This window comes from Roseburia sp. 1XD42-69, from assembly GCF_003612565.1.
Classification (GTDB): Bacteria; Bacillota; Clostridia; order Lachnospirales; family Lachnospiraceae; genus Roseburia_B.
Genome location: NZ_RAZG01000032.1, coordinates 1 through 41,390, shown reverse-complemented (window position 1 = coordinate 41,390; position 41,390 = coordinate 1). Strand labels below are relative to the sequence as shown.

35 protein-coding genes are annotated in these 41,390 nt (G+C 44.9%); 32 read left to right on the top strand and 3 right to left on the bottom strand.

Features of this window, described 5'->3' with window-relative positions; genetic code table 11:
• From D7Y06_RS14805 to D7Y06_RS14715, 19 genes are all read left to right on the top strand, one after another.
• Positions 1–254, top strand: a 254-nt coding sequence (locus D7Y06_RS14805) for a hypothetical protein (RefSeq protein WP_207667352.1), incomplete at its 5' end; no start/stop codon positions are given.
• Positions 255–307: 53 nt separating this feature from the next.
• On the top strand, positions 308–547 hold the full coding sequence (locus D7Y06_RS14800) for a hypothetical protein (protein ID WP_147415675.1): 240 nt from the start codon (positions 308–310) through the stop codon (positions 545–547).
• Between the two features lie 210 nt (positions 548–757).
• Positions 758–949: a helix-turn-helix domain-containing protein gene (locus tag D7Y06_RS14795; RefSeq protein ID WP_243119337.1), complete on the top strand. Its 192-nt coding sequence runs from the start codon at positions 758–760 to the stop codon at positions 947–949.
• Positions 950–1,110: 161 nt separating this feature from the next.
• Positions 1,111–2,268 (top strand): tyrosine-type recombinase/integrase, encoded by a 1,158-nt coding sequence (locus D7Y06_RS14790; protein ID WP_120408546.1) that lies wholly within the window; start codon positions 1,111–1,113, stop codon positions 2,266–2,268.
• 89 nt (positions 2,269–2,357) lie between these two features.
• Positions 2,358–3,035, top strand: a complete 678-nt coding sequence (pyrE, locus tag D7Y06_RS14785; RefSeq protein WP_120408545.1) for an orotate phosphoribosyltransferase — start codon at positions 2,358–2,360, stop codon at positions 3,033–3,035.
• A gap of 20 nt (positions 3,036–3,055) precedes the next feature.
• Positions 3,056–3,532: a VanZ family protein gene (locus tag D7Y06_RS14780; protein WP_243119336.1), complete on the top strand. Its 477-nt coding sequence runs from the start codon at positions 3,056–3,058 to the stop codon at positions 3,530–3,532.
• Positions 3,513–3,836: a DUF6142 family protein gene (locus tag D7Y06_RS14775; protein WP_120408544.1), complete on the top strand. Its 324-nt coding sequence runs from the start codon at positions 3,513–3,515 to the stop codon at positions 3,834–3,836. The genes D7Y06_RS14780 and D7Y06_RS14775 overlap by 20 nt, the downstream gene beginning before the upstream one ends.
• A 71-nt stretch (positions 3,837–3,907) precedes the next feature.
• Entirely contained in the window at positions 3,908–5,980 is a 2,073-nt protein-coding gene (locus tag D7Y06_RS14770; RefSeq protein ID WP_120408543.1) for an aminopeptidase, read from the top strand.
• A gap of 33 nt (positions 5,981–6,013) precedes the next feature.
• A complete protein-coding gene (purE, locus tag D7Y06_RS14765) occupies positions 6,014–6,517 on the top strand; it encodes a 5-(carboxyamino)imidazole ribonucleotide mutase (RefSeq protein WP_120408542.1) in 504 nt (167 codons plus the stop codon).
• Between the two features lie 12 nt (positions 6,518–6,529).
• A complete protein-coding gene (gene purM / locus D7Y06_RS14760) occupies positions 6,530–7,555 on the top strand; it encodes a phosphoribosylformylglycinamidine cyclo-ligase (protein ID WP_120408541.1) in 1,026 nt (341 codons plus the stop codon).
• A complete protein-coding gene (purN, locus tag D7Y06_RS14755; RefSeq protein WP_120408540.1) occupies positions 7,549–8,175 on the top strand; it encodes a phosphoribosylglycinamide formyltransferase in 627 nt (208 codons plus the stop codon). The genes purM and purN overlap by 7 nt, the downstream gene beginning before the upstream one ends.
• A gap of 18 nt (positions 8,176–8,193) precedes the next feature.
• On the top strand, positions 8,194–9,468 hold the full coding sequence (gene purD, locus D7Y06_RS14750) for a phosphoribosylamine--glycine ligase (protein WP_120408539.1): 1,275 nt from the start codon (positions 8,194–8,196) through the stop codon (positions 9,466–9,468).
• Positions 9,469–9,479: 11 nt separating this feature from the next.
• Positions 9,480–10,118, top strand: a complete 639-nt coding sequence (locus tag D7Y06_RS14745) for an HAD family hydrolase (protein WP_120408538.1) — start codon at positions 9,480–9,482, stop codon at positions 10,116–10,118.
• 66 nt (positions 10,119–10,184) lie between these two features.
• Entirely contained in the window at positions 10,185–11,180 is a 996-nt protein-coding gene (locus D7Y06_RS14740) for an aldose epimerase family protein (protein ID WP_120408537.1), read from the top strand.
• A gap of 55 nt (positions 11,181–11,235) precedes the next feature.
• Positions 11,236–12,348: a CapA family protein gene (locus D7Y06_RS14735; protein ID WP_158591381.1), complete on the top strand. Its 1,113-nt coding sequence runs from the start codon at positions 11,236–11,238 to the stop codon at positions 12,346–12,348.
• A 24-nt stretch (positions 12,349–12,372) separates the two neighbouring features.
• Positions 12,373–13,620: an excisionase gene (locus tag D7Y06_RS14730; RefSeq protein ID WP_120408535.1), complete on the top strand. Its 1,248-nt coding sequence runs from the start codon at positions 12,373–12,375 to the stop codon at positions 13,618–13,620.
• Positions 13,621–13,690: 70 nt separating this feature from the next.
• Positions 13,691–15,535, top strand: a complete 1,845-nt coding sequence (locus D7Y06_RS14725; protein ID WP_120408534.1) for a S8 family peptidase — start codon at positions 13,691–13,693, stop codon at positions 15,533–15,535.
• Positions 15,536–15,678: 143 nt separating this feature from the next.
• Positions 15,679–15,990 carry a hypothetical protein gene (locus D7Y06_RS14720; RefSeq protein WP_199714723.1) on the top strand — a complete coding sequence of 104 codons (312 nt, stop codon included), beginning with the start codon at positions 15,679–15,681 and terminating at the stop codon, positions 15,988–15,990.
• A 109-nt stretch (positions 15,991–16,099) separates the two neighbouring features.
• Positions 16,100–17,506 carry an amidophosphoribosyltransferase gene (locus D7Y06_RS14715; RefSeq protein WP_120408533.1) on the top strand — a complete coding sequence of 469 codons (1,407 nt, stop codon included), beginning with the start codon at positions 16,100–16,102 and terminating at the stop codon, positions 17,504–17,506.
• A gap of 218 nt (positions 17,507–17,724) precedes the next feature.
• Here D7Y06_RS14715 and D7Y06_RS14710 read toward each other — a convergent pair whose 3' ends face one another.
• Complete coding sequence (locus D7Y06_RS14710) at positions 17,725–19,308, bottom strand: methyl-accepting chemotaxis protein (protein WP_120408532.1); 1,584 nt, start codon at positions 19,306–19,308, stop codon at positions 17,725–17,727.
• Positions 19,309–19,348: 40 nt separating this feature from the next.
• Positions 19,349–20,590: an extracellular solute-binding protein gene (locus D7Y06_RS14705; protein WP_120408531.1), complete on the bottom strand. Its 1,242-nt coding sequence runs from the start codon at positions 20,588–20,590 to the stop codon at positions 19,349–19,351.
• 206 nt (positions 20,591–20,796) lie between these two features.
• Here D7Y06_RS14705 and D7Y06_RS14700 point away from each other — a divergent pair, with 206 nt between their 5' ends.
• From D7Y06_RS14700 to D7Y06_RS14640, 13 genes are all read left to right on the top strand, one after another.
• Entirely contained in the window at positions 20,797–22,512 is a 1,716-nt protein-coding gene (locus tag D7Y06_RS14700) for a GGDEF domain-containing protein (protein WP_120408530.1), read from the top strand.
• Between the two features lie 77 nt (positions 22,513–22,589).
• Positions 22,590–25,367, top strand: a complete 2,778-nt coding sequence (locus D7Y06_RS14695; protein ID WP_158591380.1) for an ATP-binding protein — start codon at positions 22,590–22,592, stop codon at positions 25,365–25,367.
• 117 nt (positions 25,368–25,484) lie between these two features.
• Positions 25,485–28,628 carry a response regulator gene (locus D7Y06_RS14690; protein ID WP_120408528.1) on the top strand — a complete coding sequence of 1,048 codons (3,144 nt, stop codon included), beginning with the start codon at positions 25,485–25,487 and terminating at the stop codon, positions 28,626–28,628.
• Between the two features lie 18 nt (positions 28,629–28,646).
• Positions 28,647–29,708, top strand: coding sequence for a response regulator (locus D7Y06_RS14685; RefSeq protein ID WP_120408527.1), 1,062 nt, complete (start codon positions 28,647–28,649; stop codon positions 29,706–29,708).
• 2 nt (positions 29,709–29,710) lie between these two features.
• Positions 29,711–30,088, top strand: coding sequence for a response regulator (locus D7Y06_RS14680; RefSeq protein ID WP_120408526.1), 378 nt, complete (start codon positions 29,711–29,713; stop codon positions 30,086–30,088).
• 145 nt (positions 30,089–30,233) lie between these two features.
• Positions 30,234–31,040: a CheR family methyltransferase gene (locus D7Y06_RS14675; RefSeq protein WP_120408525.1), complete on the top strand. Its 807-nt coding sequence runs from the start codon at positions 30,234–30,236 to the stop codon at positions 31,038–31,040.
• A gap of 26 nt (positions 31,041–31,066) precedes the next feature.
• Complete coding sequence (locus tag D7Y06_RS14670) at positions 31,067–32,092, top strand: protein-glutamate methylesterase/protein-glutamine glutaminase (RefSeq protein WP_120408524.1); 1,026 nt, start codon at positions 31,067–31,069, stop codon at positions 32,090–32,092.
• A gap of 21 nt (positions 32,093–32,113) precedes the next feature.
• Positions 32,114–32,506: a response regulator gene (locus D7Y06_RS14665; RefSeq protein WP_120408523.1), complete on the top strand. Its 393-nt coding sequence runs from the start codon at positions 32,114–32,116 to the stop codon at positions 32,504–32,506.
• A gap of 39 nt (positions 32,507–32,545) precedes the next feature.
• A complete protein-coding gene (locus D7Y06_RS14660) occupies positions 32,546–34,681 on the top strand; it encodes a chemotaxis protein CheA (protein ID WP_120408522.1) in 2,136 nt (711 codons plus the stop codon).
• A 3-nt stretch (positions 34,682–34,684) separates the two neighbouring features.
• The gene (locus tag D7Y06_RS14655) at positions 34,685–35,215 is read left to right on the top strand and encodes a chemotaxis protein CheW (RefSeq protein WP_120408521.1); all 531 of its coding nucleotides are present in this window, start codon (positions 34,685–34,687) and stop codon (positions 35,213–35,215) included.
• 16 nt (positions 35,216–35,231) lie between these two features.
• Complete coding sequence (locus D7Y06_RS14650) at positions 35,232–37,016, top strand: methyl-accepting chemotaxis protein (protein ID WP_120408520.1); 1,785 nt, start codon at positions 35,232–35,234, stop codon at positions 37,014–37,016.
• Between the two features lie 121 nt (positions 37,017–37,137).
• Positions 37,138–38,226, top strand: coding sequence for a response regulator (locus D7Y06_RS14645; RefSeq protein ID WP_120408519.1), 1,089 nt, complete (start codon positions 37,138–37,140; stop codon positions 38,224–38,226).
• Between the two features lie 15 nt (positions 38,227–38,241).
• Complete coding sequence (locus D7Y06_RS14640; protein ID WP_120408518.1) at positions 38,242–39,330, top strand: HD domain-containing phosphohydrolase; 1,089 nt, start codon at positions 38,242–38,244, stop codon at positions 39,328–39,330.
• Between the two features lie 64 nt (positions 39,331–39,394).
• On the opposite strand, the gene D7Y06_RS14635 is transcribed toward D7Y06_RS14640, so the two are convergent.
• Complete coding sequence (locus D7Y06_RS14635) at positions 39,395–41,101, bottom strand: bifunctional diguanylate cyclase/phosphodiesterase (protein WP_120408517.1); 1,707 nt, start codon at positions 41,099–41,101, stop codon at positions 39,395–39,397.
• Positions 41,102–41,390 lie beyond the last annotated feature (289 nt).

Below are 41,390 nucleotides of genomic sequence, written 5' to 3'. Positions count from 1 at the left end.
CAGCTTTGTGGAATATCCAGTCTCCGACTGTCAATATGCCGGAGGTTACGAGGAATATGGAGAATAATATTGACATTAAGTTTGGAGATATTTCATTGCCAAATGTAATAGATGCCAAAGATTTTGCAGATAACGTAGAGCAGACAATAAGAAATGCAATGTGTAAAGATGGTAAGACTACAAGATGTGTTACAGAAGTTGTTTCATCTAAGTTATTAGGTAAAGGCATTGGTAGTGGAAGGTTATACAGGTAAAATCTACTACAGGAGAGTGTGTAATGCACTCTCCTAATTTTAATGGAGGAAATATGTTCAATTTATTAGAGAGAAGGAATAAGAGCTTAAAAAGAATCAATGAATCTCTGAGAAAAGAAAATGAAGCGTTAAAACAGGAATTGTCTTTGTATGATTTGGATAAATTGAATGAGCAGTTAGAGTTATCAAATAATATGTATGAAGAATATAAGAAACTGATTGATGAATTACGTGATATGAAGATGAAATATAAAAAGATGATCTATGAAGTAAAATGCATGAAGATGTTTTGAAAGAAAGGACAAGGGTATTGCTTTAGCTTGGCGGGAAAATAAAGCCTGCTGCAAAAGGATATGATTATTATTAAGTAGGATGCGGTAAAAATACCGTGTCCTACTCTTGCTATAATGAAAAATCAGCATTGACCATAGACAGTAATTTGCATCATGCTACTGGATATACTGATCATATAAAAATAATTTGGAGTGTGAAGATATATAGTGATGACAAAAACATCAATGACAGAAAGAAAAGCATTATTAAGTATTAAAGAATTGTGTGATTATTTAGGAATTGGGCAGACAAAAGCAAGAGAACTTTTAAGAGGACATAATGGTTTTGGTGTGCAGATTGGGAACCGTTGGTATGCCAATAAGAAAAAATTGGATGCATGGATTGACAAAGAAACTGTGTGAATTTATAGATAAATGTTATGTTAGTGTGATGTTTAGATTAATGTATAGAAACATATTTTTCGGTTTGTAAGTTGAAAGTGGGAAGATTTGGTGATATACTTAAATAGTATATCTATGCTTATCTTTTGGTTTGCTGTACAAATCAGAAAGGATTGGTGGATATGGGTAAATCGTTAAAAGGTAAAGAACTGGGAAAAGGGATTCGCCAGAGGGAGGATGGAATATACCAGGCACGTTTTACAAACAGATTTGGCAAAAGACAAGTCATATACGATAAGTCTTATAATGGGATTCAGAAGAAGATGAGGGAAGCCCAGTATGCCGATGAAAGAGAAACCAATGTGGTTGATACAAACATGACATTGGATGAATGGTATGAGAAATGGCTGGATACTTGTAAGAAAAATTGCAGGAATAATACAAAAGAGACTTATGCCAGACATTATAAACGTGTAAAAGAAGCGTTGGGATGGAGAAAGCTGAATAAATTAAATCTGGTTGTGATGCAGGATGCCATCAATAATCTGCGGACGGATAATGAACGAAAGAACAGCAAAAAGATATTGGTGGATATGCTGGAAAAGGCGGTGGCATCAGACTTAGTAGTCAAAAACGTTGCAAAGCAAATAGTTACTGATATCACGAAGGAAGAAAAAAAGGAAAGAAGGGTTTTGTCCAAAGAGGAGACAGAAATATTCCTTGCTGAAGCGAAAAATACATTTTATTACAACTTATTTGTTGTGGCCTTGGAAACCGGAATGCGGGTAGGCGAACTCGCAGGACTTCAATGGGAGGATATTGATTTCCACAACAAAATAGTGCATGTCAGGCACTCTATGACATATTTCTCAAATTTAGAAAATAAATACGTTTTTGAACTACACCCAACAAAAACGAACAAAGGGTTACGTGACATTCCTTTGACAATAAAAGCGGCAGAAGCGTTAAGGCAGCAATATTTTATAAAGCAGAATCTTTTTAATAGCGGGAAAGAACCATTGGAAGGGTATGAGAATCTAGTGTTTGTAACTAAGAATAATAGGCCTACAACACAATTTCTTATTGCTGAATGTATAAATGGTACTTTAAAAAGGATACATAAGAGCAATCCAGACCTAGCATTTGAAAAATTCACCCCCCATTCCCTGAGACATACTTTTGCTACAAGATGTTTAGAAGCGGAAGTGCCATTAAAAACAGTATCGGCTCTGTTAGGCCATACACAGTTACAGCTTACGACAGACTTATATATGCATGTCACAAAAGATTCCCTGTTCAAAGGTATGGAACAGTATGAGAAAGCGTTAAGGACAGGGTAAAATAGAATTGGCACAAAAGTGGCACAGTAACAGAAAAATTTGAAATACAGATATCCGAAAACGGCTTAAAATAAGGAGGATTTAGCAGAATGGAGCAGTATAAACAGGAATTTATTGAATTTATGGTGGAAAGCAATGTGCTGAAATTTGGGGAGTTTACATTAAAAAGCGGCAGGAAATCCCCCTTTTTTATGAATGCGGGGGCATATGTGACGGGCTCACAGTTAATGAGATTAGGGGAGTATTACGCAAAAGCCATCCATGATAATTTTGGGGATGATTTTGATGTGCTCTTCGGGCCTGCATACAAGGGGATTCCCCTTTCCGTGGCCACGGTGATTGCCTTTTCCAAGCTTTACGGGAAAGAAATACGCTACTGTTCCAACCGGAAAGAGGAAAAAGACCACGGGGATGCAGGAATTTTATTGGGGAGTAAGATAAAAGACGGGGATAAGGTAGTTATCATTGAGGATGTGACCACCTCCGGAAAATCCATTGAGGAGACATTTCCCATTATTACAGCCCAGGGAAAGGTGGAGATCAAAGGGCTTATGGTTTCCTTAAACCGCATGGAAGTGGGGCTTTCCGGGAAAATGGGTGCTTTGGATGAAATCAAAGAGAAATATGGATTTAACGCCAGGGCTATCGTGACCATGGAGGAGGTTGTAGAGCATCTCTACAATAAGCCCTGCCAGGGAAAAATTCTCATTGATGACGAATTAAAAAAAGCTATCGATGAATACTATAAAGAGTATGGAGTGAAGTAGAATGGTATAAGGAGAGTATCTTGGAGGAAAAGAAAAAAAAGAAATTACTTCACAAGATAGAAATTCTCTTATTTGCAGCTTATGTGGCAATGTTGTGCTATTTTCTCTTTTTTGCAGAGAATTTAGACAGGAATTTTGCAGACCGGACGTATCATTATAATCTCATCCCCTTTCAGGAAATTAAGCGGTTTTGGACTTACAGGAACACCTTAAATTTCTGGTCGGTGCTGCTGAATTTGGTGGGGAATGTGGTGGCGTTTATCCCCTTCGGCGTTTTCCTCCCGGTGCTGTTTCAAAAGTGCAGGAATTTTTTCCTCACGGTGCTCTTTAGCATGGAGTTTAGTTTGTGTGTGGAAGTGATACAACTGGTGGGAAAAGTGGGCATTTTGGATGTGGATGATGTGATTTTAAACACCCTGGGGGGATTGTTTGGATATGTCCTGTACTGGCTTTTTTGTATAATCTGGAGAAAGAAAAATGAGGCGGAAAAAAAATAATTTTAAATTTACAAAGAAGACGCATTCCAGGCGGGGAATCCGTTCCTGTTTTCTGTCAGTAGTTTCTATGGCGGTAATGGGTTATGTGGTGTTTGATTCTTTTTGTCATGAAGGAAATGGAAATGTTTATCTGGGAAGTGCAGGTTTTCTTATGATGGTGCTCTCAGCGGTGGCATTTGCCTGGGGGATAAAAAGCCTTGGGGAGGAAGATTCTTTTAAGGGAATCCCGGTGGCTGCGGTAATCCTCTCTTTTGTTGCAACATTTGCCTGGGGAACGATTTATGCGGCAGGTTTTTTTGTATAGGATTAAGATGAAAATAAGAGAAAAATCAGAAGTGATGGATAAATATAAAACAGGAGGATGAAAACAAATCTATGGCTTATCAGGAATTGTTTTTAGAGTCAAATAAAGAAGCGTCCCTGCGCTATGAACTTATGATAGAGCGGATTAAAAAAATACCCGCTGAGCAAAGCGCAATGGAAAAATATCAAGACTATTTTACAAAGACGGCGGAGTTTATCGCACTGACGGATAAAGTCTTAGGCCAGTGGGAGGGGGGGACGTTAAAAAGCCGCAGTGACAAAGAATGTGAGGAGACAAACCGCAGGCTTTTTTTAGACCTTTTTCCCGAAAATTATGAGAAGAGTTACGGCAACCCCAAAACGGCGGTAAAGATTCTAGGAGAAAAATTCGGCCCAACCCTTTGTTTTTTATATGCAGAGCTTAGGGCTATGATTGGATATGCCTTTGAGGGCAGAAAAATGAATATGGCAATTCTCTGTGAGCTTTTTGTGGAAATTTACAACTGTTTTGAGTCGGAGGAAGAGCCGGAGGAAAAAGAAATTTTAAATATTATCTACTGGTTTTTCCACGATTACAGTGAGATTTTCGCAGAGGATAAAGTGCGGGATATGGTGGAGCCGGAATATGATTTTTTTACCCGGATTATTTTGGACTCAGATTTGAGGGATAAAAGATATCTGTACCTGTACGGGGAATATATCGGAGAAAATGAACTGGGGCTTTTTCAGTATTTAAATACCCTTACGGAAGAGGAAGTCCAGTCCATGGCGGATACTATGACGGAGGGATTTCGTATCGGCTATGCGCATATCGGAAAGGATTTAAATGCAAAAGATACGGTGTGCTTAGAATTTCCCATAGGCTTTGAGCGGGTGATAAGAAAAGCCATTGCCAATTTTGAAAAACTGGGGTTAAAATCCACGGTTTACAGAAATCCGGTGTCCTCTTTTGCCAGGGGGCTTCGGGGACAGCGGGGCTGCTATGGAGTTTCCGTAAACAGGCAGTATGATTTTGACCACAAGGGGGATAAACGGTTTTATTTGGACAAGGCATATGTGGAACGCCACCTTGAGTCTATGAAGGCCGCCTATGAAAAATATAAGAACCAGGCAAAGGTACATGCGGGGCCTGCAGTAACTGAAATTTTCGGGGAAGTGCCATTTGAACCGGAGATAAAGCCGGAGGCAGGGAAGTATACCCCGGAACAAAATGAACTGAATGTGTACCAGATGAGCCGCATGGGCCAGATGGCAAATCTGTATATCCCCGGGGATGAGAGGAGTTTTACAATTATCGCCTACCCCATTCCTGCCATTGGGGAAAAGTTTCAGGAGATTTTTAAGGAAACGGTAAAAATCAATACTTTAGACTATATGAGTTACCAGGATATGCAGCAAAAAATCATTGATATTTTGGACAAGGCAGAGAGAGTCCATATCACAGGTGCCGGAGACAACAGGACAGATTTGTGGGTAAAGATTCATCCCATAGAAAATCCGGAAAAAGAAACAGCTTTTGAAAACTGCGTGGCAGATGTAAATATTCCTGTGGGAGAAGTGTTTACCTCCCCGGTTTTAGAGGGGACAAAGGGAAAGCTCCATGTGACAAAAGTGTATCTGGCAGGGCTTTTGTATCAGAACCTGGAAGTGGATTTTGAGGAGGGAAAAATCACCTCCTACACCTGCACCAATTTTGACACAGAGGAAGAAAACCACAGGTTTTTATATGAAAATCTCTTGCAGCAGCATGACACCTTGCCATTAGGGGAGTTTGCCATTGGGACGAATACCACGGCGTACCGCATGGCCAGGGATTATGGGATAGAGGATAAACTGCCTATCCTGATTGCGGAGAAAACCGGGCCCCATTTTGCAGTGGGGGACACCTGTTATTCCCACGCTGAAGACGTGCCGGTGTTTAACCCGGACGGAAAAGAGATTATCGCAAGGGACAATTCTGTCTCTGTTTTAAGAAAAGAGGATATGTCCAAGGCATATTTTAACTGCCATACGGATATTACCATACCCTATGACGAACTGGGGAGTATTACGGCAGTGCGGGCAGACGGAACGTCTGTGGACATTATCCGGGAGGGAAAATTTGTAATTCCCGGAACAGAGGAATTAAACAAACCTTTTTTATAAGATACAGAGGGCTTTGCCCGGAATGGAGGAAATATGGCAAAAGTAGGAATTGTAATGGGAAGCGACTCAGATATGCCGGTAATGGCAAAAGCGGCGGATATTTTAGAACAGTTGGGCATTGATTATGAGATGACCATTATCTCCGCCCACAGGGAGCCGGATGTGTTTTTTGAATATGCAAAAACTGCAGAGGAGAAGGGATTTAAAGTAATTATTGCAGGGGCGGGGATGGCAGCCCATCTTCCTGGGATGTGCGCGGCAATTTTCCCTATGCCGGTGATTGGAATCCCCATGCACACAACATCTTTAGGGGGCAGGGATTCCCTGTACTCCATTGTACAGATGCCCACAGGGATTCCCGTGGCAACCGTTGCCATTAACGGCGGGGCAAACGCAGGGCTTTTAGCTGCAAAAATCCTTGCCACAAGCGACGGGGAGCTTTTGGAGAAATTAAAAACTTACTCAAAAGAATTAAAAGAGCAGGTACAGGCGAAAGACAAAAAGTTACAGGAGCAGGGATATAAAAATTACAAATAAAAGGAGAAAGCAATGGATTACAAAAAAGCAGGTGTGGATATTGAAGCCGGATACAAATCCGTGGAGTTAATGAAAAAATATGTAAAAGAAACCATGCGCCCGGAGGTATTAGGGGGCCTTGGAGGTTTTTCCGGGGCATTTTCCTTAGAGAAAGTGAAAGCCATGGAAAAACCTATACTCCTGTCCGGTACAGACGGCGTGGGGACGAAGATTAAATTGGCGTTTCTTTTGGACAAGCATGACACCATCGGCATTGACTGCGTAGCGATGTGCGTCAATGATGTGGCCTGTGCAGGGGGAGAGCCTTTGTTTTTCCTGGACTATATTGCATGCGGAAAAAATTTCCCGGAAAAAATCGCATCCATTGTAAAAGGAGTGGCGGAGGGCTGTAAGCAGTCCGGCGCAGCCCTTATCGGCGGTGAGACGGCGGAGCACCCCGGGCTTATGCCGGAGGATGAGTATGATCTGGCAGGATTTGCCGTGGGCCTTTGTGACGAAAAGGAGCTGATTACCGGGGAGAACATCAAAGAGGGTGATGTGCTAATCGGGCTTGCAAGCACCGGCGTCCACTCCAACGGTTTTTCCCTGGTCCGGAACGTGTTTGCCATGGAAAAAGAGGTGTTAAATACCTACCATGAAGAACTGGGGGCAACCCTTGGGGAGACCCTTTTAACCCCTACCAGAATTTATGTGAAGGCATTAAAGGAAATCAAAGACGCAGGGGTAAAAGTGCGGGGTTGCAGCCATATCACCGGAGGGGGATTTTATGAGAATATTCCCAGGATGCTGCCGGAAAATAAACGTGCAGTGATCGAGAAAAACAGTTACCCCATCCCGCCTATTTTTTCCATGTTGGCAAGGGAAGGGAATATTGATGAAAAAATGATGTACAATACATATAACATGGGGCTTGGCATGGTGCTTGCGGTATCCACCGAAGATGTGGATACCACCATGGAAGCTGCAAAACGTGCCGGGGATACCCCTTATATCGTGGGAAAAATTGAGAACGGAGAGAAAGGGGTTACGTTATGCTGAAAATCGGAGTTTTAGTCTCCGGGGGCGGGACGAACCTTCAGGCTATTATAGATTCCGTGGAAAACGGCAGTATAAAGAACACGGAAATTTCCGTGGTTATCAGCAATAATAAAAATGCCTATGCCTTAGAGCGGGCAGAAAAAAAGGGAATAAAAAACATTTGTATTTCCCCGAAGGATTTTTCAGACAGGGCGGAATTTAACAGGGTTTTCCTGGAAAAATTAGATTCCTGCCAGGTGGATTTGGTGGTGCTGGCAGGATTTTTAGTGGTTTTGCCGGAGGAAATGACAAAAAAATACGAAAACCGGATCATCAATATCCATCCTTCCCTGATTCCGTCTTTCTGCGGAAAGGGATATTACGGCTTAAAAGTCCATGAGGCGGCTCTTAGCCGGGGGGTAAAGGTTACAGGGGCCACTGTGCATTTTGTGGATGCTGGGACAGATACCGGGCCCATTCTCCTGCAGAAGGCAGTGGAGGTAAAAGATGGAGATACGCCGGAGATTTTGCAGCGCAGGGTGATGGAGGAGGCGGAGTGGAAGATTCTCCCCCAAGCCATTGACCTGATTGCCCAGGAAAAAGTTTCAGTGGAAAACGGCAGGGTAAGGATTGCCCAGTAGAGGATACAGGAGGAATATATGAAGGTATTGATCGTAGGAAGCGGCGGCAGGGAACACGCTATTGCCATGAGCGTGGCAAAGAGCAGCCGGGTGGAAAAAATTTACTGCGCCCCGGGAAACGGGGGAATCGGACAGGTGGCAGAGTGCGTACCTATCGGTGCTATGGAATTTGAAAAACTGGCGGATTTTGCAGAGGAACATAACATTGACTTTACCATCATCGGCATGGACGATCCCCTGGTGGGGGGCGTTGTGGACGTGTTTGAGGCAAGGGGTCTTAAAGTGTTCGGTCCCAGGAAAAATGCAGCAATCCTGGAAGGCTCCAAGGCATTTTCCAAGGATTTGATGAAAAAGTATCATATTCCCACAGCCGCCTATGAAGTATTTGACGATGCAAAAAAGGCTTTAGAATATCTGGAAAGTGCCAAGATGCCCATTGTATTAAAAGCCGATGGCCTTGCCCTTGGAAAAGGGGTGCTTATCTGCAATACTTTAGAGGAGGCCAAAGCCGGGGTGAAAGAGATCATGGAGGACAAAAAATTTGGCGACGCCGGAAAACATATGGTAGTGGAGGAGTTTATGACAGGGCGGGAAGTTTCTGTTCTCTCCTTTGTGGACGGAAAAACCATAAAGATTATGTCCTCCGCCCAGGACCACAAGCGGGCCGGGGACGGGGATACGGGCCTAAACACCGGTGGGATGGGAACCTTTTCCCCCAGTCCTTTCTACACAAAAGAGGTGGATGCCTTTTGTAAAGAGCATATTTACCAGAAAACCGTGGACGCTATGGCGGCGGAGGGCAGGCCTTTTTGCGGCGTGATTTTCTTCGGCCTGATGCTGACAGAAGAGGGGCCAAAAGTCTTAGAGTACAATGCCAGGTTTGGAGACCCGGAGGCCCAGGTGGTGCTCCCCAGGATGAAAAACGACATGATAGATGTGATGGAGGCCTGTGTGGAGGGTACCTTGGATACGGTAGATTTACAGTTTGAGGACAATGCGGCTGTGTGCGTGGTTCTGGCTTCCCAGGGGTATCCTGTCTCTTATGAGAAGGGGAAAAAGATTACCGGGGAAGAAAATTTTAAGGGAAAAGAGGGCTATTACTGTTTCCATGCCGGGACAAAGCAAAACGAGGCAGGGGAGATTGTCACAAACGGTGGACGGGTCCTTGGTATTACCGCAAAGGGTGCGGATTTAAAAGAGGCCAGGAAAAATGCCTACAATGCCACAGAATGGATTTCTTTTGAAAATAAGTATATGCGCCATGATATTGGCAAAGCCATTGACGAGGCATAGAGAGCAGAGGAATCATGAAAAAAGGAATTATATTTGATATGGACGGAACCCTGTGGGATTCCTCAGAAAATGTGGCTAGGTCCTGGGATGAGGTGATTTCCTATGAGACGGATAATGCCTTAAGCGTTACCGTGGAGGATATCCAGAATGTAATGGGACATACCATGGCGGAGATTGCAAAAATGCTCTTTTTCGATTTGGGAGAAGAGGGGGCAAATCTTTTAATGGATAAGTGCTGTGATTATGAAAATGAATATCTGGGCAGGCACGGCGGGGTTTTGTACCCCAAAGTGGAAGAAACCTTACAAGAGTTATCCCGGAAATATCCCCTATACATCGTCAGCAACTGCCAGGACGGTTATATAGAAGCATTTTTAAAGTATTATGATTTTTTCAAATATTTTTTGGACACGGAATGTTTTGGCAGGACGAAAAAGGATAAGGGGAGCAATATTGCTCTTTTGGCCCTTAGAAACCAGCTGGATGACGCCGTCTACGTGGGGGATATCCAGGGGGATTATGATTCCAGCAAAAAGGCCGGGGTGAAATTTATCCATGCGTCTTACGGATTTGGGACGATAGAGGAAAGCGTTCCTTCTATCCGGGAATTCGGGGAACTTCCCCAGGCGGTTTACCGGGTGTTTGAATGAATCGAGTAAAATAATAATTTTGATGCAGGGATAAACGGAATTTAAAAGGAAAAGGAGATTGGTAAAATGGAAAGAAAAGTTATGATTGCAAACAGCAAGGGGATGCGGGCAGAAGTCTGCACTTTGGGGGCAACTTTGGTTTCCCTGTTTTTTAAGGACAAAAACGGTGTGGAAAAGGATCTTGTGCTGGGATATGACAATCCGGCGGATTATTTAAACCACACCACCTATTTTGGGGCTACCGTGGGAAGAAACGGGAACCGTATTAAGAATGGGAAATTCACGTTAAACGGGACAGAGTATCTTTTAGAAAAAAATGACGGGGAAAACAATCTGCACAGCGGGTCAAAGGGACTGTGTTATAAGGAATGGGAAGTGGAAAAAGAGACAGAAAACAGTGTGACCCTTTCTAGTGTCAGCAAGGATTTGGAGCAGGGATTTCCCGGGACCATGACAGCTAAAGTGACTTATGCCATAGGGGAGGACAATGCTCTTAGCATTGACTATGAGGCGGTTTCAGACAAGGATACCGTGGCAAATTTCACCAACCACAGTTACTTTAACCTGGGGGGGCACGACAGCGGAACTATGGTAAACCAGAAGCTGAAGCTTTACAGCAGCAAGTTTACCCCTGTGGACGGGACGTTGATTCCCACGGGAGAACTCCGGGATGTGAAGGGTACGCCTATGGATTTTACGGAATTTAAAGCAATCGGAAAAGAGATTGACGCCGAAGATGAGCAGTTAAAATTCGGCGGCGGCTACGATCACAATTTCATTGTAGACGGAAAGGGATATAGGCTAATGGCGGAAGCCGTAAGCGAAGATACCGGCATACATATGAAGGCTTACACAGACGCCCCGGCAGTACAGTTTTATGCAGGGAACTTTATCAAGAAACAGGTAGGAAAAGGAGGGTGCGCCTATGACGACCGCCATGGTTTCTGCCTGGAATCCCAGTATTGTCCGGATGCTGTGAACAACCCGACATTTGAGTCACCGATTTTAAAAGCAGGAGAGACTTACCGTACAAGGACGGTATATCAGTTTTCTATAGATTAATATGATGAAAAAAACAGGCCCTGTCTTTTCACTTCTTCTGGTGTGTTTTGCCGGGATGCTTATTTTTACCGGAGTTTTTTATCTGGAAAAAAAGGAGAAACACCAGAAGGAGGAGGAAGCAGGGCAGGAGAAAGAAAAAGAGGAAGAGACACTCCCAAAAGAGGATATTGTGGGGGAAGTAGTGGTAGGGGATACCCAGGGAGAAAGTGTACCTTTGGAGGAAACTGTTACAGAGGAACAGGAGGATAGGGAAAGTGTTCTTGTCTTTGCCGGGGATGTGTATCTCAGCCGCCATGTGGCAGCCAATTATGACAGGGAGGGCATTGAAGGTGTGCTTTCCCCGGGGCTTCTCTTAGAAATGCAAAACGCCAATCTCTGTATGGTAAACGAAGAGTTTCCTTTTGGCACCGTGGGTACGCCTATGGAGGATAAGCAGTATACCTTCCAGGTAAATCCCTTTTATGTATCTGTCTTTGAAGATATGGGAGTGGATATTGTAAGCCTTGCCAACAACCATGTCTTAGATTACGGCACAGACTGTCTGAAAGAAACTTTTGTGACTTTAGAGCAGACGGGGATTGCCTATGTGGGGGCGGGAACCACAAAGGAGGAGGCATCCGCCTTTAAGACTTATGCGTTTAACGGGGAGACTTTTGGCATTCTCTCTGCCTCCCGGGTGATTCCCGTGCCGGAGTGGAATATTGAAAACCGCCAGCCAGGGGTGTTTACCACCTATGATGAGACAGCCCTGGTGGAGGCTATAAAAAAGGCAAAGGAGAGCTGCGATTATGTGATTGTCTATGTCCACTGGGGGATGGAACATACCACGGAGCTTACAGACCATCAGACCTATCTGGCCCACGCTTATGCGGACGCCGGGGCGGATCTTGTTCTGGGCAGCCATTCCCACTGCCTGCAGGGGATTGAGAATTACAACGGCAGCATGATTTTTTACAGCCTGGGAAATTATATTTTTAACCAGAATATTGAAAAGACCATGCTGGTAAAATTAAAAAGCACTGAGGGCAGACGTGAGATTTCACTGATTCCTGCCTGTGCTGCCAGGGCAAAAACCGCAGAATATGAAAACAGGGAGGAATTTTTTTCTTACCTGGAAGGGCTTTCTTCCGGGGTACGGATTGAAGACGGGGGGGTATTGGCCCAATAAAAACGGTTTTTGGGGGGTGGAAAAATGGCAGATTGGTTAAAAAAATATATGTTAATGCATAAAAATATTCCCGTTGCTGACATAGAGCTGGATACAGTTTCCGGTGCCGTTTTTTCTGTGGGCCCTGTCTGGGAAGCAGCACATGTTCCGGTGGGAATTCCGGTAAAAAGCGGAACAGTTGACCGCAAAGCCTTCAACGAATGGTGGAGGGGGAGGTCAATTCCCGCCAGCCGTATGGGGATTCGGGAAGCGTTGATGGAGTTAAAAATCTCCGATACATGTCTTTTATTAGAAAAGTCTCTGGGGCTTAGCCTTTCGGATCAGTATTGGATTCGGCCTGCCGGTTCCGGACTTTTATGGGAAAAGGTGAACTTTTTTCAAAATCCTTTTTCGGAGGATGTGGGTAATATTCTGTTTGGAAAAGGGGAAGTTTCGGAAGCAGTCAGCCTTATGTCTCCGGATAATACATCGGACGGCTGGCTGAAAAAGAAATGGAAAATCATAGAGGGGAAACGGTGCCTGATAAAAGGGGGGAGCGGAGCTGCCTGGCAGGAGCCCTATAACGAGGTTCTGGCCAGCCGTATTATGGACAGGCTGAGAATTTCCCATGTTTCCTATGCCCTGATTACAGAGGAAGATTATCCTTACAGCCTGTGTGAAGATTTTATTACAGAGGATACGGAGCTGATTTCTGCCTGGCATTTATTACAGACATCAAAAAAGCCAAATCATGTATCCCTGTACCGCCATTATCTGGATTGCTGTAATAAGTTTGGAATCAGGGGTGCAGAGTGTGCCGTAAACCGTATGCTGGTGTTGGATTTTATCATTGCAAATGAGGACAGGCATCTGAATAATTTTGGGGCGGTGAGAAGGGCGGATACTCTGGAATTTCTGGGGATGGCGCCAATATACGACAGCGGCACATCTCTTTGGTTTGATAAGCCCCTGCCTATGATACATGCCAAGGCAAATGTAATCTGTAAACCTTTTAAAAACAGCCATACAGAGCAAATAAAACTGGTGACGGATTTTAGCTGGCTGGATTTTTCAGCCCTGAAAGGAATCGATGAAGAATTCAGGGAGATTATCGGGGATTCACTTTTCATTGACGGGGCAAGGTGCAGCGCTTTGTGCAGAGCACTTTCGGGGAGGATAGAGATGCTGGAAGAAATTGTACGAAAAGGGAAAAGCCGGATATTTGTGGACAGCACGAAAAATGACGTGGCTGAGAACATAGCCTACAGCGGCAGTTTAAAACACCGAAAATAGGCGGCCGGGTTTGTTCTGTTTTACCCCTTGTCTGCATAGGATAAAACAAGTACTTTTTTAGGACAAAAATATGACCAACGGAAAAATGGAAAATCTTTTAGACCTGGCCCTTAGTGCAACGGAGGAGGAGAGACAGAAGTCCCTGAATTTAAACGTGGGCTATTCTTCTGTCTCAAATACTTGGGAAGTGATTGTAAAGCACACCGCAGATGGTTTGGAGCAAATCATGGTCCTTGGGGAGAGTGCAGGGGAGCCGTTTATGCAGCAGATTCGGATTGTACCTTTGAATCAGTCCTATGCCATTTTAACATTGCCACAAGCTCTGGTGGAGCCGGTGTCAAAGCTTACAAATATTATTTATATGGAAAAACCAAAGAGGCTCTTTTTTGCTGTAAATGCGGCAAAAAGGGCCTCCTGTATTACCCAGGTGCAGTCTCCCCAGACAGGAAGCGGGGATATCGGGGTGGAGGGCACTTTAAACCTTACAGGGAAAGGGGTTTTGGTGGCGGTAATCGACAGCGGCATCGACTACGCCCACCCGGATTTTACCTATCCCGACAATACCACCAGGATATTAGAACTCTGGGACCAGACTCTGGACGCCGGAAGGCTTAACGATACGAGGACGGAAGTAAATGGGAATATTACCTATGAACCTCCGGAACCCTATGGCAGAGGTGTCCTTTTTACCAAAGATATGTTAAATCAGGCCCTGTCCCAGAAAAATGAGCGGGACAGACAGAAGGTTGTGCCAAGCAGGGATATAAGCGGCCACGGTACCCATGTGGCAGGGATTGCGGCAGGCCTTGGCAGGGCTTCCATGGGGAGATACCGGGGGGTGGCCTATGAGTCGGAACTTTTAGTGGTAAAGCTTGGCAGTTCCGGGGAGGAGGGATTTCCCAAAACCACGGAACTGATGACGGCGGTGGACTTTTGTATCCGGGAGGCGGAGCGGCTAAGGAAACCTCTTGCCATCAATCTAAGTTTTGGAAATAATTACGGCTCCCACAGCGGTAGCAGTTTAATTGAAACGTTTTTAAATGATATGTCCAACCATCACCAGTGCAGTATCGTGGTGGGAACCGGAAATGAGGGGGCAGGCAACAAACATTATACGGGAAGAATGTCTTCCGGGGAAACAAAAGAGGTGGAACTTTCCGTCAGCAGCTTTGAGGCAAGGCTGAATGTCCAGATGTGGAAGCGTTATCAGGACGACATCCGCCTGGAGATTTTTCTACCTAATGGGAAAAGCACCGGGGTTCTTTTAGGCCAGGGAACCCTGCGGGCGGACTTTGACGCTTTAAGGCTTTTGGTTTACTACGGAGAGCCTTCCCCTTACAGCATCTATCAGGAAATTTATATTGATTTTATTCCCAGGGAAAATTATGTTCCCTCCGGGCTGTGGAAGTTTAAGCTTACTGCGGGGAGGATTTTAGAAGGTACCTATGATTTCTGGCTGCCTTCCGGGGGAACCTTAAACGATAGCACAGGCTTTCCCTACCCTTCGGAAACTCGTACTTTAACTATTCCCTCCACAGCTGACAGAGTGATCAGCGTGGGGGCCTACGACTCCCGGACAGACAGCGCGGCGCCTTTTTCCGGCAGGGGATTTACGGCGTGGACCAACCAGGCGAAGCCTGATTTGGCAGCCCCCGGGGTAGATATTATGTCCGCCTCCCCGGGAGGAGGGTACGTGGCAAGAAGCGGGACTTCCATGGCGGCGCCCTTTGTTACAGGAAGCGCAGCTCTTTTGATGCAGTATGGAATTGTGGATGGACGGGACGTTTTTTTGTACGGGGAGAAGTTAAAGGCTTATCTTTTACGGGGGGTAAGGGAGCTTCCGGCTTTTGATGTGTATCCTAACCCTCAGGTGGGGTGGGGCGTGCTGTGTGTAGCGGGAAGTCTGCCGGGGTAGAATTGGGGCGGTTTTTGGGATAATAAGCACTTTATTTTTCATGTATGGTGTTGAATAAAGTGCTTATTATGTGTTAGTTTAGGCTAAATCGTATGAAATAAACATATGAGATATGAAAAATGTAAATTGTATGGGAAATATATATGATGGAGCGTTTTATTGACCAACAGGATGCAGCAGACAGGGAAAGAATAACAGATACTAATTTTATAATCTATGGAAAGAAAAAGAAGAAATATCATTTGGAGTGTGAGAGCAGCCTGCCGAATGGGCGAATGACTGTCAGGTTGTTTGAGTATGATGCGCAGATTGCATTAGACGAGGGTGAGATTATTAATGAAACGCTGACTGCCACATACCATCCATCGGCAATCTTAAGGGATCCCTCTAAATATGAGACGGCAAAGGAGGATTTTTGCCCGATTGTAGAGAAACGGAAGGAACGAAAAGAGTAAATCTTACGTTTTTTTGGGGATTTTGTGAAAATATATCTGTAAAACGTTGCACAATGCCACAGAAACCATGTATAATATTTTTTGAATTGAAAGAAAAGAGGATAAACACATGGGCGGTTTTTTTGGAGTTGCATCAAAACAGGATTGCGTATTTGATTTATTTTTTGGAATTGACTATCATTCCCATTTGGGGACGAGACGGGGCGGCATGGCGGTATACGGGGAAAACGGCATAAACCGTGCCATTCACAATATTGAAAATGCTCCCTTTCGGACGAAATTTGACAAAGATGTAAACGAGATGAAAGGGTGGTATGGAATCGGTTGTATTTCGGACTACGAACCCCAGCCCCTTATGATACGTTCCCATCACGGCACCTATGCCATTACAACGGTGGGAAAAATTAATAACAGCGAAAGGCTGATACAGCAGCTTTTTGACGGGGGCCATTCTCATTTTATGGAACAAAGCGGCGGGGAAATCAACGCTACGGAACTGGTGGCGGCTCTCATTAACCAGAAAGAAAATTTAATTGAAGGAATCCGCTATGCCCAGGAATCCGTGGAAGGGTCCCTGTCCTTGATTCTCATGAATCAGGCCGGGCTTTATGCTGCGAGGGATAAGTATGGCAGAACTCCGGTGGTGATTGGCAAAAAGGAGGGGGCTTTTTGTATTTCCTTTGAAAATTTTGCCTACCATAATTTGGGATATTCAGATTATAAGGAGTTAGGGCCTGGGGAAATTGTCCTGGTGACGGAAAAGGACTGTGTTTCCCTGTGTGAGCCTGGGAAGGAAATGAAAATCTGCACCTTCCTCTGGGTGTACTACGGATATCCTGCCAGCTCTTATGAGGGGATGAATGTGGAACAGATGCGTTACCACTGCGGCAGGAAAATGGCATTAAGAGACGATGTGAAACCGGATATTGTGGCAGGGGTTCCGGATTCCGGCGTTCCCCATGCCATCGGGTATGCCAATGAATCGGGAATCCCATTCACCAGGCCCTTTATCAAATACACCCCCACATGGCCCAGGTCTTTTATGCCCACGATCCAGAGCAAGCGGGACCTGATTGCAAAAATGAAACTTTTGGCTGTGAAGGATTTGATTTGGGACAAGCGCATGATTTTAATTGACGATTCTATCGTAAGGGGAACCCAGCTTCGGGAAACGGTGGAATTCCTTTATGAGAGCGGGGCAACAGAGGTTCATGTCCGCCCTGCCTGCCCGCCCATTTTATACGGCTGCAAATATTTGAATTTCTCCCGCTCTACCTCGGATATGGATTTGTTTTCCCGCCGGGTGATTGATAAACTGGAGAATGGAAATGTGACGGAAGAAATTTTGGCGGAGTATGCCGACCCCAATTCAGAAAAGTATGAGAGAATGGTGGAGGAAATGCGCAAGGAACAGGGGTTTACCTCCCTGCGGTTTAACCGGCTGGATGATATGTTGGAAGCCACAGGGGTAGATAAATGTAAACTCTGTACCTATTGCTGGAATGGGAAAGAATAGGAAGGAAGCTTCTTTAATACTGTTTTCCACGGCATCAATCATCTGGTTGGTAATAATATTTCTACCATTGCGGCAATTCTTGTAGACACAATTTACCAAAGGGACAGCATACCGATAAAAGTTATTCCAGTTGTAATAATGCCGATGCGGACAGCAAGTTTTCGGTTCCTAAGAAAATTCATGACATTCCTCCTGCAATTTAAAATAAAATATATTATTTATAAATTATCAAATACCACGGTTTCCTTTTCTAGTCCATCTGCCACTTCCTGGTTAATGCCCATGCGCTGTGTGATATCTTCCATATCATGGGCAAGGTTCTTTGTGTTTCCTGCAACGCCGGCAATGCCGTGGGCGCCCTGGTTTATGGCCTCCGTGATGGTGCCGATGGAGCGGGCAATTCCTGACATGGAGTGTTTTAAGTGTTCTGTCTGCTCATGAAATTCATCCATGACCCGGCGGATGTAGGCAGCATCCTCTTTATACTGGGTGCCGGATTTTACAAAGGCCTGAAACTCCGTAAGTACGGACTGGTTCATATAGTCCACAAGATGCTGGGCATTTTCCGATAGGTTGTAAACGGCGGAAGTGACCACGCTGTTGACTTCCTGGATCCGGCTGGCTGTCTCCTGGCTGGAGCTGGCCAGGTCACGGACTTCCCTGGCCACCGCCGCAAATCCTTTGCCGGCAGTCCCTGCATTGGCGGCCTCCACAGAGGCGTTTAAGGAGATTAACTGGGTCTGTTGGGATATGGCAAGAATTTCCCCGGTAAGGGTTTTGATTTGTTCCACACTTTTGCTTTTTTCTATGGCGTCATTTAAAGAGTTTAAAATCTGTTCCGCTTTTGCACCGGTAATTCTTGCACTGTCTTGGGCGGACTTTTGCATGATGCCGGCCCGGTCATTCATTTGGATGGTGTAATCAGTAATGGCGCTGCATTCCTCCGCCATATTATTCACATCGCCCATAATGCTTTCTGCATTCTCATTGATGTGGGAGACATTCTCCGCCACCTCCTGTATGGTGGAGGAGAGCTGTCCTGCGAGGGAGGACAAGCCGGAAGCGCTTCCTCTGGAAGCCCGGGTTCTCTTTAAAACTTCCCCTGTCATATTGTGGATGCGCCCGGAACTTTCCCGGATAGTTTTTATCATACTTTTTACAGGAACTACCACATATTTTGTAATCAGTTTTAAATCTGCAAAGACAAGGAAGATACAGATAAGCATTGCGGAGATTCCCATGGCCAGGGAGAAGAGATATACCATGGAGAGATGTTTTCTAGCCAGGGAAGTCTGTTGGCTTATGGAGGCGTTTAGGGTATCGATGTCGCCTTTCATGGCATTGGCGTAAAGGGCAACATCCCCGTTGGCCAGGGCATAGGCATCCTGGGTCTTGTGGCTTGCGCTGGCACACAAAAGCCGCACCAAGGCATGTTTAAAAGAGTCATAATCCGATAGGAGGGCGTCGTAGTCAGTTTTGTCCTCAGAAGAGATATAAGGTTTGTATTCTGCCAGCTTTTCGTCTAAAAGGGCCTCCTCTTCTTTTATCTGGCCCACAAGGGTAATCATAGTATCATAATCGGTGGCTACGATGTGGCTTAAAGCCATTTTATGTATGTTCATGGAGGACTGGCATATTTCTGCAAGACGGCTGTTTCCCGCCATATAATTGTCGGCAATGTTGGAAGCATTGGCATTTACTTTACTTATATTAAAAATAAAAAGAACATTAGATAAAAGCGCCACTATGCCCAAAAGGGCGATAGGAATAATTAAACGTTGTTTTAAGGTTATGTGTTTCATAAGGGACGGTACTCCTTTGGTATCTGCAAATTTTGGGCTCTTATGGGGCTGTGACGGCCTCAACCAGTTCATCCAACTGTTCCTGAAGTCCTTTTCCGTTAGGATTTCCCGAGAGGATTTCTGAGGTAAATGCAGTCACAGGTTCCCAGAAGTTGCCGCCGATGCGCTGGAGGCAGGAATATTCTGACTGGTTTAACAGTGCGGTGATTGCCGGAGAATTCTGTACTTCTTCCCAGGCGGCAGCATTTTTGTTAGAAGGGCCCTGGCCCCGCATGAGAAAGCGGAGTTTCTGATTTTCCTCACAGGCAATCCATTGGGCCAGTTTTGCCGCCCACTCTTTCTGTTTCGAGTATGCATTCACCCCGATTAGCTTATAGCCGGAGAAGGAGGCCATCTGAACCTGCTGTCCGGCGCAGGTGTAGGAGGGAAGTTTTGACGCTTTGAAACCTTCGCCCCAGGCTTCCTCCACTGCCACAGCATTCCATACCCCGTTTACCCCTGCAATAATTGTGCCGTCTTTTACACCCTGTAGGAATCCTGCGTCGTCGGTGCTTAGAAATCCCGGGTGGCCCGCCATGTCCACCATGGCCTTAGCCACGTCTGTTCCTTTCAAATCCCCTTCCGTGCTGTTCCAGGTACAGTAGTTTGTAATGCCGTCGTCATTTAATCCCAGGGTCAGGCCGGTGTTGCCGAAAAGGGAGTATACATACCATCCGGAAGACCACTCCATGGAGACTTTTTTGTTCAGTGATGCAGCTTTTTCCAACATTTTATCCCAGGATAAAATGTCTTCCTCTGAGAAATACCGGCTGTCATAATAGAGAAAATATCCGTTGTCTGCCGTCAGGGGAAGGGCATAGATGGTATCTTTTACAGATGCTGCCAAAACGGCTTCCGGCAGGTTTTCTTCCCTGACGGTTTCCGGATTTTCCACTGGTTCCAGTGCACCTGCGGCTACCAGGGTGTTTAACTGGTCATCTGCAAAGGCAAAAACGTCCGCCCCGTTTTCCAAATCTGCCATCAGGCTGTTGGTGCATGTGCTTTCGCTCTGGGGCGCATAGGTAATGGAAAAATCAGCTTGTCCCCTGTATTTATTTTTAAAATCCTGGATAATTTCTCCCAGAAGTTCTTCGTCTTCCTGGGCGCCCCAGACAGTGAGATTGACCGAATCAGCATCGGGAGCCTGGGGTTTTTCCAAGGGTTTGGAATTTTCCCTTTGGCATCCGGACAATAATGCGGCCAATAGAAGGGGCGGAAACCATATTTTTATTTTCTTTTTCATAACATTCTCCATAAAATGCATAATTTTATATATAATAACATTTTTTATTCATTTTTGCAATGTGATATTCACTGGGAATCTTGATTTCCACAGGAAAATTTGAATGAGGATATCCCTAGAAAAACTTGCAATTTATGCATTGGGACAATATAATAAATATGGCAGATACTGCCTTGAGTATGCAAGGGACAAAAAGAGGTTGTGCGATGAGAAAAAATGTGTTTTCCTTTAAAAATCTGTTAAAAGCAGCCTGGGTTATTTACGCCATGGCCAGCATTATTGTGTGGGTGCCCCAGATAGACAGGCTTTTAACGAAAGATTATGATGTAATATCGGAACATATCTCCCTAGATGACGGCTGGGAGGTGGCCATAAATGATAAGAAGTTTCACAATGTTTCCCTGGATGCTTTCCATTTTCCGGCAGTAAACACCGGGGACAGGATTGTGATGGAGCGGACGCTTCCGGAGGACTGGGAACTTACAGAGGCTGTACTTAGGCTTTATATCAGACATTCGGCGCTGGAGGTCTATGTGGATGAAGGACTGATATACGAGTACGGGTTTGATAGGATCCATGAGCATAAAACGGTGGGAAGCGGATATCAGTTAATAAATTTTCCACAGGAATATAAGGGAAAGACATTAAAAATCCAGATGTATCTTGCGGAGGATAAAGTTTTTACAAAGTTGGATTCTGTCCAGATCTACCCCTGGGAAAATGCCTACCGGGTAATTATGACGGAAAACAGGCTGCCCCTGTTTTTCGGAGGTTTTCTTTTTATTTTCGGACTGTCCGTGTGTATTATGACTATTTTTGCCATAGTGTTTTCACGAAAGTATGTAAGGCTTTTGTGCATTTCCGTTTTTTCTCTGTGTATGGGGCTTTGGACTGTGTGCTATTACAGGGTTCTGATTGTGTTTGCCATCCCTCTCTACTCCATGTCCCTTATGGAGCATATTGCTTTTTACATGGCGCCTTTTCCACTGCTGCTGTACCTTCGGGATGACGTAATAAGCCTTGGAAAAAAGGTTTTCCGGATACTGTACCGCATCCTTCTCATAACCTATATTTTAGCCTTTGGGACGGCAATGGCGCTGCACACCTTTGACATTGTCCACCTCGCCGCCATGCTCCCGTATATCGTGGTACTGTTGGTGCTGTGCCTTTTGTTTTCCTTTGTGGTTGAGGTTTTAAATTTCAGGGGGAGCAAGACACAAAACAGGCTGTATCTTCTGGGAGTGGTGCTGATTGTATTTTGTATCGGATATGACCTTACGGGATATGTCTGGGAAAGATATCTGGGGGATAGTTCCCTTATGGCGGTGAAAGGGGTGTCATCCATTGGAGTCCTGGGATTTATCATTCTTTTGTTTATTTCATTTTATATAGAAATAACCAGGAAGATGATGCAGGATTTAGAGCGGAATTCCCTGATTAAAAGCGCATATACCGATGAGCTGACACAGCTTCACAACCGTCGGTACTGCATGGAACATATGAGGGAGCTCCAGGAGAAAAAAATTACGGATTATGCGGTTTTCTGCTTTGATGTAAATAATTTGAAAATGGTAAATGACACTTACGGCCACGGAAAAGGTGATATTTTAATTAAAAGTGCCGGGGAAGTGCTGGCGGAGACTTTTGAAGATTACGGGGTGGTGGCCAGAATGGGGGGCGACGAGTTTATCTCCGTGATACATACCTCTGACCAGGAGATAATCAGAGAGTTGATGGAGCGTTTTCAGGAAAATGTCCGGAGAAAAAATCAGCAGATAACGGATTTGGATTTGTCCATTGCCTGTGGTTTTGCCCTGGGAAACGAGACAGGGCAGGAGATAGAGAAAGTGTACCAGAGGGCGGATAACCGGATGTATGAGAATAAAAAGGAAATGAAAATGGCGGCAGGAAATGTAAGATAGGGCCAGGGAAGCCGTGTGTGGAGTTTATGATGAAAACAGAGAACAGAAAAAAAATAAGTTGGAGAAAATATTTTTGCTTGGGATTTGTATTAATGCAGGCGCTGTTTGTACTTATACAGCCTGGTATGGCGGTGCAGGGACGGGAGAGCCGCAGAGTAAAAGTGGCGTTCTTTCCCATGGAGGGCTTTCATAACTACTCAGAGAAAGAAGGGTATGGGGGCCTGGATGTGGACTATCTAAAGGAGCTGTGCAATTTTACCGGATGGGAAATTGAATATGTGGAGTGCGAAAGCTGGAATGAGGCCCTGGCTCGTCTGGAGGCAAAAGAAGTGGATTTGGTGGGCTCTGCCCAGTATTCCAAAGAGAGGGCGGAGGCCTTTGACTATGCCTCGCTTTCCAGCGGGTATACGTTTGGCTGCCTCTTTACAAATAAGGGCAAATGCCTGGCTTTTGAAGATTTTCACACTATGAGGGATATGAAATTCGGGGTGGTGGAAAGCTATGTCCGCAAAGAGGAGTTTTTAGACTATATCCGCAGAAATGGAATCAAAAACCCCAGAATCTTAGAGTACGGAACTACAAAGGAACTGCAGGATGCTTTGGCAGCCGGGGAAATTGATATTGCCGCCCACACTTTAACGGAGGTATGGGAGGGACAGTGTCTCATTGGGAAATTTGCTTACGCCCCTTATTACTATATCACGTGGAAGGGAAACTATACCCTGTTGGATGAGTTAAACAGGGGGATTGAAAACCTGAAAATAAATGACCCGGCATTGGAGCAGGAACTTATCACCCGGTATTATGGAAACCGCAGGGAAAACTTCGGTATGGAGGAGAGGGATTTTATCAGCCAGGGGGAGACGGTCCGCATTGGCTTTTACAAAAATACAAGGCCCTTGGCCTACATCAACAGCCAGGGGGAATATGACGGGATTTATATTCAAATTTTAAAGAAAGTGTCGGAGAGAAGCGGAATTCCCATAGAGTTTGTGCCACTGGATAGGAACCATTACTGGAGAGAGCTTTTGTTAGAGGGGGAAATTGATTTTTACGCAGGCTCTAACAGCATGCAGCTTGCAGGGGATGAAACCGTTGTGACCACCTGTGAATTTATGCCTTACAATTCTGTGATTGTGTCAAAAAACGATTATGTGTTGACAGAAGGGGTAACATTGGTACTCACAAAGGGCCGCGCATACTGGGCGGATAAGCTGGAAATCGCAGGGGATGTGATTTACCGGGACAGTGCAAAAGACTGCCTTCATGCCCTGGAGAAGGGGGAGGCGGATATCACCCTTTTAAATACCATAGAATATAACTACCAGTCAAAAAATGAAAGGTTTTCCAATTTAATTGAGTGGGATAATTACAGATATCAGTCGGGAACCACCCTGGCGGCTGTCAGGGAGTCGGACCCGGTGAGGTTTGAAGTGATGAATAAAGCTCTTGGTATGGTGTCCCTGGATGAGAAGGAGGATATTATCAACCAGTATATGAATATCTCCTATGAAAGTTATAATATATTGGACTATCTGTACCAAAGCAAAAATGTGATCGCCGTCTCCTTCCTCTTAATTATATTATTTATGGCCTTTGGATTTGTCGTGTCAGGAATGCGGAAAAAATCTTATCTTGTTCTGGAAAAAAAGAACGGGGAGCTGAGACAGGCCATCAGGGATGCAGAGAAAGCCAATCAGGCAAAAACGGATTTTCTCTCCCACATGTCTCATGACATACGGACTCCCATAAATGGAATTATGGGTATGCTTAATATTGCAGAGCGAAATCCTGAGGATTTGGAGCGGCAGGCGGACTGCAGGGAAAAAATTAAGACGTCAGCCAATCATCTCCTATCCCTGATTAATGATGTGCTGGACATCAGTAAGATGGAGAGCGGGAACGTGGAGTTTACCAGGGAAGAGTTTCATCTGGGGGAACTTTTGAAAAATTGTTTTGCGATTATGGGAGGACAGGCGGAGGAGCGGAAAGTAAAAATGACGATGGAGTTTGAAGAGCCGGATAAGCTCTCCGGCGGATATTTTGTGGGCAGCCCTCTCCATATCAAACAGATCATCATAAACATAGCGGGAAATGCAGTAAAATACAATAAGCCAGGGGGAAGTGTAAAGTTAAAATGTTATGAGCTTTCCCGGGAAAAAGAAACGGTGCAGATGTGTTTTGAGATTTCCGATACAGGTATTGGAATCAGTGACGAATACCTGCAGCATATTTTCGAGCCTTTTACCCAGGAGGAGGGCGGCGCCAGGACAAATTACCAGGGTACGGGTCTTGGCATGACTATCACCAAAAAACTGGTGGAGGGCATGGGGGGAACCATACACATAGAAAGCGAACTGGGCCGTGGCAGCGTTTTTACTGTGGTGCTCCCGCTGGAGGCAGGAAATCCTCCTCGGCTTTTTGAGGAGGATAAGGAAAAGGTATCTGTGGATATTAAAGGAAAACGGGCGCTTCTTGTGGAGGACAATGAACTGAACCAGGAGATTGCGGAATATATCCTCACGGAGCTGGGAATAGATGTAACCCTTGCCGTCAACGGGCAGGAGGCGGTGGAACTGTTTAAAAATTCGGCTCCCGGGACATTCCACATCATATTTATGGATGTGATGATGCCGGTGATGGACGGCCATGAGGCCACCAGGGAAATCAGAAGCTTAAAACGGCCTGACGGGACAAAAATTCCCATTATTGCCATGACTGCAAATGCTTTTGCGGAAGATGTAAAAGCGGCAATGGACGCAGGGATGAACGAACATATCACAAAGCCTTTAGAGCCTGAAATTATAGACCGTGTCCTGCGGGATTGGCTCACAGAAGAAAAACAGGAAAAATAACTATATTTATTTTGGAAAAACCTTGGGAATACTTGTTTTCCTCAGGTGAATGAAGTATAATTACATCAAATGAGTTTAATTTTGGATAAATTATTTCAGACAAAAGGAGGAAGTGATATGTACCATTGTCATGTACGGTTTTATTTATTGGGCAGACGGTGCAGTGTATTTGAAATAATTAAGAAAATGCCCCCATTGGAAAATTTTACCCATGAATTTTTAGAGAGCGGGGAATTGGGGGAAGAATTGGCGGCAGGGTCAGATGTTATAATTGCCAACCTGCAGGATATGGGGATAGAGGAGACTGCGGAGCGGCTTGTGCAGGCAAAGGGGAAGACTGCAGAACTGATTTTGCTGGCAGATAAAAATCAGATGGGAAATCTTCCTGAAAATTTACAGGGAATTCATGATATCTGGCTTTGTCCCATGTCACAGGAGGAGGCCAGGTTCCGGCTTCTCAGATGGCAGCAGACATATAAGATGAGTAAGGATTACTGGCAGGCAAGCCACTTTTTAGAGACTACCATTAACGGTGTGCCGAACCTGGTGTGGTACAAGGATAAAAACGGGATTCATGAGAAGGTTAATGACAGTTTCTGCCAGGCTGTGAATAAGACAAAGCAGCAGGTGGAGGGCAGGGGCCATGCATATATCTGGGATGTGGAGCAGGATGACCCTGCCTGTATTGAATCGGAGCGGGAGGTTATGGCCAAGAGAAAGACCTGCATTTCCGAGGAGACGATTCAGACAGGGGCGGGTATGCGCACCCTTATGACGTACAAGTCCCCTCTGTATAATTTGGACGGCAGCGTGATGGGAACTGCCGGGGTGGCTATTGACGTGACACAGGAGCGGGCATACGAGCAGGAAATCGTGGAAAAAAATAAGATGATGGAGAGAATTTTTACCACCATTGACTGCGGTGTGATGCTTCACACCGTTGACGGTTCAAAAGTCTTAAGCGTAAACAGGGCGGCCCTTAAAATTCTTGGATACGAGTCCCAGGAAGAGATGATGGCCGACGGTTTTGACATGGTGGCGGAGACCGTTATGGATGAGGATAAGCCGAAGCTTCGGGAGTGCATTAAAACCCTGACCCAGGTGGGGGATACAGTGAGTGTGGATTACCGTGTACAGCACAAGGACGGGGCTGTTTTACATATTATGGGAAATGTAAAGCTTCTCCAGGAAAACGGTGAACGTTTCTACCAGCGTTTTCTGTTGGACTGTACGGCCCAGAAACTTCAGGAACAGAAAAATGAAAAACGGCAGACGGAGCTGGTTCACGCCTTAAGTATTGACTATAACATTGTGTGTTCCTTTGATTTAGATACGGATACGGGAATGCCCTTAAGAAGCAATAAAAGGGCAGGGGGGATTTTTGCTGCGCCTTCCGGGGAAAAACTCTCCTTTCATGACAGCATAGAAAGATATATCAGTGAGTATGTGTACGAGGAGGACAGAGCGCTTTTAAGCCAAAAACTATCCGCTGAAAACCTGAAAAAGGAACTTGCGGAAAAGAAAGTTTATTTTGTAAATTTCCGGGTGTGCACTGACCGGAAGATAGAGTACTACCAGGCAAAAGCCGTGCGCACAGGCAAATGGAGCGAGGATAAGGGAATTGTCCTGGGGTTCCGCAGCGTGGATGAGGAAATGAAAATTGAGATGGAAAAGAAGACGTTGCTGGAAAATGCCCTTCAGCAGGCGAACAGGGCCAATAAGGCGAAGAGCATCTTTTTGTCCAATATGTCCCATGACATCCGCACTCCCATGAACGCCATTGTAGGGTTTACCTCCCTTGCCATAAACCATATCCAGTCCAGGGATTTGGTGGAGGAATACCTGAAAAAAATTATGACCTCGGGCAACCATCTCTTAAGCCTTATCAATGATGTTTTGGACATGAGCCGCATTGAGAGCGGGAAGATTCACTTAGATGAGAATCCCTGCTGCCTGCCGGATATTATCCAGGGGCTTCGGAATATTTTACAGGCGGATATCCATGCAAAGCAGATGGATTTAAATATTGATGTTGTGGATATTGTAGATGAGGAAATTTACTGTGACAAGCTTCGTTTAAACCAGGTGCTTTTAAATCTTTTGAGCAATGCGGTGAAATACACTGGGACCGGGGGAACCGTCTCCATGCGGATTACGGAAAAGAAAGGGGCGCCAAAGGGCTGCGGGATATACGAGTTTCAGATTAAAGATACGGGAATCGGCATGAGCCAGGAGTTTGTAGAGCATATTTTTGAGCCTTTTGAGAGAGAGCAGAGCAGTACAACCAGTGGAATTCAGGGCACAGGGCTTGGAATGGCCATTACAAAAAATATTGTGGACATGATGCACGGCACCATTGAGGTGAAAAGCCGCCAGGGTTTGGGGACAGAAGTAAATGTGTGCTTTACCTTCCGGCTTCACTCCGATAAGAAAGAACCCATTGAAATCCCTGCGCTGAAAAACTGCCGGGCACTGGTGGTGGATGACGATTTTAACGCCTGCGACAGTGTGACGGATATGCTGGGACAGCTTGGAATGCGCACGGAGTGGACTTTGTCCGGGAAGGAAGCGCTGCTTCGCACGCGCCAGGCGGTTTCCAGGGATGATATTTACAATGTGTATGTGGTGGACTGGATGCTTCCGGATATGAACGGCATTGAAGTTACCAGGAGAATACGAAAAGAGATGGGAAAGGATGTTCCCATTATACTTATGACGGCGTATGACTGGGCGGATATCGAGGAGGAGGCAAAGGAAGCCGGCATCAATGCATTTTGCAGCAAACCGCTGTTTTTATCGGAACTGCGTAGATGTCTCCACGCTATTGTGGATGCGGATAAAACCGAAAAGAAACAAAAGGATGGAGATGCAGATAAGCATTACAGCGGACGTATTCTCCTGGCGGAGGACAATGAGTTAAACCAGGAGATTGCAACGGCAATTTTGGAAGATGCCGGATTTACCACAGATATCGCCGGAAACGGGCAGTTAGCGGTGGATATGTTGAAAAAATCTCAGCCCGGGTACTATCAGCTCATACTTATGGATGTGCGGATGCCTGTGATGGACGGCTATCAGGCCACCAAGGAAATCAGAAAATTTGAGAACCACGAACTGGCTTCCATCCCCATTCTGGCAATGACGGCAAATGCTTTTGAGGAAGACCGGCAGGAGGCATTAAAGTGCGGTATGAACGGCCATTTGGCAAAGCCTATTGACATAAAGGGACTATTTGATACCCTGGATGAAATTCTGCAGTAAAAAAGAAAAGGAAAGTATATGGAAAATGTGTTTGGGGCGGAAAATGTAAAAGTCCTTGTGGTGGACGACAATTTAATTAACAGGGAGATTGCCAAGGAGTTCTTAAGTACATACCATTTTAAAGTGTGGGAGGCACAGGATGGCTTTCAGGCCGTAGATTTGGTAAAAGATATAAAGTTTCATGTGATTTTTATGGATTATATGATGCCGGAGATGAATGGCGCCAAAACTGTGGAAAAAATCCGGGGAGAATGCGGGGAAAATGGGAAATATCCTGTAATTATAGGGCTTACCGCCAATGAAACGGAAGGGGGAGCGGACCATTTGTTAGAAAAAGGGTTTCAGGCTGTCCTCTCAAAACCTCTCTCCAGGGAAAGGCTTGACCAGGTGCTTTCCCAATTTGTACCCGGGGAATCCATGGAGGTTTCCACAGATGATTTGCGGCATAAAGGCACTGATCCCGGTTTTTGCAAACTGGATATTCCAGGGATTGACAAGGAGCTGGCAGAAAAGTACCACGGGGAATCCCTGGGGGATTACAGGGAACTTTTAAGCCTTTATGTCCTGGACGGAAGACGAAAGACTGTGCTTCTCACAGAGCTGGTTGAAAAAAAAGAATATAAAAAATATGAGGTGGAGGTTCACGGGTTAAAAAGCGCCTCCGCCAATATAGGGGCGTCAGGGCTTTCCCTGGCCTTCCGAGAGCAGGAACTGGCTGCGGAGAGGGGAGACGGGGAATTTATTGCCCAAAATTTCATAAAGGTGCTGGCTTTGTTTAAAGAGCAGATGGAGAGCATTGAAACATACCTAAAAGCCGGTAAAGAGCAGGAAAGGCAGGAAAAGCCGCCCATTGCAGATGACGTTTTAGCAGGGGAGCTTAAAACTGCTTTGGAAAAAATTTTAAAACTTCGCTTGGGGGAGAGCCTGGATAAAATAGAAAGTCTGGAGAGTTACAGCCTGCGGAAAGAAGTAAGGGAGAGGTTGACAGAAATAAAAGTACAGCTTAAACTGTATGAGGACAGCAGGGCAGAAGAGCTTTTACAAGAACTTTTGGATGATTTAGCCGAGGAGGAGTTGTAAGTATGAAAATGAGTATTTTAGTGGTGGATGACAGCATTATTAATCTGTCAGCAGTGGAACAGAAGTTAAAGGACAGGTATGATGTGGCTACTGCAAATTCCGGCGACAAGGCCCTTAGGTATTTAAAAAACGAGAAGCCGGACCTGATACTTCTTGATATTAAAATGGATAACATGGACGGAATCGAGACCCTGAAACAGATACGTGAAATGGAAAACGGCACTGACATACCGGTGATCATGCTTACCGCAAGGGGCGACAAGAGAAGCATTGTGGAAACCCAGAGGCTGGGAATCTGCGATTATGTGTTAAAACCCTTTGATCCCCAGGAACTTCGCCTGCGCATCGAGAAGGCCCTGAGGAATCAGGCGAATTCCTGATAAATCCTATTTTGGAAGGATATAGGAGGCACCTACTTCGTGTAAAAACATTGACAAAGAGATATAAAAGAGGTATCATATTAAGGTGTATATATAATAAAATACAAGAGAGAACACGAACTTGATGTTTGGGAGGCAGGAGTAAGTGATTACCGACAATGAATTTAGGCGGATCGTAGCATATGTAAAGGGGAATTATGGCATAGATTTGAGCCAGAAAAGAGTGCTGGTGGGCGGAAGGCTGGAAAATTACCTTGTGCGAAACGGCTATGCAAGCTGCGATGAATATATCAAGAAAGTCGAGTCAAATCCCAAAGGGGGGGAGGCGGTCGACTTAATTAACGTGTTGACGACGAACCATACATATTTTATGCGGGAGAGCACCCATTTTGACTATCTTAGAAATGTAGTCCTTCCCTGGGTGAGACAGAAGGCCGGCGGGGAGCGGGATTTGCGGCTCTGGTCCGGGGCATCTTCCACGGGGGAGGAACCTTACGCCCTGGCTATGGTGCTCCTTGACTACTTCGGTATCGAGAGTTCCCAATGGGATACCAGGATTTTAGCCACGGATGTATCCACCAGAGTGCTGGAACATGCCATCAAAGGCGTTTATTTAAAAGAGGAAATTGCACCGATTCCCTCCCATTGGAAACAGAAGTATTTTAAACAAATCAGCGCAGAAGAGTTTCAGGTAAAAGACGAATTAAAGAAACAAGTGATTTACCGTAAGTTTAATTTGATGAGTCCTTTTCCTTTTAAGAGAAAGTTTCACGTTGTCTTTCTGCGGAATGTTATGATTTATTTTGAGGATGATACGAAATACGAACTTGTTAAGAAGATTTACGATTTTACGGAGCCGGGAGGATATCTGTTTATCGGTACCACAGAGAGCCTTGACCGGGACAAAACACAGTTTCAGTATGTTCAGCCATCTATATATAGGAAAGTTTAAAAGCAATAGAAAGCAGGGGATTTATAATGAGGCCGATTAAAGTATTAGTTGTAGATGATTCCATGGTTTTTCGCAATTTGCTTGTGCAGGGGTTAAATGCAGACCCTAATATCGAAGTGGTTGCCCAGGCGGAGGATGCATACGAGGCGAGGGATGCGATTCTAAAATATAAGCCGGATGTTATGACGCTTGACGTGGAACTTCCAAGAATGAACGGCATTGAGTTTCTGAAAAAACTTATGCCTCAGTATCCATTGCCGGTGGTTATGATCAGCGCCTTAAGCGATAAGGTTTTTGACGCCTTAGATGCCGGGGCGGTGGATTTTGTGAATAAGCCGGATAATTTAAACAGAGCCCAGCTCAACGCTTTTCTCACCCAGGAGCTGGCGGCAAAAGTGAAAATAGCCTCCACAGCCAAAGTGGGGAAAATGAAACGGGCGGAAACCAATTCTGTATTTGCGCGTCTTAATGTGGGGACAGACCGCATTGTGGCAATTGGGGCGTCCACCGGAGGCACAGAGGCCATCTATGAGGTGGTAAAGAAATTTAAGAGGGATATTCCCGGAGTGGTGATTGTTCAGCATATGCCTCCCGGGTTTACGAAAATGTATGCGGACCGTCTCAACAATCAGTGTGAAGTAGCGGTGAAGGAGGCGCAGACAGGTGACCGGGTTCTTCCCGGCCAGGTGCTTATCGCACCGGGGGATAAACACATGCGCCTTGTGAAAGTGGCGGGAGCTTACCAGGTGGAATGCAACGGCACGGATAAAGTAAACGGCCATTGTCCTTCCGTGGATGTACTGTTCCACTCTGTTGCGAAAGTAGCTGGAAAGAATGCGGTGGGAGTGATTCTCACAGGCATGGGCGGCGACGGGGCCAAAGGGCTCTTGGCCATGCGCAATGCAGGTGCCCTTACTGTAGGGCAGGATGAAGCCACCTGTGTGGTATATGGAATGCCTAAAGTTGCCTATGATATCGGGGCGGTACAGCATAAGGTTCCCTTGTCAGTGGTTGCTGGAAAGGTTTACAGCCTGTTAGCAAATAAATATTAATTTTGAAAGGAGAAGGAACGGATGAAGATTTTATTAGCAGAAGATGATTTTGCCAGCCGTAAATTTATGGATAAACAACTGTCACGATACGGGGAATGTGATGTGATGGTGGACGGTGAAGAAGCTGTAGATGCCTTTATGATGGCGCTGGAAGACGACGAACCCTACGATTTGGCATGTCTCGATGTGATGATGCCTGTGATGGATGGCTATCAGGTGCTAAAGGCAATCCGGAATATTGAGAAACAGAAAAAGATACCCAAGGATAAGTGCGTGAAGGTTGTTATGACAACGGCGCTGAATGAGGAGCGCAATGTAAAAATGGCATTTGACCTTGGATGTGAGGCCTATGTGGGGAAACCTATTGATGTGGAGAAGTTTGAAAAAGTGCTGAAAAAGCTGGATCTGATTTAAAGTACAGCGCAAAAGAGAATTCTTTAGATTGGAGGAAGTATGGCAGAAGAATATAATACAGACACAGATAGTATGCTTTCCGTTTATTTGTATGAAAATGGCCAGCTTTTGGAAAAACTGGAAGGCATTATATTGGAAAAACAGGATGAAGAATGTTTTGATGATTCCGACATCAATGAAATTTTCCGTATCATGCACACAATCAAAGGTTCCTCGGGGATTATGATGTTTGAGAACATCACGAAGGTGGCACATAAGCTGGAGGATGTTTTCTACTATTTAAGGGAGTCCCATCCCGATGATGTTCCCCATATGGAATTGGTGGAGAAAGTTTTGGATGTATCGGATTTCATTACCGGTGAGATTGAAAAAATCAAAGAGGGTGACGAGCCCGACGGCGATGAGAGTAAATTGCTGGAGGAATTGGATGAATTCTTAAGCCGTATTAAAGGTGAGATTAAGAAACAGGGCATCCGTCTTCCAAAGACAAATAAAAGCGAGGAGCCGGCACAGTTTTATGTGGCGCCGGTGGCTGAGGCAGACAGTCATTTTTATAAGATTGTGATTCATTACAGAAATGACACCCAGATGAGCAATATCCGCGCATATTCCGCCACCTATGCTTTAAAGGAGATCGCGGAGGATCTTTTGTATTCACCGGATGATATCCTTTCCAATGAGGCAAGTTCCGACACCATTCTTGCGGAAGGTTTTCACATGCTTTTGCAGACGAAGACGGATAAGGAAGGGGTCTTGGAACTTATAGACAGCTCCGAGGCGGAAGAGATTGATTTTGAGGAGATTACCTCCGAGGAATACGGCAGGGAGATTGTGAACCTGGGCCATGATGAGTTGGAGCCTATGGCGGAGCCGGAACATGATGTACCGGCGCCGAAAGAGGAAAAGAAGGCGGCACCGGCTCCCGGCGATTATGTTGTAAAGACAAAGGCGGCAGGGAAAGGGAAAACCCTGGCGAAAAACCAGCCGAAGCAGCAGACCATTATCAGCGTGAATGTGGAGAAAATGGACGCCCTTATGGATTTGATCGGAGAGCTTGTCATTGCGGAGGCTGTTGTTTTGCAGAATCCCGATTTGAAAGTGCCGGGCCTGGAACTTGGAAATTTCCAGAAAGCGTCGGCGCAGCTCTCAAAAATTACAACGGAGCTCCAGGAAGTTATTATGTCCATGCGTATGATGCCTCTGACCAATACTTTCCAGAAAATGAAGAGGATTGTCTTTGATGCCTCAAGAAAGCTGGGAAAAGATATTGAGCTGGAGGTTATCGGTGAAAATACCGAGGTGGATAAAAATATTATTGAGCATATCTCAGACCCTCTGATGCATCTTGTGAGAAATTCCGTGGATCACGGCATCGAGGAAGATGTGGAAGACCGTAAAGCTTACGGGAAGCCGGAAAAGGGAAAGATTACCTTAGAGGCTAAGAATGAGGGCGGCAAGGTTTACATATGCGTAAGGGATGACGGTAAGGGGCTCAATAAAGAAAAGCTCTTTGATAAGGCAATGTCAAACGGACTTATCGACAGCAGCAAAGAGATTACGGATTTCCAGGATAAGGAGATTTACAGGTTTATTACATTACCGGGCTTTTCCACCAAAGAGCAGGTGACGGAGTTATCCGGCCGGGGCGTTGGTATGGACGTGGTGGTAAAAAATATCCAGGATATCGGCGGCAGGCTTGACATTGAAAGCGTGGAGCATGAGGGCTCGGAGATGACCTTGATTATCCCTCTGACCCTGGCGATTATCAACGGAATTGTAGTTCAGGTGGAAAATTCCTTATTTGTAATTGAAACGGCCTCCATCAAGGAGTTTGTGAGGGTATCGGAGGAATCCCTGATACAGGAGCCCGGCGGGGAGGAGTACCTTGTCTTAAGAGGTGAGTGCTATTCCTTTATCCGTCTGAATGAAAGATATCATCTGTCAGACGCTCATGAAAAGATAGATGACGGAATCGTTGTTGTTTTGGAACATGAGGGTACGCAGGTATGCGTGTTAATTGATAAACTGCTTCAGGAACAGGAGATTGTGGTGAAACCTATTCCTCCTTATGTGAAAAAAGTCAAAGGTCTTTCCGGATGTACACAGCTTGGAGACGGGAGCATTGCACTGATTCTTGATATCGGCGGTTTAATACTGAGCGAGGAAAGGAGATAGTACATGGCGGAAGAACTGAAAGATGAAATAGTGGAAGCAGTGGAAGAGTTTGAAGAAGACGGCCAGAAAGGTATGTTTATGACTTTCCAGACGGGCAAAGAGTATTATGGTATAAGCATCAGTTATGTGAATGAGATTATTACCATGCAGCCGATTACGGCGATACCTGAAGTGGAAAACTATATTAAGGGCCTGATTAACCTTCGAGGTAAGATTATTCCTGTGATTGATGTTCGGGCAAGGTTTAAGATGGAACCACAGGAGTACACAGACAGAAACTGCATTATCGTTATTGACGTGAAATCCACAGTAATTGGTCTGATTGTGGAAAAAATAGCGGAAGTGGATTCCATCTTAGAAGATGACATTATGCCTCCTCCTGCCTTAAGCCATAAAAATACAGAGAGAAACAAGTATATATACGGCCTGGCTAGGACAGGGAACACGGTGAAACTGCTGTTGGAGCCGGAGCGGCTGATTCAGCAGGATGTTTTAAATGTGATAGAAGACATTAAAGAAAAAGAACAATCATAAAAAAGGAGAATTTACCATGAAGAAAAAGAAATTTTCAATCCATGACATGGCAGTCAGAAGCAAACTTATCATGTTCAGCACAATATTGATAATCCTGATGGTTTTCATTTCAGGTGTTGGCTTGTGGGTATCTTTCAATATTAATAAAGCAAGGTCTGCCAGGTATGACAATTATGCCATTGGAAAGTTTTATGTCAGCGAGTCCTACAGCTGCTTTGCAGATGTGAAGGTCCGTCTGAGAAATGCCCTCTACATGTACCATGAAGATCCGGAAAAACTGGAAGAGCAGATTAACCAGATGCAAGAGTACAAAGTAAAGCAGGAGCAGAACTTTGCAGAATTTGAAAAGAGGCTTGCATATTTAGGCAGTGAGATTGAGAGCCAGTATCACGAGCTTGACGACAAGATGGATACATATATAGTTACGGCGGAAGATATTGTCAGGCTGGTAAAAGAAGGAAAAGTTACAGAAGCCAGAGAAGAGCTTACAAACGATGGCGTGGCTGTGGCAGACGTAGTGGAAGAAAAATTGATGACATTGATGGATACCATGGAGAAAGCGGCAGAAGAGAACGGTGAGCTTGTTGATAAGCAGTTAATCGGCATGGCAATTATTTTAGTTACCGTTTCTGTCCTTGCAGTAGTTATTACCCTGGCTTATTGCTTTATGCTCATAAAGGCGATTACCATTCCGGTACGGAAATTATCAGTGGCAGCAAGACAGCTTGCTGAGGGTGATGTGGATGTGGATTGTGAGAAAATTTACAACGATGATTTAGGCGAGTTGATGGATGAATTCTCCATTATGGCGGATGCCGTCAAAGAGCAGGCAAAGATTGCGGATTTAATTTCCCAGGGGGATTTGACCATAGAGGTAAACCCCAGAGGGGACAAGGACCTTTTAGGCCACTCCTTCCGGAAATTGTTAAATGACCAGAACATTACATTGAGCAACATTAAAGAATCCGGTTCCCAGATAGCAGTGGGATCCGACCAGGTGGCACATGCAAGCCAGGCTCTGGCACAGGGTTCCACCGAGCAGGCAAGCGCATTAGAGCAGGTTACTGCATCTATGGACGAAGTGACACAGCGTACCAAAAATAATGCTACCGAGGCAGGAGAGGCAAATACCCTTGTAAATACTATTAAAGAGAAAGCGGCAGAAGGAAACGGACAGATGAAGTCCATGATTGAGGCTATGGACAGCATCAACGAGTCTTCCGAGACGATTTCCAAAATTATTAAAACGATTGACGATATTGCATTCCAGACAAATATCCTGGCATTGAATGCGGCTGTTGAGGCGGCTAGGGCAGGTATTCACGGAAAAGGTTTTGCGGTTGTTGCGGAGGAAGTTAGAAACCTGGCTGCCAAGAGTGCGTCTGCGGCCAGTGAGACGGCAGAGATGATTGAGGATTCTATCCGCAAAATTGCTAACGGTACAAAACTTGCAGAGGAGACAGCAAGTTCCCTGGATGAGATTGTACAGTCCATCGATGAGATTGTAGGATTAATCAGCGGAATTACAGTATCCTCCAGTGACCAGGCAACTGCAATTTCCCAGATTGATCAGGCAATTTCCCAGGTTTCCACAGTTGTCCAGACCAATGCAGCGACCAGTGAGCAGTGTGCGGCTGCCAGCGAGCAGTTATCGAACCAGGCAGCTACTTTGAAAGCGCTTATTGGGCAGTACAAACTTTTGGCGACAGGACAGAGCAGTTCCTATGTGGATACCTCAGACAATAGTTACAGTGACAATGAGCAGGTAATTTCTCTGGAGGGAGATTTCAGCAAATATTAAGAGCTAGGTAGTTTGCAGAGCATGACATGAATAGGGAGCGGTTCCAGTTGAATCGCTCCTTTTCTTTCGCATATGATATAATGATAAGAATGGGAAGATTTAAGACGTAGGAGGAGCGTGGATGAACGAGAGGACAACAATTTTAATTGCTGAAGATGTGGAGATTAACCGTGCCATTCTAAAAGAGATGTTTGAGGAACAATATGAGGTGGCGGAGGCGGAAAACGGCCAGGTGGCCATTGATTATCTTTACAGCAACGGGGAAAAAGTGGCGTGTCTTCTGTTGGATTTGGTTATGCCGGTAAAAACAGGATTTGACGTGATGGAATACATGAAAGAAGCGGGGATGATGGATGCAATCCCCATTATCCTTATCACAGGGGATGACTCTAAGGAGACAGAGGAAATTGCATACAATTACGGGGCTGCGGATATTATCTATAAACCTTATATAGAACGTGTGGTTATGCGCCGTGTAAAAAATGTAGTGGATCTTTATTCCCACAAAAACCACATGGAAGCCTTGGTTCAGGAAAAGACACTCCAGATACAGGAGCAGTCCAAACAGTTAAAAGAGACAAATGAGATGATTTTGGATGCCCTTGGCAGCGTGGTGGGATATAAGACAAATGAGTCTAAGGAACACACCAGGCGGATACGGAAATTTACACGTATTATGCTGAAATATGCGGCGAAGTTTCACCCTGAATTTGAGCTGGACGAAGAGCATATTGACATGATTGTGCGGGCAACAGCCCTCCATGATATTGGAAAGCTCGGAATTCCCGATGAAGTTTTGCTGAAATATGGAAAGCTTTCCCCCGCAGACGAAAGGCTGATGCAGTCCCATACCACCATCGGTTGTGAGATTTTAGAGTCATTCAGTCAAATCAGTGATCAAAAGTTTTACGACTACTGTTATGATATCTGCAGACACCACCATGAGAGATGGGACGGTAGCGGTTATCCAGATAAACTGGCAGGGGATGAAATTTCATTTGTTGCCCAGATTGTCTCACTGGTGGATGCATATGAGGAATTAGTTACAGAAAATGCCTACCATACGCCATACACCCATCAGACTGCCGTGCAGGCAATTATGGATGGGGAAGAAGGGGTATTCTCCCCTATGGCGCTGGAATGTTTTCAGTTATCCAATGAGGAATTCCAAAAATTGGTAGAATTTTCAGACAAATTGAGTCTTTTGTAATGAAAGGGGTTAGACATGAATAATAAGATATTAATCGTAGATGATATAGAGATAAACAGAGATATGCTGGAGATGATACTTGGGGATACATACGATATTCTCCAGGCGGAGGATGGCAATCAGGCATTGGAGATTGTAGACCAATACAGGGAGACCATTGTGGCCATTCTGCTGGATTTGATTATGCCCAAGATGGACGGATATGAGATTTTGCAGGAGTTGGAGAAAAAAGGATATATTGGAAAGATTCCGGTGCTGGTAATCAGTTCCGAGACTTCTTCCGCCTCAGAGAACAGGTGCTTTGACTACGGAGTTTCCGATTTTATCCATAAGCCTTTTGAAGCCAGCTTGGTCAAAAAGAGGGTGGATAATATTGTGGAGCTGTATCTGTATAAGAGAGAGCTGGAGGGCAACTTAGAAAAGCAGACAGACACGATTCTCAGGCAGTATGAACTCCTTAAGAAACAGGCAGACAAACTGAAAGAAAGCAATGTGAGGATTATTGAAATCCTTGGCACTGTGGTGGAGGGAAGAGATTTAGAGAGCGGCGAGCATATCAAGAGGGTCAAAGGTTTTACGAGTATTCTGGCAAATCAGGTGAAGGAGCATTATCCGGAATATGGGCTGGATGACGGAAAGGTACATATGATTGCGGAAGCCAGCGTGCTCCATGATGTGGGAAAAATTTCCATACCTGACAATATTCTGTTAAAACCTGGAAGGCTTACCCCGGAGGAGTTTGATGTTATGAAGACCCACGCTGCAAAGGGAAGCGAGATTTTGGAGAGCATTACAGATGTGTGGGATGAAGAGTATGGCAGGCTCAGCTATGATATCTGCCGCCATCATCATGAGCGCTATGACGGAAAGGGATATCCCGACGGGCTTGTGGGGGATGAGATACCTATTTCCGCCCAGATTGTGTCTATTGCAGATGTATATGACGCCCTGGTAAGCGTGCGGGTTTATAAGGATGCCCGGCCGAAAGACGAGGCTTACCGCATGATTTTAGACGGAGAGTGCGGTACATTTTCTCCTAAGATTATAGAGTGCTTTAAAAATGCAAAAGAAGAATTTGAAAAGCTGGCAGACGAAAACCAGTAATATAAAAGGTATTTTCTCACAATACAGTTTAAAAAGCAGCCACTAGAAAAGTGAGCTGCTTTTTTTATACATTTGTAATAAGTGCTTTCATTTTGGATTGAGGAAGAACATACTTTTCTAAAAATTCTTCATAGGAGCAGGGTTTTCCATAGTAATATCCCTGTATAAAATCCGGGGAGAGGTCAAGAACCATGGACAATTCCTGGTCTGTCTCCACGCCTTCCACACACATGTGAAGGTTCATACTGTGAATCATACCGCTCATAAGGGACAGGAGTTTAAATTCATACTCGTTGTTTAATGCCTGGGTGGTAAGGGAGCGGTCGATTTTAATAATGTCCGGTTTTAAGTTGTACAGATAATGAAAGTTGGAATATCCTGTGCCAAAGTCGTCTAAGGCCAGCCGGACGCCTTTTTCTCTCATGCATTCCCATAACTTGGCAAAACGGATATCCGAATCCAGCACGCCGCTTTCTGTCAGTTCCAATACCACACTGGAGGGGGCGATATCGTAGTATGTAATGGCGGAGGCAATCTCTTCTATAATGTCGCTTTTCATAATCTGTATATAGGAAACGTTAATATTTATGCGGAAATCCCGGATGTGCATCTGAATATTTTTGCAGGCCCGCAGAGCTTCATGGAGAATCCACCGTCCCGCCGGAATAATCAATCCCGTCTCCTCCAAGATTGGGATAAATTCCCCCGGGGAGACAGAGCCGTATTGTTCGCTGGTAAAGCGCATCAAAGTCTCTGCGCCGTAGAGTACTCCGGTTTCCGCATTGATTAATGGCTGATAGTAGGCTTCAAATCCCTGAAAATCATTGTAGACGGCTTGTCTTAAATGTTTTGTCAGCTTCTTTTTCCTTAAAAATTTCGTATAGTCTTCAGGGTTAAAAACGTAACATCGGTTTTTTCCCAATCGTTTGGCTTTTTGAAGGGAAAATTCAGAGAGCTTCATAATATTGGAATAAGAGTGTTCTGTACTGTGATTCCAGCTTAAAATTCCGCCGGAGACAGTGTAAGTTGCCTCATAACGGTTTTCCTCCACAAAAGCGTGGATTCTCCCCTGGATTTTATCGTAGAGCAATTGGGCCTCCTGAGTGCTGTTGCAGGTGTTGTCCACAATAATAAATTCGTCCGCCACAACCCGGTATAGCTGCTGGTGCGGGCTTATGCACTCTGAAATACATTCCGCTGTCTTCCGGAGAATCATATCCCCATATTCAATTCCCAGTTTTTCATTGATTTCCTTAAAATCATCCAGTCCCAGCCTAAGAATAATGCCGTTTTGATGGGACGTTTCATCCAGGTAATGGTGAAGGCTGGACTCGCTGAGAAGGCCGCTCACATTGTCCGCCTTCTGTTGGCGTCCGATTTCATTGATACAGCCGATGATGTAAAGTGCCTCTCCTTCACGGTTGCGCACCACATACCCCCGGTAATTTACCCAGATAGGCTTGCCATTTTGGTCTACCAGACGGTACTCCAGGTTGTGGATGGCGGTCATAGATGAAATATATTTTTTAAAATCTGCCTTGAGGTTTTTAAAATCCTTTGGGTAAATAAACATGGAGTAATTTTTGGAAGCATTGTGAAAACAGTTAGATGGCATAGAAAAGCGTTCTACCGCACTGGGAGAAACATAGAAGAAATCGTTGAGAAAGTCATAAATATACAGGTAATCATCCATGCAAGGGTGAAGCAAATCGATTACCTGACAAAATTGTTCAACGGAAATTTCATTATATGCATGTCCTTGATATTCCATGTCCTACCTCCCAAATAACGCATTACTTGTATATATTATATTAAAAACTGGTAAACTTTGCAATCGTCACTTAGTCCTATATTTTTATTGTAAACAAAAAAGTTCTTGACAACTAATCAATATTAGAATATACTAACAAAAGAAACAAAATAATTTGTATTCAGGGAAGGAGATAAAAATATGCCGGGTCTTCGACACTTGTCAGAAATATAAAACACTACAAACCGCAGAAATGCGGGCTTTTTTATGTCAAATTTTATTTATTTTTATGTTGTATGGCGTTGTTTTA

What these genes read in the sequence shown, in the direction of transcription:
- D7Y06_RS14800 (WP_147415675.1), top strand. Translation starts at nt 308, where the DNA reads ATGTTCAATTTATTAGAGAGAAGGAATAAGAGCTTAAAAAGAATCAAT.
- D7Y06_RS14795 (WP_243119337.1), top strand. Translation starts at nt 758, where the DNA reads ATGACAAAAACATCAATGACAGAAAGAAAAGCATTATTAAGTATTAAA.
- D7Y06_RS14790 (WP_120408546.1), top strand. Translation starts at nt 1,111, where the DNA reads ATGGGTAAATCGTTAAAAGGTAAAGAACTGGGAAAAGGGATTCGCCAG.
- pyrE (WP_120408545.1), top strand. Translation starts at nt 2,358, where the DNA reads ATGGAGCAGTATAAACAGGAATTTATTGAATTTATGGTGGAAAGCAAT.
- D7Y06_RS14775 (WP_120408544.1), top strand. Translation starts at nt 3,513, where the DNA reads ATGAGGCGGAAAAAAAATAATTTTAAATTTACAAAGAAGACGCATTCC.
- D7Y06_RS14770 (WP_120408543.1), top strand. Translation starts at nt 3,908, where the DNA reads ATGGCTTATCAGGAATTGTTTTTAGAGTCAAATAAAGAAGCGTCCCTG.
- purE (WP_120408542.1), top strand. Translation starts at nt 6,014, where the DNA reads ATGGCAAAAGTAGGAATTGTAATGGGAAGCGACTCAGATATGCCGGTA.
- purM (WP_120408541.1), top strand. Translation starts at nt 6,530, where the DNA reads ATGGATTACAAAAAAGCAGGTGTGGATATTGAAGCCGGATACAAATCC.
- purN (WP_120408540.1), top strand. Translation starts at nt 7,549, where the DNA reads ATGCTGAAAATCGGAGTTTTAGTCTCCGGGGGCGGGACGAACCTTCAG.
- purD (WP_120408539.1), top strand. Translation starts at nt 8,194, where the DNA reads ATGAAGGTATTGATCGTAGGAAGCGGCGGCAGGGAACACGCTATTGCC.
- D7Y06_RS14740 (WP_120408537.1), top strand. Translation starts at nt 10,185, where the DNA reads ATGGAAAGAAAAGTTATGATTGCAAACAGCAAGGGGATGCGGGCAGAA.
- D7Y06_RS14735 (WP_158591381.1), top strand. Translation starts at nt 11,236, where the DNA reads ATGCTTATTTTTACCGGAGTTTTTTATCTGGAAAAAAAGGAGAAACAC.
- D7Y06_RS14730 (WP_120408535.1), top strand. Translation starts at nt 12,373, where the DNA reads ATGGCAGATTGGTTAAAAAAATATATGTTAATGCATAAAAATATTCCC.
- D7Y06_RS14725 (WP_120408534.1), top strand. Translation starts at nt 13,691, where the DNA reads ATGACCAACGGAAAAATGGAAAATCTTTTAGACCTGGCCCTTAGTGCA.
- D7Y06_RS14720 (WP_199714723.1), top strand. Translation starts at nt 15,679, where the DNA reads ATGATGGAGCGTTTTATTGACCAACAGGATGCAGCAGACAGGGAAAGA.
- D7Y06_RS14715 (WP_120408533.1), top strand. Translation starts at nt 16,100, where the DNA reads ATGGGCGGTTTTTTTGGAGTTGCATCAAAACAGGATTGCGTATTTGAT.
- D7Y06_RS14710 (WP_120408532.1), bottom strand. Translation starts at nt 19,308, where the DNA reads ATGAAACACATAACCTTAAAACAACGTTTAATTATTCCTATCGCCCTT.
- D7Y06_RS14705 (WP_120408531.1), bottom strand. Translation starts at nt 20,590, where the DNA reads ATGAAAAAGAAAATAAAAATATGGTTTCCGCCCCTTCTATTGGCCGCA.
- D7Y06_RS14700 (WP_120408530.1), top strand. Translation starts at nt 20,797, where the DNA reads ATGAGAAAAAATGTGTTTTCCTTTAAAAATCTGTTAAAAGCAGCCTGG.
- D7Y06_RS14690 (WP_120408528.1), top strand. Translation starts at nt 25,485, where the DNA reads ATGTACCATTGTCATGTACGGTTTTATTTATTGGGCAGACGGTGCAGT.
- D7Y06_RS14685 (WP_120408527.1), top strand. Translation starts at nt 28,647, where the DNA reads ATGGAAAATGTGTTTGGGGCGGAAAATGTAAAAGTCCTTGTGGTGGAC.
- D7Y06_RS14680 (WP_120408526.1), top strand. Translation starts at nt 29,711, where the DNA reads ATGAAAATGAGTATTTTAGTGGTGGATGACAGCATTATTAATCTGTCA.
- D7Y06_RS14670 (WP_120408524.1), top strand. Translation starts at nt 31,067, where the DNA reads ATGAGGCCGATTAAAGTATTAGTTGTAGATGATTCCATGGTTTTTCGC.
- D7Y06_RS14665 (WP_120408523.1), top strand. Translation starts at nt 32,114, where the DNA reads ATGAAGATTTTATTAGCAGAAGATGATTTTGCCAGCCGTAAATTTATG.
- D7Y06_RS14660 (WP_120408522.1), top strand. Translation starts at nt 32,546, where the DNA reads ATGGCAGAAGAATATAATACAGACACAGATAGTATGCTTTCCGTTTAT.
- D7Y06_RS14655 (WP_120408521.1), top strand. Translation starts at nt 34,685, where the DNA reads ATGGCGGAAGAACTGAAAGATGAAATAGTGGAAGCAGTGGAAGAGTTT.
- D7Y06_RS14650 (WP_120408520.1), top strand. Translation starts at nt 35,232, where the DNA reads ATGAAGAAAAAGAAATTTTCAATCCATGACATGGCAGTCAGAAGCAAA.
- D7Y06_RS14645 (WP_120408519.1), top strand. Translation starts at nt 37,138, where the DNA reads ATGAACGAGAGGACAACAATTTTAATTGCTGAAGATGTGGAGATTAAC.
- D7Y06_RS14640 (WP_120408518.1), top strand. Translation starts at nt 38,242, where the DNA reads ATGAATAATAAGATATTAATCGTAGATGATATAGAGATAAACAGAGAT.
- D7Y06_RS14635 (WP_120408517.1), bottom strand. Translation starts at nt 41,101, where the DNA reads ATGGAATATCAAGGACATGCATATAATGAAATTTCCGTTGAACAATTT.